Raw genomic sequence first — 45,391 nt, 5'->3', positions numbered from 1 at the left:
CCGTCCGTGCCCCGGGCCCTGGGCAGGGCCCGGCCGGGGCCGTCTCGGGGTGGCTCAGCCCTGGTAGGGCTTCGCGGAGACGATCTCCACGGTGATGTCCCTGCCGTTCGGGGCCGAGTAGGAGAGCGAGTCGCCCACCTTGGCGCCCTGGATGGCCTCACCGAGGGGGGAACGCTCGGAGTAGACGGTGATCGAGTCCTTGTCATCGGCGATCTCGCGGTTGCCGAACAGGAAGGTCTCCACGTCGCCGGCGATCTTCGCCTCGACGACCATGCCGGGCTCCACCACGCCGTTGTCGGCCGGGGCGGCGCCGATCACCGCGGTCTCGAGGAGGTACTTGAGCTCCTGGATGCGGCCCTCGTTCTTGGACTGCTCCTCGCGGGCGGCGTGGTAGCCCCCGTTCTCCTTGAGGTCACCCTCCTCGCGGGCCTGCTCGATGCGGTCGATGATCTCCTGGCGGCCGGGACCGGAGATATGGTCCAGCTCCTGCTTCAGGCGGTCGTAGGCCTCCTGGGTCAGCCAGGGAGCGCTGTCGGTGTTGCTCATGGACGCGTCTTCTCCTTCGGGTCGGTCGACTGGGCGGACGGGCCGGGACGACCGGGACCGCACAGTGCTTCCGGTGCATGGCGCTGTGCTGCGAGTGCAGCCCGGGTGGCATCCATGCAAGAACCCCGCCGGAGGAGCCTTCACGGACCGGAATCCGTACGGGCCCCGTCAGGCGGGGTCGAGAACCAATGCGGTCCACTCTAACGGATCTGCTTCACATCCGTCACGCCCGTCGTGATCAGCGTCTCAGTTCGTCACGGAGTCCGGTCGCTCCGGACGCGCGGCTCAGGGCTCGCCGATCCAGCAGGAGTTGACCCCGCCGTTGACGCCGAGCTCGTCGGTGCGCAGGGTGACGTCGTAGTACCGGGTCCGGTCCGAGGGCAGGCCGCTGCCGGTCTCGTCCTCGGGCCCGATCACCACGGTGCGCCATCCCACCACCGCGTACTGCTCCGACAGGACCTGGACGGCGCACTCCACGGTGTCCTCGGGGTCCTTGGTGAGCTGGAAGGTCACCGAGGCCCGGGTGGGGGAGGAGATCTCGAACCCCACGTCCTTCCAGTCCAGGGTCCGGCTGGTGGCCGAGACGGTGAGCCAGGCCACCACGCCGACCGCGAGGACCAGTGCCGCCGCCGCGACCCAGCGGCCCCAACGGGTCCAGAAGGTCGGGCCGGTGCGCTGGGAGCGCCCATACCGGTTCGCTAGGCTGTCCCTCGGCGCTTGGTCCGCCGAGGCCTGGGGTGAGGGATCCATATCGCTCCATGGTATCCCGGCGACCCGAGGCTCCACCGACGTCCACCGGACCGTGCAGGTCCCCGATCATGCCGCCTCAGCACGCCCGCCGGGTGTGGGACGGGGCGGGAAAGCAGCCGAGGCCACGTGAGCAGTTCTTCCCTGATCGACCCGGACGGTACCGGCGCGCCGGAGTTCGGCGTCCCGGTGGGCCAGGCCGACTACGGAACGGTCGAGGCCGAGGCCTCGCACGCCGGTCCCGAGGCCCGCGGCGTCCCGGCCTCCCACGGCCTGCGCCTGATGGCGGTCCACGCCCACCCGGACGACGAGTCGTCGAAGGGCGCCGCGATGATGGCCGCCTACGAGGAGGCCGGGGCGGAGGTCATGGTGGTGACCTGCACCGGCGGCGAGCGGGGGGACCTGCTGAACCCCGCCTACGGGGACACCGTGCGACTGGACCGCGACATCACCGGGGTGCGCCGTGCCGAGATGGACGAGGCCGGCGCGGCCCTGGGGATCGAGCACCGGTGGCTCGGGTTCATGGACTCCGGGCTGCCCGAGGGTGACCCGCTGCCGCCGTTGCCCTTCGGCTGTTTCGCCACCGTCCCCCTGGACCGGGCCACGGCGCCGCTGGTGCGCGTGATCCGGGAGTTCCGGCCCCACGTGCTGATCAGCTACGACGAGATCGGCGGCTACCCGCACCCGGACCACATCAAGTCCCACGAGATCACGGTGGAGGCCTACCGGGCCGCGGGCGACCCGGAGCGGTTTCCCGGGCTGGGCGAGCCGTGGACCCCGTCCAAGCTCTACTACGACCGCGCGTTCAACCCGGACAAGTACCGGGCCCTGCACGAGGCCTACCTGGCCGCGGGCGAGGAGTCCCCGTTCACGGAGCGGATGGCGTGGTACGAGAAGCTGCTGGCGGAGGAGCGGGACGAGCGTGAGGCGGCCGCTGCCGAGGAGCAGGAGGCGCAGTCCGGTCCGGCCCGGTTCCGCATCACCGACCACCGGGTCACCACGCAGATCGACGTGGCCGACTACCTCGAGCGGCGCGATGCCGCCCTGCGGGCGCACCGGACCCAGGTGGACCCGACCGGTCACTTCTTCGCCGCTCCCAATTCCCTGCTGCGCCGGACCTGGCCGTGGGAGGACTACGTCCTGATCGACTCCCGGGTGGAGACCACCCTGCCGGAGACCGACCTGTTCACCGGCCTGCGCTGAGGCCGGTCCCCGCCGTCGGCCGGGGGCGGGCGGCCACCGGTAGAATGGTCGACCGTGATCGCCTTCCCGCCCCTTCTCCTGTCCGCCTCCGCCGTCCCGGGTGACGGTGATACGGCCGTCGGACAGCCGATGCCGGGCGTGCCCGAACCGACCCTGAAGCCGGGGCTGGACCAGACCGAGGTCACCCCGGGCATCGAGGGCTTCCTGTTCACGGCGCTGATGGTGGCCATGGCCATCGTGGTCATCCGGCTCATGGTCCGCTCCATCCGCCGGGTGCAGTACCGTTCCGGCCAGGCCGAGGACATGCTCGTGAACCGCTACCAGGGCTACCTCCCGGAGGACGTGCGCCACCCGGAGGAGGACCTCGACGTCGACCGGCGCTCCGGCTCCGACATCGACATCCAGCGGGCCCGGTTGCAGAAGAAGTATCCCGGATACCTCGACGGCCCGGCGCCGGAACCGAAGGCACCGGACTCCGGCCGGGACTGAGCGGCCACGGAGCGTCGGGGCAGGCTGGAGGGACGGGGATCGCCCGCCCTACCGTGGGGCCATGGCCAACCAGCTCGCCGATGCGACCAGCCCCTACCTGCTCCAGCACGCCGGCAACCCGGTGGACTGGCGGCCCTGGGGGCCCGCGGCCTTCGCCGAGGCCGCCCGCCGGGACGTCCCGGTCTTCGTCTCGGTCGGCTACGCGGCCTGCCACTGGTGCCACGTCATGGCGCACGAGTCCTTCGAGGACGAGGACACCGCCCGTGAGCTGAACGCCCGCTTCGTGGCGGTCAAGGTGGACCGGGAGGAACACCCGGACGTGGACGAGGCGTACATGACCGCGACCCAGCTGCTGACCGGTCAGGGCGGCTGGCCGATGAGCGTGTTCACCACCCCGGACGGGCGCCCCTTCCACGCGGGCACCTACTATCCGCCCACGCCCCGCCACCACGGCGGGGGAGGGCGTACGCCGTCCTTCCGCCAGGTCCTGGACGCGGTGCACGCCGCCTGGACGCACCGCCGGGGTGAGGTCGAGCAGGCGGCGGCCGCCCTGGCCGCCGGGGTGGGCCGGCAGTCCACGGCGCTGGCCGCCGTCGTGGTCGGGGCGGAGCAGGCCCCGGCGGAGACCGACGCCGGACCGGAACCGTTCTCCGGTGCCGTCAGCGAGGCGATCGCGCAGCTGGCACGCCTGGAGGACGCCGGGCACGGCGGTTTCGGCCCCGGGGCGCCCAAGTTCCCGCCCAGTCCCGCCCTGGGTTTCCTGCTGCAGGCGGCCGCCACGGGACCCCGACCCGCCCGGGCGCAGGCGTGGGCCCTGACCGCACGCACCCTGGCCGTGATGGGCACCTCGTCCCTGGCGGACCCGGTCTCCGGGGGATTCGCCCGCTACGCCACGGACCAGACCTGGGCGCTGCCCCACTTCGAGAAGATGCTCTACGACAACGCCCAACTGCTGCGCTGGTACGCCCGCTGGGCGGTGCTCGGGGACCACCTGGACCACCTGGCGCCGCTGGACCCGCGCCATCCGGCCCTCGCCCGCCGCCTCGCCCTGGGCACGGCGTCCTGGCTCGCGGAGCAGATGACCACCGCCTCCGGGGCGTTCGCCGCCAGCCTGGACGCGGACACCGTGGTGGACGGCCACCCCGTGGAGGGGGCGACCTACACGTGGACGCCCGCAGAGCTGCGTGCGGCCCTGGCCGCGGAGGCTCCCGAGGCCGGTCCCGCCGAGGTGGGGCACCTGGCGGAGGTCCTGGCCGGGGTGCCCGTGGAGCCCGGCACCGCGGCGTTGACCCTGCACGCCGGCCGGTTGCTCACGGAGGCCGAACAGGACCTGTGGGACCGGGCCCTGCCCGGGCTGCGGCGGCGGGTGGCGTCCCGGCCGCAACCGGCACGGGACGGCAAGGAGGTGGCGGCCTGGAACGGGATGACCGTCACCGCCCTGGCCGAGGCGTGGGCGCTGCTCGGAGAGGACCGGCTGCTGGACCAGGCGCTCGCCGCCGGGGAGGCAATCTGGCGGGTGCACTGCCGGCCGCTGGCCGTCGCGGCGGCGGGGGCGGGCGGCGAGGCGCCACGGGGAGCCGACGGCACCGCGCGCGGTCCCGCCCACGTGCTGCGCTCGGCACTCGACGGCCGGCCCGGCCCGGCCGCCGGGACGCTCGCCGACCACGCCCAGGCGGCCGGGGCCTTCATCGCGCTCTACCGCTCCACCGGCCGCCGGCGCTGGAAGGTGCGGGCACGGACGGTAGTGGATGCCGTCGTCGGGACCCTGGTGGTCCGGACCGACCACGGGCCGGCCCTGCTGGCGGCCCCGGCCGGGGACGCCGTCCTGGCCGCGGCGCAGGGCGGCCCCTCCTTCGCCTCCCCGCTGGACGGCGCCGAGCCGTCCGCCCTGGGGGCCTGGGCCGAGGTGCTGCTGCAGTGGCACGTGCTGGCCCCGGTCCACGCCGGGACCCTGCCGGCCGGGGGAGCCCGGGCGTGGGCGGAGCGGCTGCTCGCACACCTGGCCCGGCTGGGGGCGCAGGCCCCGCTGGAGACCGCCACGGTCCTGCGGCTGGCGGCCCGGCACGGTGCGGTCGAGGACCTCCTGGTGGCCACCGGGGGCGCCGCCGAGGACCGGCGACGGGCCCTGGCCTGGGCGATCGTCCGCGGTGTGGTCGGTGTCCAGGCGTCTCCCGAGCCGGCCACCGGTCCCGATGTCGCGGCGGACCCGGACGACGTCACCGCCGGGCGGGGCTCTCGCGACGGCGGAACGGCCCTCTACCTGTGCCACGGGACGTTGTGCCACGCCCCCGTGGACGGTACCGACGCCCTGGACCGGCTGGCCGGCCGGGGGCCGGCCCCGGACGCGTGAGGCCCGGATATGGGCGGCCCGGCGGCGGGCGGCGGGATCAGGCCTGCAGCACCGCGACCATGATGGCGACGTAGTGACAGGCGAAGCCGCCGATGGTGAAGGCGTGGAACAGCTCGTGGAAGCCGAACCACTCGCGGTGGAGGTTCGGCCGCTTGAGGGCGTAGAACACGGCGCCGATGATGTAGCAGGCCCCGCCCGCGCAGACCAGGACGGCGGCCACCGCGTCGGCGGCGAAGAAGTCCGCGATGAACAGCAGGGCCGCCAGCCCGAGCAGGACGTAGACCGGGGTGTAGAGCCAGCGCGGCGCCGCGGTCCAGAACACCCGGAACGCCACGCCCGCCACGGCCCCGACCCAGACACAGCCCAGCAGCAGCGTGGCCTTGCCCGGGGGCAGCAGGGCGATGGACAGGGGCGTGTAGGTGCCGGCGATGACCAGCATGATGTTCGTGTGGTCCAGTCGCTTGAGCACCAGGGCCACCCTCGGCGTCCACTGCACCAGGTGGTAGACCGCCGAGACCGCGAACAGCATCAGCCCGGTGAGGGCGTACACCGCGCTGGCCCACGTCAGGCCGGGGGTGGGCGCCAGGACGACCAGGACGATGCCGGCCGCCAGGACCAGGGGAACCATCGCGGCGTGCAGGTGGCCCCGCATCCGCGGCTTGAAGTCGGGGTGGTCGGGATCCGTCACGCGCTCCATGCGCCAGCGACGGCGCGGTGAGGACTGCTCGGCCAGGCCCGGGGCACCGGCCGAGGGGTCGGCGACGGGGTGCTGCATCATTACCCCAGAGTAGTCCGGCCGTCTGGGGAGGAGCTGGGTCGCGCCCGGGGTTCGCTACCGTAGACCCCAGCAGGAGCGCCGGCACGGGGCGCGCCGCGGCCGGAAGGTGGGGGACCATGGTGGGACCGAACGTGGTCTACAGCATCTATGAGCGGGTCATCGCCTCGAGCCTGGACCCGGAGCGGCTGCCGCGGCACATCGGCGTGGTCCTGGACGGCAACCGCCGCTGGGCCAAGGCCTCGGGGGCCACCACGGCGGACGGCCACCAGGCCGGTGCGGAGAAGATCCACGAGTTCCTGGGCTGGTGCGACGAGCTGGGCATCAAGGTCGTGACGCTGTACATGCTCTCCACGGACAACATGAATCGCCCCCCGGACGAGCTGGAACAGCTGGTCGGCATCATCGGCAACACCCTGGCGCGGCTGGCCGACGGCCTGGAGAACGGCCACCGGGTCCGCGTGCAGGCCGTCGGCGCGCCCGACCTGCTCCCCGAGGGCCTGGCGGAGACGCTGGAGGACCTGCAGGCCCGCACGGCGGACGCCGAGGGGGTGCACGTGAACGTCGCGGTGGGCTACGGCGGCCGCCGGGAGATCGTGGACGCGGTCAAGGAGCTGCTGTTGGAGGCCGACGCCGCCGGCCGCAGTGCCGCGGACGTGGCCGCGGAGCTCACGGACGAGCAGATCTCCGACCGCCTCTACACCCGTGGCCAGCCGGACCCCGACCTGGTGATCCGCACCTCGGGCGAGCAGCGCCTCTCCGGGTTCCTGATGTGGCAGTCCGCCTACTCGGAGTTCTACTTCTGCGAGGCCCTGTGGCCGGACTTCCGCCGGGTGGACTTCATCCGCGCCCTGCGGGACTTCGCCTCCCGGCAGCGCCGCTTCGGGTCCTGACCACGCCGGCCCCGACGCGGGGCCGTGACCCGTTGGCGATACCTTCACCGAAAGTTAATCACGTCACCTGGCGCTTTCTCCTCCCGCACCCCGGCGCGCGGTCCTACGGTGGGGGTATCAGTCGCCGACGGGCACGGATCGAGTCGATCCGCACCCGGCGGATTGATCGGAAAGGCCAGGCCGTATGCCGTCACTCCCGACAGCAAGCAGCGGGGGGCCGTTCCGGCCCCCGGCCGGTCCGCCCCACCCCGCCCCTCGATCATCGGGGCGCGTGCCCCGGTCTGGAGTCCGACGTGGATAACCTGTCTACCGCCCTGGCCGCCACCACCCCGGAGGCCACCCAGCCCGCACCACGGATGAGCGTGGGGGAGCGGTCCTACCTGCTCGACACCTCCGTGCTCCTGTCCGATCCGCGGGCGATCCTGCGCTTCGCCGAGCACGAGGTGATCCTGCCGATCGTGGTGATCTCGGAACTGGAGAAGAAGCGGGACGACCCGGACCTGGGGTACTTCGCGCGCAAGGCGCTGCGGCTGCTGGACGAGCTGCGGATCGAGCACGGATCGCTGAACCGCCCGGTGCCCCTGGGCACGGAGGGCGGGTCACTGCGGGTGGAGCTGAACCACATCTCCGTGGACGTGCTGCCCCACGGGTTCCGGTCCACCGAGAACGACGCCCGCATCCTGGCGGTGGCCAAGAACTTCGCCGACGAGGGGCGCGACGTCACGGTGGTCTCCAAGGACCTGCCGATGCGCGTCAAGGCCTCGGCCATGGGACTCCAGGCCGACGAGTACCGCAACGAGCTCGTCCGCGACTCCGGCTGGACCGGCACGGCCGAGGTCAGGGCCACCGAGGAGGAGGTCAACGCCCTCTACGCGGGCGACCCGGTGGCGGTGGCAGAGGCGGCCGAGCTGCCGGTGAACACCGGACTGGTGATCACCTCGCCGCGCGGCTCCGCCCTGGGCCGGGTGGACCAGCACCGCAACACCCAGGTGGTCCGTGGGGACCGGGACGTGTTCGGCCTGCACGGCCGCTCCGCGGAGCAGCGCCTGGCCATCGACCTGCTCCTCGACCCCACCGTCGGCATCGTGTCCCTGGGCGGCCGGGCCGGTACCGGCAAGTCGGCGCTGGCACTCTGCGCCGGACTGGACGCGGTGATGGAACGCCGCGAGCACCGCAAGGTGGTGGTCTTCCGCCCGCTCTACGCCGTCGGGGGGCAGGAACTGGGGTACCTGCCCGGTTCGGAGTCCGAGAAGATGAACCCCTGGGCCCAGGCCGTGTTCGACACCCTGGGAGCCCTGGTCTCCACCGAGGTCCTGGACGAGGTGGTCGACCGGGGGATGCTGGAGGTCCTGCCGCTCACCCACATCCGCGGCCGGTCCCTGCACGATTCCTGGGTGATCGTGGACGAGGCGCAGTCCCTGGAGAAGAACGTGCTGCTGACGGTGATGAGCCGCATGGGACAGAACTCCAAGATTGTGCTCACCCACGACATCGCACAGCGGGACAACCTGCGGGTGGGCCGGCATGACGGCATCGCGGCCGTCGTCGAGACCCTCAAGGGGCACCCGTTGTTCGGCCACGTCACGCTGAACCGGTCGGAGCGCTCGCCGATCGCCGCCCTCGTGACCGAACTGCTGGAGGACGCCTCCATCTGAGGGAGGGCGCACCAGACGGGCGAAAGAAAGAGGGGCCGCTGCACGAGGTGCAGCGGCCCCCTGGCGGATCGGGCCGGTCCCCGCGGAGGGGGGGATGGGGGAACCGGGGCGAATCCACCGTTGACCATGGCCCCGTGAAACGGGATGAGAGGCCATGGAGCCGGAGGCTTCCGTCGGTGCACTTATCACTGAGTCGGTATCACACGGATGGAAGCGGTTTCAGCATACCTGCCACCGGCGCGAATGACTACCACTTGGGAGAAGTTGACACCAGCGACCTTCGGGCAGGATTTGCCGGGCATGGCCCCGGTCGTCACCACTCCTGCAGGGCGCGCCGCTGCCGCAGGTCCCGGTGGGCCTGGCGGGTGTCCGCGAAGGCCACCACCACGCCCGCCGCCGCGCCGGCCAGGTGGCCCTCCCAGGAGACGCGCGGATTGAGGGGCAGGAAGCCCCACACGAAGCCGCCGTAGAGCAGGACCGTGACCACGGCGCCCAGGATCGCCGAGAACCGCCGGGACAGCACGCCGTAGGTGACCAGGAAGGCCGCGTAACCGTAGACCACGAGCGAGGCGCCGATGTGGTTGGTGCCGGTCCCGCCGATCACCCAGGTGAACAGCCCGCCGAGCAGCCAGACGCCGGCCGTGATCAGCCACCACCGGTGCGTGATCCACGCGATCATGACGCCCAGGACCAGCAGCGGGACGGTGTTCGAGATCAGGTGCCCGAACCCGGAGTGCAACAGGGGGGCGAAGAGGATGCCGCTCATGCCACCGGGTTCCAGCGGCTGGATGCCGAACTGGTTGAGCCGGCCGCCGGCGAACAGGTCGATGAACTCCAGGACCCACATCAGCGCCACCAGGACGGCCACGGGGACCGTCCGCTGGACCCACTCCGGCCAGGAGCGGTAGGTCGTCACGGGGGAGGGGCTGGTGCTGGGGCGGTCCAGGGGGCCGGGCATGGGCCCAGTCTAGGCGGCGGCCACGGCCCACCGTCGCCGTCCACAGCGTCGGTGCGTCCGGCCCGGGGCCGTCGCCGGGGGTCCTAGGCTGGGGTCCATGCCGAATGTACTGGTCGAGGCGGCCCGGGACGGGAACTGGTTGCTGGTGGCCTGTGCGGTGGCGGCGCTGGCACTGTTCGCGGTGTGCGCGGTCGTGCTCACCGTGACGGACCTGCGCGAGCACCGGCTGCCCAACCAGTGGACCGGGGTGCTGGCCGCCGGAGGCGGGGTCATCCTGGGCCTGGGGTGCCTGGCCAGCGACACCGGGTGGACCCGGTTCTGGGGAATGCTCGGGGGCGGCGCCGTCTACCTCGCGCTCATGCTCGTCCTGCACCTGCTCAGCCGGACCGGCATGGGCATGGGCGACGTCAAGCTCGGCGGCGCACTCGGCTTGTACGCCGGGTGGCTGGGCTGGGACCACCTGTTCGGGGCGATCGTCGTCGCCTTCGTCGTGGGGGGACTGGTGGCCCTGGTCCTCGTCGCCGCCCGGCGGGCCACCGGGTCCACCCACCTGCCGTTCGGTCCGGCCATGCTGGCCGGCACCGCCGTCGCGCTGCTGGCGTGACCGGCGCCCGTCCCGCGCCCGGGTTGTAGCGTGGGTCCATGCCCACTCCCGAGTTCATCCTGGCCCTGCGCGAGAAGATCGGCCGCGACTCGCTGTGGCTGCCCGGCTGCAAGGCCGTGGTGCTGCGCCCGGCCGCCCGCGGGGAGGCCCGGGAGGCCGGTCCGACGGGGGACGAGCGCGAGGTGCTCCTGGTCAAGCGCGCGGACAACGGCCGGTGGACGCTGCCGGCCGGGATCATCGAGCCCGGTGAGGAGCCGGCGGCCACCGCCGTGCGGGAGACCCTGGAGGAGACCGGGGTGCGGTGCGCGCCGCGGCGTCTGGCCGGCGTCGGGACCACCACCGAGGTGACGTACCCGAACGGGGACCGCGCCCAGTACCTGGACGTGGTGATGCTGATGGACTACGTCTCCGGCGAGGCACGGGTGGGCGACGAGGAGAACACCGACGTCGGCTGGTTCCGGCTCGGCGCGCTCCCGGACCTGCCCCCGTTGCACGCACGCGCCCTGGGCTGGGCGCTCGAGGAGACGCCGGAGGCCCGGTTCCTGCCCTGACGGGCGGGGAACCGGGCCTCCGGGCGGGCCGGGAGGATCAGGCCGGGTGGGTCATGGACATGGTGTCCAGGGCCGCGTCCAGCTGCTCCTCGGTGACCTCGCCGCGCTCCACGTAGCCCAGGTCGACGACGGCCTCGCGCACGGTCATCTTCTGCGCCACGGAGTGCTTGGCGATCTTGGCGGCGGCCTCGTAGCCGATGACCTTGTTCAGCGGAGTGACGATGGACGGGGAGGCCCCGGCCAGGAAGCTGCAGCGCTCCTCGTTGGCCTCGATGCCGTCGATCATCTTGTCCGCCATCACGCGGGAGGTGTTGGCCAGCAGGCGGATGGACTCGAGCAGGTTGGCGGCCATCACCGGGATGCCGACGTTGAGCTCGAAGGCGCCGTTGGTGGAGGACAGGGACACCGTGGTGTCGTTGCCGATCACCTGGGCGCAGACCATGATGGCGGCCTCGCAGATCACGGGGTTGACCTTGCCCGGCATGATCGAGGAACCCGGCTGCAGGTCCGGGATGGCGATCTCGCCCAGGCCGGTGTTCGGCCCGGAGCCCATCCAGCGCAGGTCGTTGTTGATCTTCATGAACGAGTACGCGATGTTGCGCAGCTGGCCGGAGGCCTCGACCAGGCCGTCGCGGTTCGCCTGGGCCTCGAAGTGGTTGCGCGCCTCGGTGATCGGCAGGCCGGTCTCCTCGGCGAGCAGCTCGATCACGCGGGCGGAGAAGCCCTTCGGGGTGTTGATGCCGGTGCCCACGGCGGTGCCGCCCAGGGGGACCTCGGCCACGCGGGGCAGGGAGGCGTCGATGCGCTCGATGCCATAGCGGACCTGGGCGGCGTAGCCGCCGAACTCCTGGCCAAGGGTCACCGGGGTGGCGTCCATCAGGTGGGTGCGGCCGGCCTTGACGATGCCCTCGAAGGCCTGGGCCTTGCGCTCCAGGGACGCCGCGAGGTGCTCCAGGGCGGGCTTGAGGTCATTGATCAGGGCGCCGGTGACGGCGACGTGCACCGAGGTCGGGAAGACGTCGTTGGAGGACTGGGAGGCGTTGACGTGGTCGTTCGGGTGGACCTCGGTGTCCGAGCCGGCGGACTTCAGCGCCTGCGTGGCCAGGTTGGCCAGCACCTCGTTGGTGTTCATGTTCGAGGAGGTGCCGGAGCCGGTCTGGAAGACGTCGATCGGGTAGTGCGCGTCGTGCTTGCCGGAGATCACCTCGTCCGCGGCGGCCACGATCGCGTCCCGGCGTTCCTCGGAGATCACGCCGAGCTCGGCGTTGGCCTTCGCCGCGGCCTTCTTGACCTGGGCCAGGGCGTGGATGTGCGCCGGCTCGAGGGTCTTGCCGGAGATCGGGAAGTTCTCCACGGCCCGCTGGGTCTGGGCACGGTACAGGGCATTGACGGGGACCTTGACCTCGCCCATGGTGTCGTGCTCGATGCGGAACTGCTGTTCGGAAGAGTGCTGAGAAGACTGATCGGTCATGGTTCCCCACTTTAGACCGTCGCGTGTTCGGCCAGCCGCCCATCACGCAGGGTGACCACCCGGTCCGCCACGGGGACGAACTCCAGGTCGTGGGTCACCACCACGGTGGCCAGGGACCGCTCCCGGGTGAGGTCCCGGAGCAGGTCCATCACCTCGCCGGAGCGCTCGTGGTCCAGGGCCGAGGTCGGTTCGTCCACCAGCAGCACGGACGGGGTGCCCATCAGGGCGCGGGCGATGTTCACCCGTTGACGCTGGCCCCCGGACAACTGGTGGGGGCGGCGGCCGGCGGCCGAGCTCATCCCGACGGCGGCCAGCGCCTCCCGGGCCGCTACCCGCAGGTCCCGAGGCCGGGCCCCGCGCAGCACCCCGACCAGCTGCAGCTGCTCCAGGGCGGTCAGGGACGGCAGGAGCCGGGGCTGCTGGAAGACCACCCCGATGTGCTCCAGCCGCAGCCGGGCCCGCTCGGCCCGGCTGGCCCCGGTGACCTCCGTCCCGCCGACGCGGACGGTGCCCGCCGTCGGGGTGATGAGGGCCCCGGCCACCGCCAGCAGGGATGACTTGCCGGACCCGGACGGGCCGACCAGGGCGAGCATCTGCCCGGCGGGGACGGACAGGTCCACCGCGTCCAGGGCGTCGAGGGTCCCGTCCTCGCCGTCGGGATAGGTCAGGGTGACGCGTGACAGGTGCAGCATGGGGGTTCCTCCTGGGGGGTCGGGGCTTCGGGGCCTGAGGGCTTCGGGACGTGCGGATGGGGCCAGAGGCGCGTTCGCGCGGGTCAGCTGCCGCCGAGCGCGACCAGGGGATCGACCCGGCACGACCGCCAGACCGCCGCCACCGAGGCGGCCAGGCCCAGGCCGAGGGTGAGGGCGACGGGCAGGACGACGGCGCCGGCGTCGAGCTGCACGGGCACGGCCTGTCCGGCCAGCAGGAGGCCGGCGACACCCAGCACGGCCCCGGCGGAGGCGCCGCAGAGCAGGACGACCGACGCCTGGGCGAGGGCGTCGCGGACCACCCATCCCGTGGTGGCGCCGAGGGCCTTGAGCACCGCGATGTCCCGGGTGCGCTGCAAGGTGAACACGGCCATGAAGGCGGCGATCACGAGGGCGGAGATCCCGTAGAGGAAGGCCTGCATCATCACCAGGGACCCGTTCTCCGAGGAGTAGGACGGCAGGGCCGAGAGTGACTCCCTGAGGTCCGTGGCCACCGTGGCGGTCCGCTCGGCCGCCACCGGTGCTTGGCCGGCGTCCGCATCGGTCCCGGCGACCAGGACGGTGGCCGCTCCCTGCCCGGCGTGGGTGAGTGAGGACCAGGTCGTCAGGGGCAGCCAGACGACGGGCGTGTGCGAGTACCACTGGTCCTCGGTGACCTCGGCGACGGGAACCTCCCGGCCGTTGACGGAGATCCCGTCACCGGGGCCGACGCCGAGCTGCCCGGCCGCGCTCGCGCTGATCCGGGCCCCGCCGCCGAGCTCCCCCGGGGCGAGCCGGGAGCCCGGTTCCAGGCCCACCAGAGTCACGGACGTCACGGCGGTTCCGGAGTCGGCCCGGGCCTGGCCGATCCCGACCGGCTCCGCCCACCGCACCCGGTCATCGTCCCGCCACGCGGCCAGCTGGCCCGCGTCCACGGTCGAGGCGGTGAAGCTGGTCTCCACGTCGTCCGCGCTCGCGGCGTGGGCGGCGCCGAAGACCACCGTGACCTCCACCGGCTCCGCACCGGCCGCCGTCGTCCCGGCCTCGTCCCAGGCCAGCACGGCGGAGACGTTCTGGTGGGCCAGGCCGTTGGTCAGCGCGGTGAGGAACACCAGCAGCAGGGTGATCAGGGCGACCACCGCGCCCATCAGGGAGAACCGTCCGGCGCAGAACCGGACATCGCGCAGGGACAGGAACAGCGGGGACGTGACGGACACGGAGGCACTCCTTGACGGGTCGGACGGACCGGGTCCGGCCGCCGACCGGCCGGGACTGGTCCCAGCCTTCCGCGGCACCGGGCCCGGCACATCGACCGTCCGGGCGGTCCGGGGTCAACCCTTCGGTTGAGTCCGGGCACCCGGGACCGCCCGGGCCCGGGCTAGCCTGCTCGGGTGGACACCGACGCTGACGCCCCGCCGGCCGGCACGCGCATTCCCGTGCTGCTGCGCACCATGCGGGTGGTGCTGCACGTGTCCGTGGCCGTGCTGCTGCTGATCGGGCTCATCCGGTCACTCGCACCCGCCCTCCGGACCGGGGACCACGGCGCCGCGTGGCTGACCGTGCTGCTGGCCGCACTGTTCGCGGCGGTCTACCTGGCCGGCACGATCGTGGAGAAACGACGCGCGGCCCGGGCCGACTGGGAGGCGGCGGACGGCGGGATCGCGGGGCGCGGCCGTGCGACGTGGCTGCTCCTGGTCACCGTGGCCTGGTGGGCGCTGCTGGCGGTGCACGTGGACTTCGCCTGGCTGGTGTTCCCGCTGTTCTTCCTGCACCTGCACCTGGTCGGCCGTCGCTCGCGGCCCGGTGCGCTCGTGCTGGTGCTGCTGCTGACGGGGAGCGTGCTGGCGGGGTTCCTGGCCCATCGCGGGACCCTCGACGTCGGGTCGGTCGTGGGGCCGGTCCTCGGTGCCGTGGTGGCCGTGGTGATGTCCGCCGCCTACGCCCTGTTCCTGGAGGAGGCCCGGATCCAGCGCCGCACGAGCGTGGAACTGCGCGCCGCCCAGGACCGGTTGGCCGCCTCCGAGCGCCAGGCCGGGGCGCTCGCCGAACGGGAACGCTGGGCCCGGGACCTGCACGACACCCTGGCCCAGGGACTGGCCTCCGTGGTGCTGCTCTCCCGCGCCGCCCTCGACCGGGACCCCGGTGGACCGCTCTCCGGGCGGTTGCGCCAGATCGAGCGGTCAGCGGCCGAGAACCTCGTCCAGGTCCGCGCCCTGGTGGAGCAGCGCGGGGCCGGCGACGACCTCGCGACGGTGCTCGCGGACGCCTGCCGGGCCGTCCAGGGAACGGCCCGGGCGGCCGGTTCTGGGCTCACCGTGACCTTCCGCGGTCCCGAGGACGGCGCCGCGCTGGGCGGGGACGTCGCCACCACCGTCCTCCGGGTGGCCCAGTCCGCACTGTCCAACGTCCTGCTGCACTCGGGAGCGGCGCACTGCGTGGTCACCCTGGCGGTCCATCCGCGCCTGGTGACCCTGGACGTCCACGACGACGGCCGCGGCCGGGGCGGGAACGCCGAGGGCTTCGGTATCCGGACGATGCGGGAGCGGGCGGAGGGACTTGGCGGGACCCTCACGGTGGAGGACGCCGACGAGGGCCCCGGGGGCGCGGTCGCGGGCCGGGGCACGGTGGTGGCGCTGGCCCTGCCGCTGCCGCCGCGGCCGACGCGGGGTGGCGACCGGGTCCGGGGCGGACGCGATCACGGCGAGGAGGGGGAATGAGCGGGGAGCGGCAGGCGGGCCCGCGGTCCGGGGAGCCGGTGCGGGTGCTGCTCGTGGACGACCACCCCGTGGTGCGGGCGGGCCTGCGCGCGGTCCTGGAGGCGGGCGGGACCCTGCAGGTGGTGGCCGAGGCAGCCACCGCCCGCCAGGCCCGGGACCTGGTGGACCGGCTGCGGGCCCGCGGGGAGGGGCCGGACGTCGTGGTGATGGACATCGAGCTGGGGGAGGGGCCCTCCGGGATCGAGGCGACCCGGCGGCTCGGCGGCGACCACCCGGAGGTGCCGGTGCTGATCGTCTCCACCTACGGTGCGGTGTCCGACGTCCAGGCGGCGCTGGCGGCCGGGGCGGCCGGCTACCTGCTCAAGGACGCCTCCGCGCAGGAGCTGCGGGACGCGGTCGGGAACGCCGCGGCCGGGACCTGGACCCTGCCGGCGGGACTGGCCCGGCGGGCACTGGGCGCGGGACCGGGAGCCGGGCCGTCGTTGAGCCCCCGGGAGATCGACATCCTCGAGCAGCTGGCGCGGGGACGGACGAACCGGGAGATCGCGGCCGGGCTGTTCATCTCCCAGGCCACCGTGAAGACCCATCTGAACCACGTGTTCCAGAAGCTCGGGGTCGGCAACCGCACCGAGGCGGTGACCGTGGCCCGTTCGCTGCACCTCATCCGCGGTTGAGGCCCCCGGGCCGCGGCCCGGGGGGACGGGCTCAGCCGGCGGCGGCGCCCTCGGCGGGCTCGAGGTCGCCGATGACCTTGACCTCGTTGGCGGTGCCCTCGGCCAGGGAGTAGGTCAGGCCCACGATCGCGGTGCGGCCCTGCTCCACGGCCCGGGCCACGGACATCGAGGACTCCACCAGCCGCTGGCAGGTCTGCACGGTGTGCTCGGCCACGGTGCCGTTCACGTCCTCGACCCCCTGGCGGCGGGCGGCGAAGACGGAGGGCATGATGCGCTCCACGAGGGAGCGCTGGAACCCGGCGGGCATCTCGCCGCTGGTGTAGGAGTCGACGGCGGCGGTGACGGCGCCGCAGCTGTCATGGCCCAGGACCACGATCAGGGGGGTGTTGAGCTCGTCGATGCTGAACTCCAGGGAGCCCAGCACGGCGTCGTCGATCACCTGCCCCGCGGTGCGGATGACGAACAGGTCGCCCAGGCCCAGGTCGAAGATGATCTCCGCGGCCAGCCGGGAGTCGGAGCAGCCGAAGAGCACGGCGATCGGGTCCTGCCCGCTCGCCAGGGAGGTTCGGCGGGCCGCGTCCTGGTTCGGGTGCCGGGACGTGCCGGAGACGAAACGCTCGTTGCCCTCGCGCATCAGTTCATAGGCGCGGGTGGGGGTCAGTGTCATGCTGCGTCCTCCTCGAGGTACTGCTGGATGGCTCCGGCCAGCGTATCCATGTCGGACAGCTCACCCGAACCCGTGACGATGATCGTGGTGCCGTCCAGCTCGGTCACCAGGTACGCGTCCCCGTCCGCGGGCTCGTGCAGGTCCCACGAGGTGCCGTCCACGGTGCGCGAGCCGGTCAGCGGTGCGTTGCGGATCTGCTGGGAGACCCAGGTGGGGTTCGCCTGGGCCGTCTGCTTGAACCCGGCGAACTCCTCCTCCGGCGTGAGGTAACCGGCCTCCCAGAACTCCACCCGGTCGGCGCCGGCACCGTTCCAGCGGGCGAAATTGGCCGTCCACCCCTCGGGCAGGCCCGGCGCGGCGGCGGTGAAGCCGGCGGTCGCCGTGGCCTGTTCGGCGGCGGCCCGGACATCGACGTCCCGGTCGTACGTCTGCTCCGTGGACCCGGGATTGAGCAGCACCACCAGCAACGCGATGCCCAGCGTGGCCAGCACGCTGATCACCATGGCACGGGCGGACTGGCCGGCCCGCTTCACCTGCTTCTGGGTCAGGCGGGGCTTGGCGGCGGCGGTCTCTGACTCGGGGGAGGTCACCGGTCCATTCTGCCACCGCGCCGGACACTAGGATGAGTCCGCAAGACGTACCCTGCAGACGGAGACACACGGTGAGCACTGACCAGTCCGCGAACAACGAGGTTCCGGCCCAGAGGGTCACGGCCCAGAAGCCGGCAGAACAGCACGCTGACTACAACATGCTGAACCGCAACCTGGCGGTGTCCGGGACGGAGCCGGACCGCAACCTCGCGCTCGAGCTGGTGCGGGTCACCGAGGCGGCAGCCATCGCCGCCGGCCACTGGGTCGGCTACGGGGACAAGAACACCGCCGACGGCGCCGCCGTGGACGCCATGCGCGCCTTCATGGACACGGTCCGGATGAACGGCGTGGTCGTCATCGGCGAGGGCGAGAAGGACGAGGCGCCCATGCTCTTCAACGGCGAGCATGTCGGTGACGGCACCGGCCCCGAGGTCGACGTCGCCGTGGACCCCATCGACGGCACCCGCCTGACCGCCCTGGGCTACCCGAACGCGCTGTCCGTGTTCGCCGTCGCCGAGCGCGGTGCGATGTTCGACCCGTCCGCGGTGTTCTACATGGACAAGATGGTCGTGGGCCCCGAGGCCGCCGACTTCGTCGACCTGCGCCTGCCCATCAAGCAGAACATCCACCTGGTGTCCAAGGCCCTGAACAAGCCCGTCAGCCAGCTCAACGTGTGCGTGCTGGAGCGCCCGCGCCACGAGAAGCTCGTCGAGGAGATCCGCGCCGCCGGGGCCCGCGTGAAGTTCATCATGGACGGGGACGTGGCCGGCGGCATCGCCGCGGCCCGCCACGGCACCGACGTGGACATGCTGCTGGGCATCGGCGGCACCCCGGAGGGCATCATCACCGCGTGCGCCATCAAGGCCGTCGGCGGGGTCATCCAGGGCCGGCTGGCCCCGAAGGACGACGAGGAGCGCCAGAAGGCCATCGACGCCGGGCACGACCTCGACGCCGTGCTCACCACGGACGACCTGGTGAAGTCGGACAACTGCTACTTCGCCGCGACCGGCATCACCGACGGCGACCTGCTGCGCGGGGTGCGCTACTACAACGACCGCGTGGTGACGCAGTCCATGGTCATGCGCTCGAAGTCCGGCACCGTGCGCATCGTGGAGGCCGAGCACCAGGCCCGCAAGTGGGAGAAGTGGATCGACACGGAGGTCTCCCCGTCCCGGCGCTGACCCTCCCGCTCGACCGGCGGTCGGATTCGCCCCGTCCTGGACGGGCAGCCCCGTGTCCGGGGGACGGATCCGGCCGCCGGTCGTCGTCTCGGGGCCGGTCCGGCCGGCGGGCCGAGGCAGCGGTCGGCGCGCCTAGGGGAGGGTGACCGCGAACAGGGTCCCCGGTGTGGCCGCCGCCCCGTCCGCCGTCCTGGTTCCTGTCCCGGCCCCGGTCCCGTCCCCGGTCCCGTCCTGGGCGGCGTCCCGGTCGCCGGGCCGCACCACGGCCGGGTCCTCGGTCGCGCCGAGGAACACGGACTGCCCGGGAGTGAGCACGGCGCTGTCGTGACCGGAGTCGATGCGTACCGTCCCGGCCGTGCAGACCGCGATGACCGGTCCGTTGGCGGTCAGGGTCGCTCCGGTGGCCGCGGGCAGGTCCAGGCGCTCGAGCCGGAACTCCTCGAAGGGCGGGCGGAAGACCAGGCGGCCGGCGCCGTCGGCGTGCGGGGTGCAGTAGGGCACCGGCAGCGCCTCGAAGCGCACCACCCGGCGCAGTTCGTCCACGTCCACGTGCTTGGGCGTCAGTCCGCCGCGCAGCACGTTGTCCGAGGCCGCCATCACCTCCACGCCGAGCCCGTGCAGGTAGGCGTGCACGTTGCCGGCCGGCAGGTGGATGGCCTGTCCCGGGGCCAGGTCCACCCGGTTCAGCAGCACGGAGACCATCACCCCGGCATCGCCGGGGTAGTGCTCGCAGATCCCGACGGCGGTGGACAGGTTCAGGTCCTCCTCCAGCACGCGCGGGGCCCGGCGCAGGGCGGCGACGACGTCCTGGACCCAGGCGCCGGCGGTCCAGCCGCCCTCGGGGTCCAGCAGGGTGGAGAACGCCGCCTCCAGGTCACCGGCGCGCAGCGTGGCGGCCAGGGCCGCGGCCGCGGTGCCGGGGCCGGCGTCGGCGCCCTCGAAGTGCTCGGCCAGGGCCCCGGCGAGCCGGTCGAAGGACCGCGCGGCGTCCTCGGGGGAGCGGAAGCCGCACAGGGCGGTGAACGGGGTCAGCGCGAGCACCATCTCGGGCTTGTGGTTGTCATCGCGGTAGTTGCGGTGCGCCGCGGTGATCGGGATCCCGGCGGCCTGTTCGGCGGCGAACCCGGCGCGGGCCTGGTCCAGGGTGGGATGGGCCTGGATGGACAGCGGCCGGCCGGCCGCGAGCAGCTTCACCAGGTAGGGCAGCCGGCCGAACCGGGCGGCGTGCCCGAGCAGGGCCTGCGGGTCGCGGGCGATCAACTCGTCCAGGGGGACCGGCGTGGCCGAGGGGTCCGCGGCGGGCACGGCGCCGGAGGGGGCCCCGGGGTGGGCGCCCATCCACAGCTCGGCCTCCGGACGGCCCGAGGGGGTGCGTCCCTGCAGCTCGGCCAACAGGGTCGCGGAGCCCCAGGCATAGTCACGGATGGCATTGCGCAGCAGGAACATGGTGCCAGCCTATCCACCGGACACGCTCCGTTCACCGGGACGCCCCCGGTGGGGGCGCTGGATATCCTTCGTCCATGACCACCTTCGCCGTCATCGGTGCCGGCATCATCGGTGCCGCCGTCGCCCGGGAGCTGACTCGGCGGTTCCCGGACGACTCCGTGACCGTCCTCGACAAGGAGGGCCAGGCGGCCGCGCACCAGACCGGCCACAACTCCGGGGTGGTCCACGCCGGTCTCTACTACCAGCCCGGAAGCCTCAAGGCCCGGTTGTGCCGCCGGGGGACGACCCTGCTCCGTGACTACGCCCGGGAGCGGGGACTGCCGTACGAGGAGTGCGGGAAGCTCGTCGTGGCGTTGCGCGAGGACGAGGGGGAGCGGTTGCGCGCCATCCACGGCAGGGCGGTCGCCAACGGCGTGCCGGGCGTCCAGCTGGTCGGGCCGGACGGGATCCGTGAGATCGAGCCCCACGCCGTCGGGCGCCTGGCCCTGCACTCGCCGCAGACGGCCATCACCGACTACGCGGCCGTGACGCGGGCCCTCCTCGAGGACGTGCGCGCGGCCGGGGGAGCGGTCCGCCTGGGAGCGGAGGTCACCGGGCTGGCCAACCTCGAGGACCGCTGCGTGGTCACCACGCCGGAGGGCAGCAGGTGCTTCGACATCGTCATCGCCTGTGCGGGACTCCAGTCGGACCGGATCGCCGCCCTGGCCGGTGGTTCCGCCTATCCGAGGATCGTCCCGTTCTTCGGCCAGTACTCCCGGCTGGCCGCGGAACACCGCACCGTGCTCAACGGGTTGGTCTACCCCGTGCCTGATCCGGCCTATCCGTTCCTGGGGGTCCACCTGACCAAGCGCGTGGACGGCGAGATGCTCGTCGGGCCCAATGCCTTCCTGTCCCTCGGGCGCGAGAACTACTCCGGACACCGCGTGGGCCTGCGGGACACCCTGGACGTGGCCACCACCCCCGGATTCTGGAGGTTCGCCGGCCGCAACGTCCGGGCGGCCGTCCGGGAACTGGGCGCGGTGGCCTCCCGGACCAGGTTCCTCGCCGGAGCGGTCCGGTACGTGCCGTCCCTGGCGGGTGCAGTGTCCACGCCGGTGCCCCGCGGCATCCGTGCCCAGGCGATGGACCGGGACGGCACCCTGGTCGACGACTTCGTCATCGAGGGCATCGGCCGGACCACCCTCGTGCGCAACGCCCCCTCTCCCGGGGCCACCTCGTCCCTGGCGATCGCCGAGCACATCGTCTCCGACGTGACCCGCAGGCACCGGCTCGCCACCGCCGAGGCCTGACCGGCGCCGCAGTGCACGGGCCGGCTAGCCGCGGCCGGCCACGCAGAGGTGGTTGGTCTTCGCCGCCTCCTCCAGCAGGCCGGTCTGCCCGGTGTCCTCGAGGTACATCAGCCAGTCCTCGGTGATCGGGTCGCCGTCGGGCTGCGGCGGCGGGGCGGGCCAGTCCTCGGGGTTGTCGCTGTCCGCGCCCTGCGAGTCGATGTTGCCCGTGCCGGCCGTCAGGATCCCGGCGGCGGCGTCCACGAACAGGAACGGGGCGGGCACTGCGCCGGCGGCCTGCGGCGTCCCGTCCTCGGAGAGCATCTCCCCCACGCGCTGGTGGATCAGGTCGAAGTCGGGGAAGGTGGTGAACCGGTCGCCCTGGTCCCCGAAGTCCGGGGCGCCGATGGTCAGCCGGCCCGTGGACTGGGACCGGCCGCTCGAGGCGAGGGACACGAAGGTACCCAGCTGCTGGCCCGGCAGGTCGGTCTCCACGATCTGCTCACCGGCCTCCAGGATGCCCTGGAAGCGCGGGATCAGGGTCTGCGGATTGAACTGGGCCAGCATGGCCGACTGGATGCACTGCTGGCGGCGGATCCGGGAGTAGTCGGTGGAGAAGTGCCGGGAGCGGGCGAACGCCAGGGCCTGCTCGCCGTTGAAGGTGTAGGTCCCCGGCCCCCACCAGGCGTTGCCCCACTGCCCGTCCGGACGGTGCCCGCGGTAGGTGGTCCAGCCGCCGGAGGTCACCGTGACCCCGCCCATGGCGTCGATCAGCTGGGCGAAGCCGGCCATGTCCACCATGGCGTAGGCCTGGACCTCGAGCCCCAGGATGCCCCCGGCGGCGTCCTTCATGGCCTCGGCGCCCGGGTCCTGCGCGCCCGGGTACAGGTCCTGGTGGCTCTGCATCACGTCCACGTAGAGAGCGTTGAGGATGCACTCGTCCCCACAGGAGAAGCCCTCCGGGTAGGCGGACCAGAGCGGGGAGTCCTCGGTGAACCGGGCGTTCTGGAAGTTGCGGGGGATGGAGAAGATGATCGTCCGGCCGGTCTCGGCGTTCACGGAGGCGACGTGGATGGAGTCGGGCCGCAGGCCGATCCGTCCCTCACCCGCGTCCCCGCCCATCAGCAGGACGTTGTAGCGCCCGTCCACCGGCTCGATGGCCTGTCCGGGCGGGAAGATCGAGGTGAGGGTGCTGCGCCCGGCGTTCACCGCCCACGCGCCGTAGCCCAGGGCCCCGGAGGTCACCAGCAGCAGCAGGACCGAGGCGAACGCGATGAGCGGCCGCATGCCCGGGGCCACGAGCCGGAGCCGGAGCAGCCGGAACGTGTCCACCCAGAGCACCGCCCAGCCGATGGCCAGACCGGCCAGCGCCACGATGCACCCCAGCAGGACCCAGGTGTTGGCACCGATCCGGATCAGCAGGTCCCGGTTGACGAAGAACAGCACCAGCGCGACGACGGCCAGCGCCCACACCGTCAGGGTCACCCGCAGCGCGGCCCGGCCGAGACGCCGGTCGCCGGCCACCACCTGGGCGCCGCCGGGCACGAACAGCGTCAGGGCCAGCAGGATCCAGGCCCGCTTGGTGCGCTGCGGGACCGTGCCGGTCTCCGGGGCGCGGACGGGATCCCCACCGCCGGCCGCCGCGCGGGTGGTGCCCTGGGGCTGCGTGTGGGAGGTCATGGCCCGGTGACCTTCACTGCCCGGTCCGGGTGTCCCGTGCCTGCCGGCCGGGTCATGAGCGGTCGGCGGGCGAGGCGGGCTGGTGGTAACCCGGCCGGCCGGCCAGCGACTCACGGAGCCGGCCACCCTTGGCGGTGGCGGTCTCCCTGAGCTCGTCCGCGAAACGGATCAACTGCCCGCGCAGCCGGACCGCCTCCTCGTCCGTGCCGGCGGCGAGGATGCGGGCGGCCAGCAGCCCGGCGTTCCGGGCACCGCCGATGGACACGGTGGCCACCGGGACCCCGGCGGGCATCTGCACGATGGACAGCAGCGAGTCCATCCCGTCCAGCGTCTTCAGCGGCACCGGGACGCCGATGACCGGCAGCGGCGTGGTGGAGGCGATCATCCCGGGAAGGTGGGCGGCGCCGCCCGCGCCGGCGATGACCACCCGGATCCCGCGCTCGTGGGCCGCGGTCCCGAAGGCCACCATCTCGTGCGGCATGCGGTGGGCGGAGACGACGTCGGCCTCGTAGGGGATGCCGAATTCCTCCAGGGCCTCGGCGGCGGCCTGCATGACCGGCCAGTCCGAGTCCGATCCCATGACCACGGCCACCCGGGCCGGGGACGGGGTGTGCGGGGTGCCGGTCATGACTGCTCCTGGAGGTCGTCGGCGGCCGCGGTGCGCGGCTCGTTCTGGGCGCGGTGGCCGTCGCGGATGATCGCGGCGGCGCTCTCCGCGGCCTCTCGGGCCGCAGCGAGGTCCTCCGCCAGGGGGGCGACGACGTTCACGTGCCCGATCTTGCGGCCCGGGCGGACGGACTTGCCGTAGGCATGGATCTTCGCCTCCGGGTGGGCGGCCATGGCGGCGGGGAAGGCCGAGTACAGGTCCTCGTTGGCGCCGCCGAGGTAGTTCTTCATCACGGTGTAGGCCCCGAGGGTGTCCGTGGCGCCCAGGGGCAGGTCCAGCACCGCCCGGACGTGCTGTTCGAACTGGCCGGTGACGGCGCCGTCCATGGTCCAGTGGCCGGAGTTGTGCGGGCGCATCGCCAGCTCGTTGACCATGAATCCCGGACCGATCCCCGGGGTCTCGAACAGCTCGACCGCCAGCATGCCGGTCACGCCGAGCCCCTCGGCCAGGGTGACTGCGGCCTCCTCGGCGGCCTGGGCGGTGCGGGGGTCGATCCCCGGTGCCGGTGCGGTGACGACGTCGCAGATCCCGTCGGTCTGGATGGACTCCACGACGGGATAGGACGCCGTGGTCCCCGAGGGCGTGCGGGCGACCTGTGCCGAGAGCTCCCGGGAGAACTCCACCAGGTCCTCGACGAGCAGGGCCTCGAAGCCGAGCCCGAACCAGTCACGGCAGTCCTCGGCGTCCTCGACGGAGGCCACGACGCGCACGCCCTTGCCGTCGTACCCGCCCCGCGGGGTCTTGAGCACCACCGGGAACTCGACACGGCGCGCGAACCCGATGAGCTCGTCGACGGTGGTCACCGCTGCCCAGGCCGGGTTGGGCAGCCCGAGCCGGTCGCAGGCCTGCCGCATCAGCAGCTTGTCCTGGGCGTGCTGCAGGGCGTCCGGACCCGGTTGCAGGTTCACCCCGGCGGCCTCCAGCGCCCTGAGGTGCTCGGCCGGCACGTGCTCGTGGTCGAACGTCACCACGTCCACGGAGGCGGCGAAGTCACGCAACGTCTCCAGGTCGCGGTAGTCGCCCACGACGCACTCCGCGGCGGTCGTGGCCGAGACGTCGCCCCCCTCGGCCAGGACCCTCAGGCGAACGCCCAGGGCCGTGGCGGCAGGAGCCATCATCCGGGCCAGCTGTCCGCCGCCCACAACACCGATCACAGGAAAACTCACGGACCAAGGGTACCCACCGCGGCCCGGGCCTCGTCGACGGAACCGTCCGGTTGCCGGACTTGTCAGGAAACCGGCAGGAAAGCGTTCTACACTCGGCAGGTACATTTCCGGCGGGCCGCGTCCTGCCCCGTCCGGCGGAGCCGCGACCGTCCTGCCCAGGACCCGTCCGGCCTCACCCACCGAAGGAGTCTGCCCACGCCCATGTTCAGCAACCTGTGGCAACGTCTCGTGGCCCTGGTCGCCATGCTGTGGCGGGAGGTCGCCAAGTTCGGGGCCGTCGGAGCCGCTGCCTTCGTGGTGGACTCCGTGGTCTTCCTCTGGCTGATGGCCGGCCCGATGGAGGGCAGCAACGTCAAGTCCAAGGTCGTGGCCAGCGTGGTGGCCACGGTCTTCTCCTACGCGGCGAACCGCTTCTGGACCTTCCGGCACCGCCGGCAGAGCAACGTGATGCGCGAGTTCGTGCTGTTCGCCATCATGAACGTGATCGGCATGGGGATCGCCGCCGCCTGCGTCTTCGTGGCGCAGTACTGGCTGGGCGTCACCTCCACCACCGGGATCTTCATCGCCGGCAGCGTGGTCGGCCTGATCCTCGGGACCATCTTCCGGTTCTTCGCCTACCGGTTCTGGGTCTTCACCGAGGAGCTGGACGCGGACCCGCAGTTCGCCCACGACCGCGAGCGGCTCACGGGGCAGGTGCCCGTCATCCACACCCAGGACACCCCGGCCAGGCACCGCACCGGGCGGGACTCCGAGGACGCCGCGCCGCCGGCCTCGGCACGCACCCCCGCCGAGGCCGGCCCCCCGGCCACCGGGACCGCGGCTCCCGGACGCACCGACGCGGTCGACTGACCGCCCCGCCGTGCGCGCGGGCCGGGCCCACGGGGCCCGCTCCGGCCTCAGCCCGGTGCCTGCCCCTCCGGCCCCTCCACCACGTCCACCACGTCGCCCAGCCGCTCGGCCGCGATGATGCCGGCCGAGGCGTCGTCGCCGGCGTGACCGGTGGGCACCAGCACCACCGGCAGGCCCGCGGCCCAGGCCTGCAGGACGGCGCCCGCCAGGCCACGGTGCAGGCGTCGGCCACTCGCCGCCACCACGAGCCCCCGGTCCCGCCGGAGCCAGCGCACGGAGGGGTCCGCGTCCCGGGCCGGCCGGCCGGTGCCGTCCGTCTCGTCCGTTCCCGTGAGGCCAGGGGCGTCGGCCCAGTCCCGGGCCTGTGCGGCCAGGTCGCCGGACGGCACCGGCAGGGGGCAGCGATCGCCCTGCACGCGCACCTCGGCGGTGAAGTCCAGCGCGTGGTCCGGCAACCCGTCGTCCCCCGGGGCCACCGCCCAGAGCTCGGCCGGGGAGCCGGCCCAGGCCGAGGGGGCGTCGGTGACCACCAGGTCGGCGTCCGTCGCGGAGTCGCCGGCGGTGAACACCACGTCCACGCCGGCCCGCGCCGTACCCAGCAGCAGGGCCAGCGGCTGCCAGCCGACCGGCAGGTCCACGGCGACCGTCGACCCGGTCCCCAGCCCCTCGGCGTCGAGCAGGTTCGCGGTCTTGGCCGCCCAGTTCGCCAGCACCCGCCCGGACAGCTCCACCCGGTCCTCACCCGCGGCGTAGTCCACCACGGCGGGCCGGGGCGAGGCGGCCACCGCCTCGAACCAGTCGGCCGGTCCGCGGCCGGTGCGGTCAGGTGTTCCCAGGTTGACCATGGTGCGATGTCCTCTCACGTCAGGGGCCCGTCTGCGCGTTCCCGCCCCGCCCACCCTAGAGTGGTCCGGACGGCTCGAGACGACACGCCGGTCGGGCCGGTGGCAGCGGCGGCGTGTCGGTACAGCCTGCGCCGTCCGCTCTCTGACATTGTCTCGTCCCGGTTTGACGAACGGCGAGTTACACGGATGTAATTCACTGCAGAACGGTCACGGTGACCCCGGCGCTTCCCACCGCTCACCACTGACCTCCGTTGTGTTCGGGCCACATCCCGCGTGGGATGGGTCGGGCGTGTGCCCCGGTTCCCGCGGAGGAGGTGGTCGGTTGGCGCGCCCCGAGCCCGTGCCCACGCCACCAGCGCCGGAGATCCCGGTTCGGAGGCCAGCAGCGTGAGAACGGGGAGGAATCGCATGGAGAATGCCCAGCAGGTCCAGAGGATCCAGCAGAACGGCAGTGTCAGGGCACTGGAGGGCACGCACCCCGGACGGGCAGTCCCCGCCGACTGGTTCCTGGACCCGGCGGACCCGGACGCCGCACGCCGGCTGCAGGAGGATCAGTCCCTCGAGGACCAGGCCACGGCCTTCCTGGCCGAGCACGACGGGACCGAGGACCCGGACGCCGGGCAGGGGCACGCCACCGTCACGGCCCTGCATCCCGGAGGCCCGGCGCCGGAGCGCGCCGACCGGACCCCGGGCAGCGCGGGGGCGGACCGTCCGGTGGCCTGGCTGGGCCTGCCCGGCTTCGCCGACCCCCGGGACGTCGACGGCGAGCTGGCCTGGCAGGTGGACGCCCTGTGCGCGCAGACCGACCCCGAGGCCTTCTTCCCCGAGAAGGGCGGCTCCACGCGGGACGCCAAGAAGGTCTGCAGCGCCTGCACCGTGCGCAGCGAGTGCCTGGAGTACGCCCTGGGCAACGACGAGCGCTTCGGCATCTGGGGCGGACTCTCGGAGCGGGAGAGGCGACGCCTGCGGAAGCGGTCGGTCTGATCCCCTCTCCTGCCACCCTCCCGGCCCACGTCGCCGGGGGTGAGCGCACCGACCCGTACGTCACCGCCGCGGTGGTCGTCGACCGCCGGCCGGACCTGGCCGCGGACGCCGTCCGCTCCCTGCTGGACCAGGACCGCGCCCCGGACGGCATCGTCGTCGTCCTCGCGCGCGAGGCGGACGACGACCTGAGGGAGGCGCTCTCCCGCATGGCCGACGACGCCGGCCGGGCCGTCCGGTTCATCCAGTCACCCGTCACCCGGCTCGCCGACCGGCTCGCGCTCCCCGGCTCCCCGGGGGACGCCGGGCCCGGCGGCGCCGAGCACTGGCTGTGGTGGCTGCACGACGACGCCCGGGCCGCCCCCGACGCCCTGCGCCGGCTGCTGACGGCCGTGGAGACCTCCCCCTCCGTGGCGATCGCCGGGTGCAAGCAGGTCGAGCCGGGCCGGCCCCGCCACCTGCTCGACGTCGGCCTGGCGGTCACCGGCGCCGGCGAGCCGGTCAGCCTGATCGAGCCCGGCGAGCTGGACCAGGGCCAGTACGACGGGCGCACCGACGTCTTCGCGGTCTCCGCCCCGGGACTGCTGGTCCGCGCGGACGTGTGGACCGCACTGGGCGGGCTGGACCCCGAGGGGCCGGCCCCCGCGGCCGCCGTCGACCTCTGCTGGCGCGCCCGTCTCGCCGGGCACCGGGTCGTGGTCGTTCCCGAGGCCGTGGTCGGCCACGACGGCGCGGGAGAGGGCCTGTCCGCCGGCACGGCCGCCGTGCGGGAGTCCTCGCTCTGGCTGCGCCTCAAGCACGCCCGGCCGCTGGCCCTGCCGTTCCTCTGGGTGGGGGGACTGCTCGCCGGACTCGGCGGATTCCTCGCCGCCCTGCTCGCCAAGGAGCCCGGCCGGGGTGCCGCCCACCTGAACGGGACCGTGCGCACCCTCGTCCGCCCGGGCTCGCTGGCCCGGTCCAGGCGACAGGCCCGGCGTACCCGGCGGGCGCCGCGGTCCGTCGTCGACCCGTTGCGGGCCGACCGACACGAGGTCCGCTCCTACCGGCGCAGCCTCGTCGACCTCGAGGCGCCCGACGAGGTCATCGGGGACGGCACCGGGTCCACCGGCACCGGGACCGAGGCGACCGGCGACCACGACGACTTCACCGCCCTGGCGACCCCCGAACGTGCCTGGGTGGGAACGGGCCTGGTGTTCGCCCTGTTGCTGCTCGGGGGACTGAGCCTCTTCGGCCTGCGCCACCTCCTGGGTGCCGAGGCCCTGTCCGGGGGCTCCCTGCTGCCCCTGTCCGGGGCGCCGGCCGACGTGTGGCACCACGCCACCGCCGACTGGTCCGCTGCCGGGGCCGGGGCCTCCGTGCAGCCCGGCCCCTTCGGCCTGGTCCTGGCCGTGCTCGGGGCGACCGGTCACGGTTCGGCGGTCCTGGTCTGGCTGACGATCCTGGCCATGCCGCTGGCGGCCCTCGGTGCCTGGGCAGCGGCCGGCGCCGTGGACCGTGGCCGGGCCGCCCGCCTGCTGGCCGCCCTGCTGTGGGGACTCTCACCGGCACTGCTGACGGCCTCGGGCCAGGGCAGGCCGGGGGCCCTGCTGGTGCACCTGGCGCTGCCGTGGCTGGCCCTGGCCGTGCTCCGGGCCACCGGCTCCGCCGCCACCCACCGTCCGGACACGGACGGTGTCCCGGCCGACGTCCTGATCCGGCCGGGACACCGCGGCGTGGTCTCCTGGACCGCCTCCGGCTGGACCGCGCTGCTGCTGGCCGTCATCGGTGCGGCGTCCCCCGCGCTGCTGCCGGTCCTCTCCGGGGCCGTACTGGCGCTGGCCGCCGTGCTGCGCCGGCCTGGCCGGACGCTGTGGTGGACCCCGGCTCCGGCGCTGGCCCTGTTCCTGCCCGCCCTGGTGACCCACTGGACGGACCTACGGGCCGTCCTGGGTGATCCCGGCGTCCCCCAGGCGTCAGACCCGGCCCCGGCCTGGCAGCAGCTCCTCGGTTTCCCGGAGGCCTTCGCCCCGGACTCCGGGCTGCGGGCCCTGCCCTGGCTCGACGCCTGGATCCCCGGCTTCCCCTGGGCGCTGACCGCCGCACTCGTGATCGGCCTCCCGGTGCTCGTGCTGGCCGTGGTCGGCGCAGCCCGTCGCGGCCGGGCCGGACAGGTCGCCCGCGCCGCGGCGCTCCTCACCGTGCTCGCCGTCGTGGCCGGTTCGGTGGCCCCCCTGGTCGCCGTCTCCCTGGGAACCGACGGCCGGCTGGTCACCGTGTTCACCGGCCCCTTCACCTCGACCGCCGTGCTCGGGGTCTTGCTCGCGGCGGTCGCGGGCTCCACCGTCCTCGGGGCCCCGGGCGCGGCCCGCCGCACCTGCGCCGCCGTGCTCGCCACCGCCGCGGCCGGTTCCGTCCTGCTCACGGCCGGGCTCTGGGTCATCCCGCGCGCCGTCCCGGCCGAGGCCCTCCAGGCGGCCGGCACCGAGTCACTGGAGCTGCGCTCGGGCGACGGCGAGCCGGATCCGGAGCTGTCCACCCTGGGGACCGGGTCCGCCGTGGTGGCCAGTCCCGTCCGGCTGGTCCCGGCGACCGCCGCGGACCAGGGGACCAGTGCGCTGGCCACCCGCACCGTGGTGCTGGAACGCCGCGCGGAGGAACTGCAGGTCCGCCTCGCCGGGGGCACCGGGCCCACCCTGGACCGGCTCAGCGCCGGGTGGGCGGCCCGGTCGCTGTCCGGCCCGCTCCCGGACCCCCGGGCCGCGACGCCGGACGCCGCGGACGAGGCCCTGCGCAGCCTGGCGGCCGGTCTGGTCTCCGGCACGACGGCGGACCCGCGCCCGGTGCTGGAGTCCTTCGGCGCGGCCTTCGTCGTGCTGAGGGACACCGACGGCGGGGAGCTCGGCACCGCGGCCTCCATCGACGCGGTCCCCGGCCTGGCCCCGGTGGGCCTGACCGACTCCGGCTGGCTGTGGCGGGTGATCCCGTCCCGGGACGGCGGCATCCCGGTGGCCGGTGACCACGGACTGCAGGACCGGATGGGGTTCACCACGGCGCGCGTCCGACTGGAGGACGCCGCGGGGAACACCACCCACCTGGTGGCCCGCGACGGGGACCGGGTGGACACCCGGATCGCCACGGCGACCGCCGCGCGCGAGGGCGAGGAGGCCGAGGGCGGCCGGCGCCTCGTGCTGGCCGAGCGGGCCGACCCTGGCTGGCGGGCGACCCTCGACGGGGCACCCCTGGAACCGGTGGCCGTGACCGGTGGCGACTGGGCCCAGGCCTTCGAGCTGCCCGCCGGCGGCGGACGGCTCCAGGTGTGGCACGAGCCGTCCGGCGGGAGCTGGACCTGGTGGATCGGCGGTGCACTGCTCGTGCTCGCCGTCCTGCTCGCCATCCCGTCCCCGGTGCGCCGCACCGACGCCCGCGCCGATGCCCACGCCGGGACGCGCGAACGGCCCGGCGGGGGACACCGCGGGCCACGCGAGGGGACGGTCCGGCGATGAACGCCTTCCAGCACTCACCCCGGTCGGACGACGAGCCGGTGAGCAGGGGACAGCGCAAGACACAGCAGGCCGCCGCCGCGCGAGACCAGCGGCGCCAGGCCGCCCTGCACGCGCACGAACGCGGACTGGGCCGGCGGGGGCGGGTGTCCGCCGGGGTGGCCGGGGCGGGCGTCGTGCTCCTGGTGGCCGGCGCGGTGGCGCTGGGCAGCCTGGCGGCCCCGGTTGCGCCCGCGGTCGACGGGACGGCAGCGCCCGCCCGGCTCTCCGCGGCCCCCGCGCAGGGCGTGTGCCCGCCGCCTCCGCGACTGGCCCGGGGCGCCGGGGACGGGACGGACACCCAGTTCAGTCCCGTCTCCACCACGGCCGACTCGAGCCTGACCTCCGTCCTGCTGTCCAACCTGGCCGGCCGGTTCCCGGGCAGCACCCTGCGTCCCCTGGTGCCGGGTGCGAGTGCCGGGGACGGCCAGGAGACCCGGCGGCTCACCCCGCGCCAGCCCGAGCGGGTCCAGCAGGGTGAGCCGGCCACGGCCGGGCCGGACGGCGTCCCGGTCCGCGAGGCCAGCGTCGAGGCGCTCGGGGGAGCAGACGGCGAGGCGGCCGCCGTCGCGGTCGAACCGCTGGGCGGGCAGCCCGCCGGGGCGGACACCGTCTCGGCGTACTCCGCCGCGGACGGGGACCTGGCCGGCACGGACGCCACCTCCTGCATCCCCCCGGCCCACGAGCACTGGCTGACGGGGGCGGCGACGACGGTGGGGACCACCGCCGTCCTCGTCCTGTCCAACCCCTCCGCGAGCGCCAGCACGGTCGACCTGAGCCTGTACGGCGCCGAGGGGCCCGTGGAGGCGGCCGGCACGGCGGGCATCGTCCTGGCCCCGGGGCAGACCCGTTCCCTGGTGCTGGGCGGCCTGGCCCCCGGCGAGCAGCACCTAGCCGTGCGGGTCAGTGCCCAGGGCGGGGCCGTGGGCGCCTTCATCCAGCAGAACCGCTTGTTCGGCCTCGTCCCGGGCGGGGTGGACGTGATCCAGCCGACGGCGGCGCCCGCGCCCCGGACAGTCGTGCCCGGTGTCGCGGTGCCGGGTCCCCGGACGGTACGCGGGATCGCCGGCCAGGACGGTTACGAGGGCGTGGGGCCCGCCGTGACGATCGCCGCCCCCAGCCTCGCGGCGACCGCGGAGGTGTCCGTGAGCGGTCCCGACGGGCCGGCGGAGCTGCCCGGCGGCGGGGTGGTGCGGGTCGGGGCCGGGTCCACGGTGCGGGTGCCGCTGACCGGCCTGGACGCGGGCACGTACACCGTGGCGGTCAGTGCGGACGCGCCCGTGACGGCCAGCGCCCAGGGGCAGAGCGGCACGGCCGGGGGGCCGATCGACGTGTCCTCCGTGCCCGCCGTCCGTCCCCTGGGGGTGGAACGGGTCGTCGCGCTGCCGTCCTCCGCCACCTCGACCCTGGCGCTCTACGCGGAGCAGGGCGGTGCGGTGGAACTGACGCCCGTGCTCGCCGACGGGAGCCTCGGTGAGCCGACCGTGCGGCGGATCGGTCCGGCGGCCACGCGGACCGTGTCGGCCGCGGGACTGGCGGACACGGGCGACACCGTGTCCGGTGTCCTGCTGGCCACGGTGCAGGGCGAGGTCCACGCCGGGGTCTCGGTCCGGACCGCCCAGGGGATCTCGGCCTATCCGGTGACGCCGCGCGTCGAGCGGTCCGGCGGGCTGCCGGTGCGGGTCGGGTACTGACCCCCGGCCGGGCCGGCACGGCCTACCAGTGGAAGTCGGGGTCCACGGACTCCGGGGCCACGCCGGTCAGTGCCGCCCACTGCTCCACGACCGCCCCGTAGACGAGGTCGGCCAGCAACGACGGGGCCGGGCACCGGGCCTCGATCGGCCGCCGGTGGATGGTGATCACCACGGTGCCGTCAGGGTCCCGCCGGGTGGTACCGGTGGGGTCCTCGACCAGCTCCGCACCCCAGACCCGGACGAGTTCCAGGCGCTCCTCGAGGCCCTCGGGCACCATGGTGGCGCGGAAGCGCGCCTGCTCCACGGCCGGTCCGCACAGTTCCGCCAGCCGTTCGACGGCCGCGGCCAGGTGGTCGTCGAACCTCTCATTGCGCGTGCGGGACCCGGGCAGCACTCCCGGCAGCAACGGGCCGCGCAGTCCCCGGCCCCGGCGGTCCCGCCGGGCGTGGCGCGCGGGCGGAACACCGGGGACCCCGGTTCCAGCGCCCCCAGTGACCGCAATCGGTTCGAAGGACATCATGACTCGATGCTAGTCCCGCACCGCCCCGGTGTGTACCGGGCACGCCTCCCCACGAGAGCCCGCCGGGGCGGTAGGGTGGTCTGCCGTGGGATCGATACGCCAGTGCTCCAAGACCAGCTGCCGGACGGCGGCCGTGGCGACCCTGACGTACAACTACGCCGACTCCACGGTCGTCCTGGGGCCGATGTCCCGGCTGGCCGAGCCGCACACCTACGACCTGTGCGAGCGTCACGCGCGGACGATGACCGCGCCCAAGGGCTGGGAACTGCTGCGCATCGAGGCGCCGGAGGGCTCCGTCCCGCACCCGCCGCCCGAACCCGACGACCTGCTGGCCCTCGCGCACGCCGTGCGAGAGCCCGCGCCCCGGGAGGACCCCCCGCGGCCCACGGTGCGCCGCGGAACCGGTCCCGACGCCGGCCCCCGGCCGGAACCGCTCAACGGCGAGGCCCCGGCCCGGCCGGGACGGCCCGTGCTGCGCCTGCTGCGTGACTCCGGCGAACGCTAGGCCCGGGCGGGCCCGCTGACTGTTCTAGGCTGGGGAGCATGACTGAGATCCCTGCCGACAGCGCCCCGAGCCCCGCGACCGATCCGGGCTACGCCAACCGCGTCACCGTGCCCGGGGCCACCTTCGACTTCGCCGTCCGCGACCTGTCCCTGGCCGAGGCCGGCCGGCACCAGATCCGCCTGGCCGAGCACGAGATGCCCGGACTGATGGCCCTGCGCGAGGAGTTCGGCGAGGCCCAGCCCCTCAAGGGGGCCCGCATCGCCGGGTCGCTGCACATGACCGTGCAGACCGCCGTGCTGATCGAGACCCTCACCGCCCTCGGCGCCGAGGTCCGCTGGGCGTCCTGCAACATCTTCTCCACCCAGGACGAGGCGGCCGCAGCGGTCGTCGTCGGCAACGGCACCCCCGAGGCCCCGGCCGGGGTGCCCGTCTTCGCCTGGAAGAACGAGACCCTGTCCGACTACTGGTGGACCGCCTCCCAGATCCTCGTCTGGCCCGGCGCGGACCAGGACCCGGAGCTGGGCCCCAACATGATCCTGGACGACGGCGGCGACGCCACCCTGCTGGTGCACAAGGGCGTGGAGTTCGAGGCCGCCGGCGCCGTGCCGAGCCCCACCACGGACGACGCCGAGGAGTACCAGATCATCCTGGAGACCCTGCGCGCCTCCATCCACGAGGACCCGCAGCGCTTCACCAGGATCGCAGCGGGCATCCGCGGCGTCACCGAGGAGACCACCACGGGCGTGCACCGGCTCTACCAGCTGGCCGAGGCCGGCCAGTTGCTGTTCCCGGCCATCAACGTCAACGACGCCGTGACCAAGTCCAAGTTCGACAACAAGTACGGCATCCGTCACTCGCTGCCGGACGGCATCATGCGGGGCACGGACGTGCTGATCGGCGGCAAGACCGCCGTGGTCTGCGGCTACGGGGACGTCGGCAAGGGGGCCGCCGAGGCCTTCCGCGGCCAGGGCGCGCGCGTGGTCGTCACCGAGGTGGACCCGATCAACGCCCTGCAGGCCGCGATGGACGGGTACCAGGTGGTCCGCCTGGACGAGGTCCTGGCCTCCGGTGACATCTTCATCACCACCACCGGTGGCAAGGACATCATCATGGCCCAGGACATGCTGCAGATGAAGGACAAGGCGATCGTCGGCAACGTCGGCCACTTCGACAACGAACTGGACATGGCCGGACTGTCCCGGGTGGACGGCGTGGTCAAGACCGAGATCAAGCCGCAGGTCCACGAGTGGACCTTCGACACCGGCACGGACACCGAGCGCTCGATCATCGTGCTCTCCGAGGGCCGGCTGCTGAACCTGGGCAACGCGACCGGGCACCCGTCCTTCGTCATGAGCGCCTCCTTCACCAACCAGGTGATGGCCCAGATGGAGCTCTTCGCCCGCCACGGCTCGATCACCGGCGAGGAGTACGGCAAGCAGGTCTACGTCCTGCCCAAGGTCCTGGACGAGAAGGTCGCCCGCCTGCACCTGGAGGCCCTCGGCGCGCACCTGACGGAGCTGAGCAAGGACCAGGCCGAGTACCTGGGCGTGGACGTGGCCGGCCCCTACAAGCCGGACCACTACCGCTACTGAGTTCTGTCCTCTCGTTCTGACCCATCACAGGATGGACAAATCCCCCCGGTATGACCGGGGGATGTGTCCATCCTGACGGGTTTTTCCAGGATATGGTCGGCGGTCAGGCGTAGGGCAGCGAGCGCATGCGCCCGGCGGCTGCCTCGGTGGCCCGCTGTTGCCGGGTGAGCCGGGCGTAGTCCCGGTTGCGCCGCTCGGCCATCACGGCCAGCAGGAACTCCTCCATGGTGGCGCCGGCGGGCGGTCCCGGGGCCACGAAGGGCGCCACCCGGGCCGCCAGCCGGACGGCCGTGGCGTTCCGGGTGATCGGGGGGACCCGGTCCGCGGCGCGCAGGAACTGGGCCACGGAGGCGGCCAGGGCATCCGGGATGCGCCCGACGTCGGCCACGGCCGCCCAGCCCGTCATCGTCCCGGGCACCCCGGGCAGGGGTGCCGGCACGCGTGGCCGTCGCTCGGTGACCACCCGGGTACCGGCCACCATGTCCGCCAGCCGCTTGCCCCGCTCGTTGAACAGCGAGGCCAGCACCGCCACCGAACCGAAGGTCATCCACAGTTCGAACACGCCCAGCAGGACGCGGACCAGGACGTGCCGCAACCGGACCGCGCCGCCGTCGTCCCGGACCACCCGCAGGCCGAAGGCGAGCTTGCCGGGGGAGCGGCCCCGGCTGACGGTCTCCCACGCCAGGGGCAGGCCGACCAGGCAGGCCACCACCAGGGTGAGGACCGTGGCCTGGGCGGCCGCGGGGTCGAGCCCCTCGCCGACGGTGGCCGCCAGGGCCCATGCGGACAGCGCGAAGGCCCCGGCGATCACCAGGCCGTCCAGCAGGGCGCCGCCGGCGCGCACCACGAACGAGGCCGGCCGCACCTGCAGGACCACGGCCTCACCGGTCACCACCGTGGTCATCATGCGTCCTCCCTCGTCGGGCCCTGCGGAGCGGGCCTCGGGCCAGCGTAGCCGCCGGTACCCTGAGGACCGTGGACCTGGACGCCTACACCGCCGTGCACCGCTCCCTGTGGGAGCGTCTCGACGCGTTGGCCAGGACCCGCCGGCTCGACGCCGGGCAGGCCGACGAGCTGCTCGAGCTCTACGGCCGGGCCTCGGCCCACCTGGCCGTGGTGCAGGCCCACGACCCGGACGGCCCCCAGGCGGTCGGGCTGTCCATGGTCCTGTCCCGGGCCCGCAACCGCATCACGGGTGCCCCGTCCAACGCGGCGGCCGGGCTCTCCCGCTTCTTCGTGGAGCAGTTGCCCGCGGCGTTCTACCGGATCCGCTGGCTGACCGTGGTCCTCGGGGCCCTGTTCTGCCTGGTGGCGGCCTGGTTCGGCCTCTGGGTGGCGCAGGAGCCGCAGGTGCTGGCCGCGCTGGGCAGCGAGGACCAGGTGCGCGAGTACGCCGAGGAGCGGTTCACCGGGTACTACTCCGAGAACCCGGCCGCGTCCTTCGCCGGCCAGGTCTGGACGAACAACGCCTGGATCGCCGCCCAGGAGGTGGCCTTCGGCATCACCGGCTACTTCGTGCCCTACGTCCTGTTCCTCAACGCCCAGGGCGTGGGGATCTCCGGTGGGGTGATGGCCGCCCACGGCGAACTGGACACCTTCTTCCTGTACATCCTTCCGCACGGGTTCATGGAGCTGACGGCCATCTTCATCGCCGGGGCGGCAGGCCTGCGGATCTTCTGGGCCTGGGTCGCCCCGGGCCAGCGGACCAGGCTGGACTCCCTGGCCGCGGAGGGCCGGTCCCTGATGACCGTGGCCGTCGGCCTGGTGCTCGTGCTGGCCGTCTCCGGGGTGGTCGAGGGATTCGTGACGCCCTCGGCGCTGCCCCACTGGCTGCGCCTGGGGCTGGGGGCCGCGGTGCTCGCCGCGTACTGGACCTACACGCTCGTGCTTGGCCGCCGCGCGGTGCGTGCCGGGGCCACCGGGGACCTCGAGGCCCACGACGCCGGCGCCCGCCGGCTCACCGCCTGAGTGCGGCCCCGCCGACGCCGGGAGGAGAGGGGATCGTGCCCGGTCGCGGTGCGCCCCCGACGGCTGGGGTCCGGACGACACTAGGCTCGGTGCCGAGGTCAGGCGACAGCGCAACGAGCGGGAGGCAACACCATGGCACGCACGAGTCCGGGCGGGGACAGCCGGGAGGACCGGGACACCGTCGACGACTGGGGTGGCACCCGCGGGGAGGACCTGGAGGCGCCGCAGTTCGAGAGCGGCCTGGACTACGCAGCGTACGTCGAGGACGATGCCGCCGACGGGACCGAAGGGACCGAAGGGAGCGGCGGGAGCGGCGAGGCCGCGTCCGGGACCGCGGACGGAGCCGCTCAGGCCACGCCCGGCGCCGGGGCCGTCGGCAGCACCGTCGCGGGCCCGGACGGGGTGCGTCCCCGCGAGGCCGAGCACTCCACGGACGAGATCCCGGCGTCCGCCGCCCGGGATGCCCGGGGGGATGCCGGGCGGGATGCCGGGTGGAGCGCCGACCGGGGCTCCGACACCGAGGTCCTGTCCGGTCTCGACCGGCGCGCGACCGCCCAGGCCGAGGCTGGCACCCAGCCCACCCAGTCGATCGACCGCAGTGAACTGGAGCGCCTGGCCGCCGGCGACGGTGCCGGGATCGGCGCGGCAGGAGCGGTAGGAGCGGTAGGAGCGGCAGGCGCGGCACGGGACACGGACCGGGACCTGCCGGGTGCCCGTGCCCGGGGCGCGGAGGCCGACGTGGTGACCGCCACCGCCCGGCCGGAGCCGGAACCCCAGCCCGCGAGTGCCTGGTCCGGTGGCCCGGGTGGCCTGCCGGCACCGGTGGCGGGGCACCCCCGCGGCCCTGCCGCCGGGCCGGCCACGCGGGATCCAGAGGAGAACCGCCGTGAGCTGCGCGACGCGGAGGCCCGCGCCGCCGCCCGCGACGAGGCGCTGAAGGGGTCCCCGACGGGACCGCGGGTGATGCAGGTGCTGCTGGCGGTCTTCTTCCCGGTGGTGGTGCTCATCGCCGCCGTGAGGCTCGTCGCCTCGCCGGTGTTCCTGTGGATCGAGTACCACCGCCCGGGCTTCCCGGACGACCCGTACGGCTTCACCACCGACGACCGGCTCACCTACGGGTCCGCGGGCATGGACTACCTGTTCAACGCCGCGCCGGAGCGCTACCTCGGGGACCTCCAGCACGACGGGTCGGCGCTGTTCACGGGCACCGAGGTCTCCCACATGACGGACGTCAAGCTCGTCATGCTCATCACGATGGGCGTGGGCCTGCTGCTGGGCCTGCTGTGCCTGCTGTTCATGGTGGCGCTGTCCCGCGCCGCCAAGGGCGGGATCCGCCGTGCCCTGTTCGCCGGGTCCCTGTGGATGCTGGTGGTGCTGATCGCGCTCGGCGTGCTGGCGGTGCTGGGCTGGCAGCAGTTCTTCGCCGCGTTCCACGGCCTGTTCTTCGCCGAGGGCACGTGGACGTTCCTGGCCAGCGACGCGCTGATCCGGCTCTACCCGAACCAGTTCTGGATCGATGCCGGGCTGGCCGTGGGCGTGCTCGTCCTGCTGACCCTGGTCCTCACGCTGGTGTTCACCTGGCCCACCCGGCGGCGCCGGTACGACTCGCGGCTGGCCCAGGAGGACTTGATCCGGCGCCGGAACGACTGGGCGGACGCGGCCTGACCACGCGTCCGCGACGGCGGCCGGGAGCACGGTGCTCCCGGCCGCCGTCGCGTTCCACGGACAGGCCGGGCCCGGGGGATCAGTCCGCCCGGTAGAGGTCCTCGATGGCGGCGGCGTAGTCGTCCATGACGACCTTGCGCTGCAGCTTCAGGGAGGGGGTCAGGTGGCCGGACTCCTCGGTGAGCTCGGTGTCGAGGATGAGGAACCGGCGCACGGACTCGGCGCGGGAGACCTGTTCGTTGGCCGCGTCCACCACCTTCTGCACCTCGTCCCGTACCCGCGGGTCCGTGCAGGCCTCCTGCAGGGTCGGCGCCGGCAGGCCCTGGGCGGTCGCCCACTGGGACAGCCCGTCGGGATCCAGGGTGACCAGCGCGCCCACGTACGGCCGCCCGTCGCCGACCACGACCACCTGGGAGACCACCCCGGAGGACCGGATGGCCTCCTCCAGCGGGGTGGGGTAGACGTTCTTGCCGCCGGCGGTGACGATGATCTCCTTCTTCCGCCCGGTGACGTAGAGGAAGCCGTCCTCGTCCAGCCGCCCGATGTCCCCGGACCGGAAGAACCCGTCGGCGTCGAAGGCGGCGGCGGTCTCCTCCGGCAGCCGGTGGTATCCGTCGAACACGATGGGGCCCTTGATGAGGATCTCCCGGTCGTCGGCGATCCGGATGGTGGTGCCGGGCACCGGCAGCCCCACCGAGCCCACCCGCGTGTGGCCGGGGATGTTGAGGGTGGCCGGGGCCGTGGTCTCGGTCAGGCCGTAGCCCTCCTGCATGCCCAGTCCCGCGCCGCGGAAGAAGTGGGCGAGCTCGGGGTTCAGCGCGCTCGCCCCGGAGACGGTGTACTTCGCCGCCCCGCCCAGGATGGCCCGGATCCTGGGGTACACGAGCCGGTCGAACAGGGCGTGCCGGGCCCTCAGCAGCGCGCCCGGGCCGTTGCCCTCGCCGCGGGCCTGGGAGTCCAGCGCCTCGGAGTACTCGACCGCCGTGCGCCGGGCGGCCGCGAAGACCTTCTCGGTGCCACCCTCGCGGGCCTTGGCGGCGGCGCCGGCGTCGAGCTTCTCGAACACCCGCGGCACGGCCAGCAGCCAGGTGGGGTGGAAGGAGGCCAGGTCGGCGGTGAGCGTCTTCAGGTCCGAGGCGTGGGCGATCTGGATGCCGCCGACGAGGCAGACGTACTGCACGGCGTGGGCGAGCACGTGGGCCAGCGGCAGGAACATCAGGGTGCGCTGCTCACCCCCGCCCACGATCTGCTCTGCGAAGGGCAGCAGGTTCACCGCGCCCACGGCGAAGTTGCCGTGCGTGATCCGGGTGCCCTTCGGCCGCCCGGTGGTCCCGGAGGTGTACACGAGCGAGGCGAGGTCGGCCAGCGTGGCGCTCGAGCGCGCGGCCTCCAGCGCCGCGTCCGTCACGCCCCGCCCGGCCTCGGCCAGTGCGGCGAGCCCGGCGGCGTCCAGGAACTCGATGCCCACCTCGACGCCGGCCAGTGCGGCCGCCCGCCGCACGGCGTCGGCCTGGCGGTCGGCCGCCGTGAACACCAGCCGGGTGCCCGAGTCCGTCAGGATGTGCTGGACCTGGTGCGGGGAGGACGTCTCGTACACCGGCACGGAGGCGGCCCCGGCGAACCAGATGGCCTGGTCGATCACGGCCCACTCGTAGCTCGTGGGGGCCATGATCCCCACCATGGACCCCGGCTCCACGCCCCGGGCGATCAGCCCCTTCGCCACCGCGCGCACCTGCTCCAGGAAGGCCGCGTAGGACACGTCCACCCAGCCGCCGGCACCGTTGCGCACCGCGTACGCGGGGGAGTGGGGGCGGGCGGCCGCCACGGCCAGGACATGGTCGGTGGCATTGGTCTCGGCCGGGAGGTCGGCGACCCGGTCCGTGCTGGCTTCTAGCATGCCCCGATGCTATCGGCTCAGATCCAGCTGCTCATCCACATGCGTGCCCGCCACTGCTCATAGGGGATCATCTCCCCGGTCCAGACGGGCATGAAGAACGCGCTGGTCAGCACGGCCACCAGGACGAACGACAGCACCAGGACGGTGTTCCGGCGGCGGTTCACCGGCCCGCCCAGGCGCAGCAGCGCCCCCAGGCACAGGGTGACGGCCAGCACGAGGAAGGGGGCGTAGGCCACCGTGTAGAAGAAGAACATGGTGCGGTCCGGCCAGAGGAACCAGACCAGCTGGCCTGCGGCGTAGGCGCCCAGGATCGCCCCGGCCCGCCAGTCACGGCGGCCCAGCCAGATGAGCACCAGGGCCAGGACGGCCAGCAGGCCGGCCCACCAGATCACCGGGTTCGCCAGGTCGGTGATCGCCGCGGAACAGGTCTCGACCGGGCAGCCGGCCGCACCGTCGTCGTACCCCTGATAGTAGAAGGAGGTGGGCCGGCCCATGAACGGCCAGGTCCACGGGCTCGAGGCGTAGTCGTGGCCGGACTCCAGGCCGCCGTGGAACTGGGTGGACTGCCGGTGGTAGTCGGCCAGTGAGCGCAGCGCCCCGGGGACCAGGTGCTCCCACCACGCCACCGGCGGATGGCTCAGGTGCCACTGCCGGTTGTACCCGCCGGCCGTGACGAGCCACCCGGTCCAGGTGGCCAGGTAGGTGAGCGCGCCGACGCCGACCACGGCGACGAAGGCGTACAGGCCGTCCCGGACGATCCCGGCGCGCAGCCAGTGCCGGATCCCGGCCACCCGGCGGGCGTTGGCGTCCCACAGCACGCTCATCAGCCCGAACACCGCCACGAAGGCCAGCCCGGAGAGCTTCACCCCGCAGGCGGCGCCGAGCAGCACGCCGGCCACCAGCCGCCACGGGCGCCAGCCCAGCCAGGGTCCGTGGCGCCCCGCCCATGGCGGCGGCACCCCGCCGTGGCGGTCGGCGACGCCGGCCAGCCGGCGGGCGAGCAGGGCCCGGCCGTGCGCCCGGTCCAGCAGCAGCGCGCCGAAGGCGGCCAGCACGAAGAAGGACAGGAAGATGTCCAGCAGGCCGGTGCGGGAGAGCACCAGGTGGTGGCCCTCGACGGCCAGCAGCAGCCCGGCCACTCCGCCCAGGAACACCGAGCGGAAGAGCCGCTGGGCGATCAGGGCGGTCAGCAGCACGGACAGCGTCCCGGCGGCCGCCGCCGAGAACCGCCAGCCGACACCGTGGTCCGTGCCGAACCACAGCATGCCCAGGGCGATCAGCCACTTGCCCAGCGGCGGGTGCACCACGTACTCGGGAGAGTCCTCGGGCCGGGGATTCCCGGCGGCGAACTGCTCGTTGTGCTCCTCCGGCCAGTTCAGCTCGTAACCGGCCTGCAGCAGGGTGAAGGCGTCCTTGACGTAGTAGGTCTCGTCGAAGACCAACTGGTCGGGGTGGTCCAGCCGGGCCAGGCGCAGCACAGCGGCCACCAGTGTCACGGCCAGTGGGACGATCCAGCCCCAGTGGCCGGGGTGGAAGCGCTCCCCGAGCAGCCGCAGCCGCAGGGCGGACTCGGTGTACGCCTCGAGGGGGGTCTCCAGCCAGCGGTCACGCACGGGGGCCGGTTCCCGGCCCTCCGGCCGGGACGACGCCGCGGCGTCGGGCGCGGCCGACGGGGCGGAGTGCGGGGGCGGGAACACCCTGCCATGGTACGTGCAGGTCGGTGGGGGATCGCGGGCGCCTACGATGAGGGCATGGCTGATGCAGAGAACCCCGGTGGACGGATCGTGCTGGCGGCTACGCCCATCGGCAACCTCTCGGACGCCTCCGAGCACCTCAGGCACCTGCTGGCCACCGCGGACGTGGTGGCCGCCGAGGACACCCGCCGCGCCCACCACCTGGCCCAGGGCCTGGGCGTCAGGATCACCGGGAAGGTCGTCAGCCACCACGAGCACAACGAACGCGAGTCCACGCGGGAGCTGTTGGACGCCGCCCGGGACGGCGCCGTGGTGGCGGTCGTCACCGACGCCGGCATGCCGCTGGTCTCCGACCCCGGCTACCGGCTGGTCTCGACCGCGGCCCGGGAAGACGTGCCGGTGACCTGCGCGCCCGGCCCGAGCGCGGTGACCACCGCGCTGGCGCTGTCCGGACTGCCCACCGACCGCTTCGCCTTCGAGGGGTTCCTGCCGCGCAAGGAGGGGGAGCGCTCGCGACTGCTCACCGAGCTGTCCCGGGACGCCCGGACCCTGGTCTTCTTCGAGTCACCGCACCGCCTGGCCGCGACCCTGTCCTCCCTGCGGGAGGCCTTCGGGGCCGACCGCCCCGCCTGCGTGGCCCGGGAACTGACCAAGCTCCACGAGGAGGTGGTCCGGGACAGCCTCGAGGGCCTGCTCGAGTGGGCGGGCTCGAAGGACATCAGGGGCGAGATCGTCATCGTCACCGCCGGGGCCACCAGTGAGCCGGACACGGACACGGCCGGCCAGGTGGCCGACGTGGAGGTCCTCGTGGCCTCCGGCACCCGGCTCAAGGAGGCCGTGGCCACCGTGGCCGCAGCCCGCGGGGTGCCCAAGCGGGAGCTGTACGAGGCGGTCCTGGCCTCCCGGCAGTAGGGCCGAACAACGCCCCGACGGGCCCGCACAGTGCACCGGTGTCGCATTGTGACCTGTGCAGGATGGCCCCACGGGCGGCAGTAGTCTGAGGTGAACGGTCCCCGACGACGGCGACACCCGCCGCCGGCCGACCGAGCCGACCGACCGGAAATGAGGTTCCCCATGACTGTCACCGCCGAACGCGAGCAGGAACTGCTGCAGTCCGTCCCCACCGGCCTGCTGATCAACGGAGAGTGGCGGGACGCCAGCTCCGGCAAGACCCTGGACGTGCACGACCCGGCCACCGGCAAGGTCCTGCTCTCCATCCAGGACGGCAACTCGGACGATGCCCTGGCCGCCCTGGACGCCGCCGCCGCCGTGCAGGCCGAGTGGGCGCTGACCGCCCCGCGCGAACGCGCCGAGATCCTGCGCCGCGCCTTCGACCTGGTCACCGCCCGCGCCGAGGACTTCGCCCTGCTGATGACCCTGGAGATGGGCAAGCCGCTGGCCGAGGCCCGCGGTGAGGTCGCCTACGGCGCCGAGTTCCTGCGCTGGTTCTCCGAGGAGACGGTGCGCCACTACGGCCGCTACTTCACCTCGCCCGAGGGCAAGAACAAGATGATCGTGACGCACAAGCCCGTGGGCCCGTCGCTGCTGATCACCCCGTGGAACTTCCCGCTGGCCATGGCCACCCGCAAGGTCGCCCCGGCGGTGGCCGCCGGCTGCACCATGGTGCTCAAGCCCGCCAAGCTCACCCCGCTGACCTCCATGCTCTTCGCCCAGGTCATGCAGGAGGCGGGCCTGCCGGCCGGCGTGCTCAACGTCGTCGCCGGGTCCTCGGCCTCCGCGATCTCCGGGCCGCTGATGAAGGACTCCCGGCTGCGCAAGGTGTCCTTCACCGGATCCACCCCGGTCGGCGTGCGCCTGATGCAGGATGCCGCCCAGAACGTGCTGCGCACCTCGATGGAGCTCGGCGGCAACGCCCCGTTCCTGGTCTTCGAGGACGCCGACCTGGACGCCGCCGTCGAGGGGGCCATGGCCGCCAAGATGCGCAACATGGGCGAGGCCTGCACCGCCGCGAACCGCTTCATCGTGCACGAGGACGTGGCCGAGGAGTTCACGGCCAAGTTCGCCGCCGCACTGGCCGCATTGAACCCGGCCCGCGGCACCGAGCCGGACTCCACCGTGGGCCCGATCATCGACGGCGGCGCGCGGGACGACATCCACGCCCTGGTCCAGGAGTCCGTCGCGGCCGGCGGCGAGGTCGTCACCGGTGGCACCCCCAAGGAGGGCGAGGGCTTCTTCTACATCCCGACCCTGCTGTCCGTGGGCAAGGACAACCCAATCCTGTCCCAGGAGATCTTCGGCCCGGTGGCCCCCGTGACGACCTTCGCCACCGAGCAGGAGGCCATCGAGCTGGCCAACGCCTCCCAGTACGGCCTGGCGTCCTACATCTACACCAAGGACGTCAACACGATGTTCCGGGTCTCCGAGCAGATCGAGTTCGGCCTGGTCGGCTTCAACGCGGGCGTCATCTCCAACGCCTCCGCCCCGTTCGGCGGCGTGAAGCAGTCGGGCCTGGGGCGCGAGGGCGGCGCCGAGGGCATCGAGGAGTACACCACGGTGCAGTACATCGGCATCGCCGACCCCTACGCCGCGAAGAAGTAGTCCGGCCCCTCCACAGTCCCGCACACGGCACGGGCCCGGCTTCGGCCGGGCCCTTCCGGTCCGAACGGCATTTTATTGCCGAACCAAGCCGGGATCTGGCAAATTCCTGCCAGATCG

39 protein-coding genes are annotated in these 45,391 nt (G+C 73.6%); 21 read left to right on the top strand and 18 right to left on the bottom strand.

Going from position 1 to position 45,391, the window contains the following annotated elements:
• Nucleotides 1-54 precede the first annotated feature (54 nt).
• Nucleotides 55-546, bottom strand: coding sequence for a transcription elongation factor GreA (greA, locus tag Q0283_RS04355; protein ID WP_183523792.1), 492 nt, complete (start codon nucleotides 544-546; stop codon nucleotides 55-57).
• Between the two features lie 285 nt (nucleotides 547-831).
• Nucleotides 832-1,296: a DUF4307 domain-containing protein gene (locus tag Q0283_RS04350; protein ID WP_183523795.1), complete on the bottom strand. Its 465-nt coding sequence runs from the start codon at nucleotides 1,294-1,296 to the stop codon at nucleotides 832-834.
• Nucleotides 1,297-1,422: 126 nt separating this feature from the next.
• On the opposite strand from Q0283_RS04350, the gene mca reads away from it, so the two are divergent.
• From mca to Q0283_RS04335, 3 genes are all read left to right on the top strand, one after another.
• The gene (gene mca / locus Q0283_RS04345) at nucleotides 1,423-2,496 is read left to right on the top strand and encodes a mycothiol conjugate amidase Mca (RefSeq protein ID WP_183523810.1); all 1,074 of its coding nucleotides are present in this window, start codon (nucleotides 1,423-1,425) and stop codon (nucleotides 2,494-2,496) included.
• Nucleotides 2,497-2,550: 54 nt separating this feature from the next.
• Complete coding sequence (locus Q0283_RS04340) at nucleotides 2,551-2,985, top strand: hypothetical protein (protein ID WP_010142948.1); 435 nt, start codon at nucleotides 2,551-2,553, stop codon at nucleotides 2,983-2,985.
• Nucleotides 2,986-3,046: 61 nt separating this feature from the next.
• Nucleotides 3,047-5,335: a thioredoxin domain-containing protein gene (locus tag Q0283_RS04335; protein ID WP_183523813.1), complete on the top strand. Its 2,289-nt coding sequence runs from the start codon at nucleotides 3,047-3,049 to the stop codon at nucleotides 5,333-5,335.
• A 37-nt stretch (nucleotides 5,336-5,372) separates the two neighbouring features.
• Here Q0283_RS04335 and Q0283_RS04330 read toward each other — a convergent pair whose 3' ends face one another.
• Entirely contained in the window at nucleotides 5,373-6,113 is a 741-nt protein-coding gene (locus Q0283_RS04330) for a hemolysin III family protein (RefSeq protein ID WP_183523816.1), read from the bottom strand.
• A 116-nt stretch (nucleotides 6,114-6,229) separates the two neighbouring features.
• Between Q0283_RS04330 and Q0283_RS04325 the strand changes: the two genes are divergently transcribed.
• Entirely contained in the window at nucleotides 6,230-7,003 is a 774-nt protein-coding gene (locus tag Q0283_RS04325) for an isoprenyl transferase (RefSeq protein WP_010142945.1), read from the top strand.
• Between the two features lie 356 nt (nucleotides 7,004-7,359).
• On the top strand, nucleotides 7,360-8,658 hold the full coding sequence (locus Q0283_RS04320) for a PhoH family protein (RefSeq protein ID WP_298043281.1): 1,299 nt from the start codon (nucleotides 7,360-7,362) through the stop codon (nucleotides 8,656-8,658).
• 313 nt (nucleotides 8,659-8,971) lie between these two features.
• Here the strand turns inward: Q0283_RS04320 and Q0283_RS04315 are convergent, their stop codons facing one another.
• Nucleotides 8,972-9,616, bottom strand: a complete 645-nt coding sequence (locus Q0283_RS04315) for a rhomboid family intramembrane serine protease (protein ID WP_298043271.1) — start codon at nucleotides 9,614-9,616, stop codon at nucleotides 8,972-8,974.
• Nucleotides 9,617-9,713: 97 nt separating this feature from the next.
• Here Q0283_RS04315 and Q0283_RS04310 point away from each other — a divergent pair, with 97 nt between their 5' ends.
• Both Q0283_RS04310 and Q0283_RS04305 read left to right on the top strand, forming a co-directional pair.
• Nucleotides 9,714-10,220 carry an A24 family peptidase gene (locus Q0283_RS04310; protein WP_183523825.1) on the top strand — a complete coding sequence of 169 codons (507 nt, stop codon included), beginning with the start codon at nucleotides 9,714-9,716 and terminating at the stop codon, nucleotides 10,218-10,220.
• 38 nt (nucleotides 10,221-10,258) lie between these two features.
• Entirely contained in the window at nucleotides 10,259-10,771 is a 513-nt protein-coding gene (locus Q0283_RS04305) for an NUDIX domain-containing protein (RefSeq protein ID WP_183523829.1), read from the top strand.
• A 37-nt stretch (nucleotides 10,772-10,808) separates the two neighbouring features.
• Here Q0283_RS04305 and Q0283_RS04300 read toward each other — a convergent pair whose 3' ends face one another.
• The 3 genes from Q0283_RS04300 to Q0283_RS04290 all read right to left on the bottom strand — a co-directional run bounded on the left by Q0283_RS04300 (nucleotide 10,809) and on the right by Q0283_RS04290 (nucleotide 14,148).
• Complete coding sequence (locus Q0283_RS04300) at nucleotides 10,809-12,242, bottom strand: class II fumarate hydratase (RefSeq protein WP_183523832.1); 1,434 nt, start codon at nucleotides 12,240-12,242, stop codon at nucleotides 10,809-10,811.
• Between the two features lie 11 nt (nucleotides 12,243-12,253).
• Nucleotides 12,254-12,934 (bottom strand): ABC transporter ATP-binding protein, encoded by a 681-nt coding sequence (locus tag Q0283_RS04295; RefSeq protein ID WP_183523835.1) that lies wholly within the window; start codon nucleotides 12,932-12,934, stop codon nucleotides 12,254-12,256.
• 83 nt (nucleotides 12,935-13,017) lie between these two features.
• The gene (locus Q0283_RS04290) at nucleotides 13,018-14,148 is read right to left on the bottom strand and encodes an ABC transporter permease (protein WP_324589852.1); all 1,131 of its coding nucleotides are present in this window, start codon (nucleotides 14,146-14,148) and stop codon (nucleotides 13,018-13,020) included.
• Between the two features lie 174 nt (nucleotides 14,149-14,322).
• Here Q0283_RS04290 and Q0283_RS04285 point away from each other — a divergent pair, with 174 nt between their 5' ends.
• Nucleotides 14,323-15,648, top strand: a complete 1,326-nt coding sequence (locus Q0283_RS04285; RefSeq protein ID WP_298043268.1) for a histidine kinase — start codon at nucleotides 14,323-14,325, stop codon at nucleotides 15,646-15,648.
• Nucleotides 15,645-16,322, top strand: a complete 678-nt coding sequence (locus tag Q0283_RS04280) for a response regulator transcription factor (RefSeq protein WP_183523840.1) — start codon at nucleotides 15,645-15,647, stop codon at nucleotides 16,320-16,322. The genes Q0283_RS04285 and Q0283_RS04280 overlap by 4 nt, the downstream gene beginning before the upstream one ends.
• Before the next feature lie 31 nt (nucleotides 16,323-16,353).
• Here the strand turns inward: Q0283_RS04280 and Q0283_RS04275 are convergent, their stop codons facing one another.
• Entirely contained in the window at nucleotides 16,354-16,989 is a 636-nt protein-coding gene (locus Q0283_RS04275) for a carbonic anhydrase (protein WP_183523843.1), read from the bottom strand.
• The gene (locus tag Q0283_RS04270; RefSeq protein ID WP_298043265.1) at nucleotides 16,986-17,579 is read right to left on the bottom strand and encodes a DUF4245 domain-containing protein; all 594 of its coding nucleotides are present in this window, start codon (nucleotides 17,577-17,579) and stop codon (nucleotides 16,986-16,988) included. Before Q0283_RS04270 ends, Q0283_RS04275 begins: the two co-directional genes overlap by 4 nt.
• A 158-nt stretch (nucleotides 17,580-17,737) precedes the next feature.
• Between Q0283_RS04270 and glpX the strand changes: the two genes are divergently transcribed.
• A complete protein-coding gene (gene glpX / locus Q0283_RS04265; protein ID WP_298043278.1) occupies nucleotides 17,738-18,760 on the top strand; it encodes a class II fructose-bisphosphatase in 1,023 nt (340 codons plus the stop codon).
• A 132-nt stretch (nucleotides 18,761-18,892) separates the two neighbouring features.
• On the opposite strand, the gene manA is transcribed toward glpX, so the two are convergent.
• Nucleotides 18,893-20,206 (bottom strand): mannose-6-phosphate isomerase, class I, encoded by a 1,314-nt coding sequence (manA, locus tag Q0283_RS04260; RefSeq protein ID WP_298043263.1) that lies wholly within the window; start codon nucleotides 20,204-20,206, stop codon nucleotides 18,893-18,895.
• A 74-nt stretch (nucleotides 20,207-20,280) separates the two neighbouring features.
• Between manA and lhgO the strand changes: the two genes are divergently transcribed.
• The gene (lhgO, locus tag Q0283_RS04255) at nucleotides 20,281-21,495 is read left to right on the top strand and encodes an L-2-hydroxyglutarate oxidase (protein WP_298043261.1); all 1,215 of its coding nucleotides are present in this window, start codon (nucleotides 20,281-20,283) and stop codon (nucleotides 21,493-21,495) included.
• 24 nt (nucleotides 21,496-21,519) lie between these two features.
• Here the strand turns inward: lhgO and Q0283_RS04250 are convergent, their stop codons facing one another.
• Genes Q0283_RS04250 through Q0283_RS04240 form a run of 3 tightly spaced genes read right to left on the bottom strand, consistent with a single transcriptional unit; the run spans nucleotide 21,520 to nucleotide 24,987 of the window.
• The gene (locus Q0283_RS04250; protein ID WP_298043259.1) at nucleotides 21,520-23,154 is read right to left on the bottom strand and encodes an LCP family protein; all 1,635 of its coding nucleotides are present in this window, start codon (nucleotides 23,152-23,154) and stop codon (nucleotides 21,520-21,522) included.
• A 52-nt stretch (nucleotides 23,155-23,206) separates the two neighbouring features.
• Nucleotides 23,207-23,782: a 5-(carboxyamino)imidazole ribonucleotide mutase gene (gene purE / locus Q0283_RS04245; RefSeq protein WP_183523858.1), complete on the bottom strand. Its 576-nt coding sequence runs from the start codon at nucleotides 23,780-23,782 to the stop codon at nucleotides 23,207-23,209.
• The gene (locus tag Q0283_RS04240; protein WP_298043256.1) at nucleotides 23,779-24,987 is read right to left on the bottom strand and encodes a 5-(carboxyamino)imidazole ribonucleotide synthase; all 1,209 of its coding nucleotides are present in this window, start codon (nucleotides 24,985-24,987) and stop codon (nucleotides 23,779-23,781) included. Before Q0283_RS04240 ends, purE begins: the two co-directional genes overlap by 4 nt.
• 201 nt (nucleotides 24,988-25,188) lie before the next feature.
• Here Q0283_RS04240 and Q0283_RS04235 point away from each other — a divergent pair, with 201 nt between their 5' ends.
• Nucleotides 25,189-25,836, top strand: a complete 648-nt coding sequence (locus Q0283_RS04235; protein ID WP_298043254.1) for a GtrA family protein — start codon at nucleotides 25,189-25,191, stop codon at nucleotides 25,834-25,836.
• 47 nt (nucleotides 25,837-25,883) lie between these two features.
• Here the strand turns inward: Q0283_RS04235 and Q0283_RS04230 are convergent, their stop codons facing one another.
• The gene (locus tag Q0283_RS04230; protein WP_298043252.1) at nucleotides 25,884-26,681 is read right to left on the bottom strand and encodes a TIGR03089 family protein; all 798 of its coding nucleotides are present in this window, start codon (nucleotides 26,679-26,681) and stop codon (nucleotides 25,884-25,886) included.
• 408 nt (nucleotides 26,682-27,089) lie between these two features.
• Here Q0283_RS04230 and Q0283_RS04225 point away from each other — a divergent pair, with 408 nt between their 5' ends.
• From Q0283_RS04225 to Q0283_RS04215, 3 genes are all read left to right on the top strand, one after another.
• A complete protein-coding gene (locus tag Q0283_RS04225) occupies nucleotides 27,090-27,665 on the top strand; it encodes a WhiB family transcriptional regulator (RefSeq protein ID WP_183523870.1) in 576 nt (191 codons plus the stop codon).
• A gap of 71 nt (nucleotides 27,666-27,736) precedes the next feature.
• On the top strand, nucleotides 27,737-31,144 hold the full coding sequence (locus Q0283_RS04220) for a glycosyltransferase (protein WP_298043249.1): 3,408 nt from the start codon (nucleotides 27,737-27,739) through the stop codon (nucleotides 31,142-31,144).
• A complete protein-coding gene (locus Q0283_RS04215) occupies nucleotides 31,141-32,874 on the top strand; it encodes a DUF5719 family protein (protein WP_183523876.1) in 1,734 nt (577 codons plus the stop codon). The genes Q0283_RS04220 and Q0283_RS04215 overlap by 4 nt, the downstream gene beginning before the upstream one ends.
• Before the next feature lie 22 nt (nucleotides 32,875-32,896).
• Here the strand turns inward: Q0283_RS04215 and Q0283_RS04210 are convergent, their stop codons facing one another.
• Nucleotides 32,897-33,394: a metallopeptidase family protein gene (locus Q0283_RS04210; protein ID WP_141565900.1), complete on the bottom strand. Its 498-nt coding sequence runs from the start codon at nucleotides 33,392-33,394 to the stop codon at nucleotides 32,897-32,899.
• Between the two features lie 85 nt (nucleotides 33,395-33,479).
• Here Q0283_RS04210 and Q0283_RS04205 point away from each other — a divergent pair, with 85 nt between their 5' ends.
• Together Q0283_RS04205 and ahcY are read left to right on the top strand one after the other, a co-directional pair.
• Nucleotides 33,480-33,899: a DUF3499 domain-containing protein gene (locus tag Q0283_RS04205; protein ID WP_183523879.1), complete on the top strand. Its 420-nt coding sequence runs from the start codon at nucleotides 33,480-33,482 to the stop codon at nucleotides 33,897-33,899.
• A gap of 38 nt (nucleotides 33,900-33,937) precedes the next feature.
• A complete protein-coding gene (ahcY, locus tag Q0283_RS04200; protein ID WP_010142919.1) occupies nucleotides 33,938-35,491 on the top strand; it encodes an adenosylhomocysteinase in 1,554 nt (517 codons plus the stop codon).
• Between the two features lie 103 nt (nucleotides 35,492-35,594).
• On the opposite strand, the gene Q0283_RS04195 is transcribed toward ahcY, so the two are convergent.
• A complete protein-coding gene (locus Q0283_RS04195; protein ID WP_255459387.1) occupies nucleotides 35,595-36,398 on the bottom strand; it encodes an RDD family protein in 804 nt (267 codons plus the stop codon).
• Nucleotides 36,399-36,466: 68 nt separating this feature from the next.
• On the opposite strand from Q0283_RS04195, the gene Q0283_RS04190 reads away from it, so the two are divergent.
• Nucleotides 36,467-37,459 carry a stage II sporulation protein M gene (locus Q0283_RS04190; protein ID WP_183523882.1) on the top strand — a complete coding sequence of 331 codons (993 nt, stop codon included), beginning with the start codon at nucleotides 36,467-36,469 and terminating at the stop codon, nucleotides 37,457-37,459.
• Between the two features lie 132 nt (nucleotides 37,460-37,591).
• A complete protein-coding gene (locus tag Q0283_RS04185; RefSeq protein WP_298043241.1) occupies nucleotides 37,592-39,124 on the top strand; it encodes a TIGR01906 family membrane protein in 1,533 nt (510 codons plus the stop codon).
• A 79-nt stretch (nucleotides 39,125-39,203) separates the two neighbouring features.
• On the opposite strand, the gene Q0283_RS04180 is transcribed toward Q0283_RS04185, so the two are convergent.
• Entirely contained in the window at nucleotides 39,204-41,021 is a 1,818-nt protein-coding gene (locus Q0283_RS04180) for a long-chain fatty acid--CoA ligase (RefSeq protein WP_183523885.1), read from the bottom strand.
• A gap of 17 nt (nucleotides 41,022-41,038) precedes the next feature.
• Nucleotides 41,039-42,718, bottom strand: coding sequence for a dolichyl-phosphate-mannose--protein mannosyltransferase (locus tag Q0283_RS04175; protein ID WP_183523900.1), 1,680 nt, complete (start codon nucleotides 42,716-42,718; stop codon nucleotides 41,039-41,041).
• A 54-nt stretch (nucleotides 42,719-42,772) separates the two neighbouring features.
• On the opposite strand from Q0283_RS04175, the gene rsmI reads away from it, so the two are divergent.
• On the top strand, nucleotides 42,773-43,627 hold the full coding sequence (rsmI, locus tag Q0283_RS04170; RefSeq protein ID WP_183523903.1) for a 16S rRNA (cytidine(1402)-2'-O)-methyltransferase: 855 nt from the start codon (nucleotides 42,773-42,775) through the stop codon (nucleotides 43,625-43,627).
• Nucleotides 43,628-43,789: 162 nt separating this feature from the next.
• Nucleotides 43,790-45,274, top strand: a complete 1,485-nt coding sequence (locus Q0283_RS04165) for an NAD-dependent succinate-semialdehyde dehydrogenase (RefSeq protein WP_183523906.1) — start codon at nucleotides 43,790-43,792, stop codon at nucleotides 45,272-45,274.
• The last annotated feature ends 117 nt before the right edge of the window (nucleotides 45,275-45,391 follow it).

Origin of the sequence: uncultured Citricoccus sp., assembly GCF_937871995.1 — a bacterium.
Lineage (GTDB): Bacteria > Actinomycetota > Actinomycetes > Actinomycetales > Micrococcaceae > Citricoccus.
This window is presented reverse-complemented; position numbering and strand designations above follow the sequence as displayed.

Bases quoted from the DNA above. Each gene is read 5' to 3' on its own strand.
- greA (WP_183523792.1), bottom strand. From the start codon at position 546: ATGAGCAACACCGACAGCGCTCCCTGGCTGACCCAGGAGGCCTACGAC.
- Q0283_RS04350 (WP_183523795.1), bottom strand. From the start codon at position 1,296: ATGGATCCCTCACCCCAGGCCTCGGCGGACCAAGCGCCGAGGGACAGC.
- Q0283_RS04335 (WP_183523813.1), top strand. From the start codon at position 3,047: ATGGCCAACCAGCTCGCCGATGCGACCAGCCCCTACCTGCTCCAGCAC.
- Q0283_RS04330 (WP_183523816.1), bottom strand. From the start codon at position 6,113: ATGATGCAGCACCCCGTCGCCGACCCCTCGGCCGGTGCCCCGGGCCTG.
- Q0283_RS04325 (WP_010142945.1), top strand. From the start codon at position 6,230: ATGGTGGGACCGAACGTGGTCTACAGCATCTATGAGCGGGTCATCGCC.
- Q0283_RS04320 (WP_298043281.1), top strand. From the start codon at position 7,360: ATGAGCGTGGGGGAGCGGTCCTACCTGCTCGACACCTCCGTGCTCCTG.
- Q0283_RS04315 (WP_298043271.1), bottom strand. From the start codon at position 9,616: ATGCCCGGCCCCCTGGACCGCCCCAGCACCAGCCCCTCCCCCGTGACG.
- Q0283_RS04310 (WP_183523825.1), top strand. From the start codon at position 9,714: ATGCCGAATGTACTGGTCGAGGCGGCCCGGGACGGGAACTGGTTGCTG.
- Q0283_RS04305 (WP_183523829.1), top strand. From the start codon at position 10,259: ATGCCCACTCCCGAGTTCATCCTGGCCCTGCGCGAGAAGATCGGCCGC.
- Q0283_RS04300 (WP_183523832.1), bottom strand. From the start codon at position 12,242: ATGACCGATCAGTCTTCTCAGCACTCTTCCGAACAGCAGTTCCGCATC.
- Q0283_RS04295 (WP_183523835.1), bottom strand. From the start codon at position 12,934: ATGCTGCACCTGTCACGCGTCACCCTGACCTATCCCGACGGCGAGGAC.
- Q0283_RS04280 (WP_183523840.1), top strand. From the start codon at position 15,645: ATGAGCGGGGAGCGGCAGGCGGGCCCGCGGTCCGGGGAGCCGGTGCGG.
- Q0283_RS04275 (WP_183523843.1), bottom strand. From the start codon at position 16,989: ATGACACTGACCCCCACCCGCGCCTATGAACTGATGCGCGAGGGCAAC.
- glpX (WP_298043278.1), top strand. From the start codon at position 17,738: ATGCTGAACCGCAACCTGGCGGTGTCCGGGACGGAGCCGGACCGCAAC.
- manA (WP_298043263.1), bottom strand. From the start codon at position 20,206: ATGTTCCTGCTGCGCAATGCCATCCGTGACTATGCCTGGGGCTCCGCG.
- lhgO (WP_298043261.1), top strand. From the start codon at position 20,281: ATGACCACCTTCGCCGTCATCGGTGCCGGCATCATCGGTGCCGCCGTC.
- Q0283_RS04250 (WP_298043259.1), bottom strand. From the start codon at position 23,154: ATGACCTCCCACACGCAGCCCCAGGGCACCACCCGCGCGGCGGCCGGC.
- purE (WP_183523858.1), bottom strand. From the start codon at position 23,782: ATGACCGGCACCCCGCACACCCCGTCCCCGGCCCGGGTGGCCGTGGTC.
- Q0283_RS04235 (WP_298043254.1), top strand. From the start codon at position 25,189: ATGTTCAGCAACCTGTGGCAACGTCTCGTGGCCCTGGTCGCCATGCTG.
- Q0283_RS04230 (WP_298043252.1), bottom strand. From the start codon at position 26,681: ATGGTCAACCTGGGAACACCTGACCGCACCGGCCGCGGACCGGCCGAC.
- Q0283_RS04225 (WP_183523870.1), top strand. From the start codon at position 27,090: ATGGAGAATGCCCAGCAGGTCCAGAGGATCCAGCAGAACGGCAGTGTC.
- Q0283_RS04215 (WP_183523876.1), top strand. From the start codon at position 31,141: ATGAACGCCTTCCAGCACTCACCCCGGTCGGACGACGAGCCGGTGAGC.
- Q0283_RS04210 (WP_141565900.1), bottom strand. From the start codon at position 33,394: ATGATGTCCTTCGAACCGATTGCGGTCACTGGGGGCGCTGGAACCGGG.
- ahcY (WP_010142919.1), top strand. From the start codon at position 33,938: ATGACTGAGATCCCTGCCGACAGCGCCCCGAGCCCCGCGACCGATCCG.
- Q0283_RS04195 (WP_255459387.1), bottom strand. From the start codon at position 36,398: ATGATGACCACGGTGGTGACCGGTGAGGCCGTGGTCCTGCAGGTGCGG.
- Q0283_RS04185 (WP_298043241.1), top strand. From the start codon at position 37,592: ATGGCACGCACGAGTCCGGGCGGGGACAGCCGGGAGGACCGGGACACC.
- Q0283_RS04180 (WP_183523885.1), bottom strand. From the start codon at position 41,021: ATGCTAGAAGCCAGCACGGACCGGGTCGCCGACCTCCCGGCCGAGACC.
- rsmI (WP_183523903.1), top strand. From the start codon at position 42,773: ATGGCTGATGCAGAGAACCCCGGTGGACGGATCGTGCTGGCGGCTACG.
- Q0283_RS04165 (WP_183523906.1), top strand. From the start codon at position 43,790: ATGACTGTCACCGCCGAACGCGAGCAGGAACTGCTGCAGTCCGTCCCC.